At 63.8% G+C, this 57076-nt stretch carries 48 protein-coding genes and 1 tRNA gene (1 of these 49 cut by a window edge); 28 read left to right on the top strand and 21 right to left on the bottom strand.

Annotation, left to right across the window (positions count from 1 at the left end; translation table 11 throughout):
* Positions 1-539: 539 nt before the first annotated feature.
* A complete protein-coding gene (locus tag ACQ5BL_RS16085) occupies positions 540-2717 on the bottom strand; it encodes a malate synthase G (protein WP_243807918.1) in 2178 nt (725 codons plus the stop codon).
* A 294-nt stretch (positions 2718-3011) separates the two neighbouring features.
* Here ACQ5BL_RS16085 and ACQ5BL_RS16080 point away from each other — a divergent pair, with 294 nt between their 5' ends.
* Both ACQ5BL_RS16080 and ACQ5BL_RS16075 read left to right on the top strand, forming a co-directional pair.
* Complete coding sequence (locus tag ACQ5BL_RS16080) at positions 3012-3461, top strand: GNAT family N-acetyltransferase (RefSeq protein WP_243807916.1); 450 nt, start codon at positions 3012-3014, stop codon at positions 3459-3461.
* Positions 3462-3474: 13 nt separating this feature from the next.
* Complete coding sequence (locus ACQ5BL_RS16075; protein ID WP_207888137.1) at positions 3475-3993, top strand: glycine cleavage system protein R; 519 nt, start codon at positions 3475-3477, stop codon at positions 3991-3993.
* Between the two features lie 658 nt (positions 3994-4651).
* On the opposite strand, the gene rarD is transcribed toward ACQ5BL_RS16075, so the two are convergent.
* The 6 genes from rarD to ACQ5BL_RS16045 all read right to left on the bottom strand — a co-directional run bounded on the left by rarD (position 4652) and on the right by ACQ5BL_RS16045 (position 9812).
* Complete coding sequence (gene rarD / locus ACQ5BL_RS16070; RefSeq protein ID WP_207888138.1) at positions 4652-5539, bottom strand: EamA family transporter RarD; 888 nt, start codon at positions 5537-5539, stop codon at positions 4652-4654.
* A gap of 296 nt (positions 5540-5835) precedes the next feature.
* A complete protein-coding gene (locus tag ACQ5BL_RS16065; protein WP_243807915.1) occupies positions 5836-6810 on the bottom strand; it encodes a serine/threonine protein kinase in 975 nt (324 codons plus the stop codon).
* Positions 6811-6938: 128 nt separating this feature from the next.
* Positions 6939-7703: a TOBE domain-containing protein gene (locus ACQ5BL_RS16060; RefSeq protein ID WP_430293189.1), complete on the bottom strand. Its 765-nt coding sequence runs from the start codon at positions 7701-7703 to the stop codon at positions 6939-6941.
* A gap of 93 nt (positions 7704-7796) precedes the next feature.
* Positions 7797-8519 carry a ComF family protein gene (locus ACQ5BL_RS16055; RefSeq protein WP_243807914.1) on the bottom strand — a complete coding sequence of 241 codons (723 nt, stop codon included), beginning with the start codon at positions 8517-8519 and terminating at the stop codon, positions 7797-7799.
* 24 nt (positions 8520-8543) lie between these two features.
* Positions 8544-8837, bottom strand: a complete 294-nt coding sequence (locus ACQ5BL_RS16050; protein WP_207888142.1) for a hypothetical protein — start codon at positions 8835-8837, stop codon at positions 8544-8546.
* 57 nt (positions 8838-8894) lie between these two features.
* Positions 8895-9812 carry a LysR family transcriptional regulator gene (locus ACQ5BL_RS16045; protein WP_207888143.1) on the bottom strand — a complete coding sequence of 306 codons (918 nt, stop codon included), beginning with the start codon at positions 9810-9812 and terminating at the stop codon, positions 8895-8897.
* A gap of 130 nt (positions 9813-9942) precedes the next feature.
* Here ACQ5BL_RS16045 and ACQ5BL_RS16040 point away from each other — a divergent pair, with 130 nt between their 5' ends.
* The 16 genes from ACQ5BL_RS16040 to ACQ5BL_RS15965 all read left to right on the top strand — a co-directional run bounded on the left by ACQ5BL_RS16040 (position 9943) and on the right by ACQ5BL_RS15965 (position 28302).
* Positions 9943-10701, top strand: coding sequence for a 5-oxoprolinase subunit PxpA (locus ACQ5BL_RS16040; RefSeq protein WP_243807913.1), 759 nt, complete (start codon positions 9943-9945; stop codon positions 10699-10701).
* Between the two features lie 71 nt (positions 10702-10772).
* On the top strand, positions 10773-11021 hold the full coding sequence (locus tag ACQ5BL_RS16035) for an acetyl-CoA carboxylase (protein ID WP_207888145.1): 249 nt from the start codon (positions 10773-10775) through the stop codon (positions 11019-11021).
* 10 nt (positions 11022-11031) lie between these two features.
* Positions 11032-12396 (top strand): acetyl-CoA carboxylase biotin carboxylase subunit, encoded by a 1365-nt coding sequence (locus ACQ5BL_RS16030; RefSeq protein ID WP_243807912.1) that lies wholly within the window; start codon positions 11032-11034, stop codon positions 12394-12396.
* Between the two features lies 1 nt (position 12397).
* Positions 12398-13276: a 5-oxoprolinase subunit B family protein gene (locus ACQ5BL_RS16025; protein ID WP_207888147.1), complete on the top strand. Its 879-nt coding sequence runs from the start codon at positions 12398-12400 to the stop codon at positions 13274-13276.
* Positions 13266-14243, top strand: a complete 978-nt coding sequence (locus ACQ5BL_RS16020; protein WP_243807911.1) for a biotin-dependent carboxyltransferase family protein — start codon at positions 13266-13268, stop codon at positions 14241-14243. The genes ACQ5BL_RS16025 and ACQ5BL_RS16020 overlap by 11 nt, the downstream gene beginning before the upstream one ends.
* Before the next feature lie 105 nt (positions 14244-14348).
* The gene (locus ACQ5BL_RS16015; protein WP_243807910.1) at positions 14349-15665 is read left to right on the top strand and encodes a purine-cytosine permease family protein; all 1317 of its coding nucleotides are present in this window, start codon (positions 14349-14351) and stop codon (positions 15663-15665) included.
* 150 nt (positions 15666-15815) lie between these two features.
* Positions 15816-16874: a biotin synthase BioB gene (bioB, locus tag ACQ5BL_RS16010; protein WP_207888149.1), complete on the top strand. Its 1059-nt coding sequence runs from the start codon at positions 15816-15818 to the stop codon at positions 16872-16874.
* A gap of 146 nt (positions 16875-17020) precedes the next feature.
* The gene (gene bioF, locus ACQ5BL_RS16005; protein WP_243807908.1) at positions 17021-18226 is read left to right on the top strand and encodes an 8-amino-7-oxononanoate synthase; all 1206 of its coding nucleotides are present in this window, start codon (positions 17021-17023) and stop codon (positions 18224-18226) included.
* A complete protein-coding gene (locus ACQ5BL_RS16000) occupies positions 18219-18944 on the top strand; it encodes an alpha/beta fold hydrolase (protein WP_243807905.1) in 726 nt (241 codons plus the stop codon). Before bioF ends, ACQ5BL_RS16000 begins: the two co-directional genes overlap by 8 nt.
* Positions 18925-19740 (top strand): malonyl-ACP O-methyltransferase BioC, encoded by an 816-nt coding sequence (gene bioC, locus ACQ5BL_RS15995; protein WP_430293188.1) that lies wholly within the window; start codon positions 18925-18927, stop codon positions 19738-19740. Before ACQ5BL_RS16000 ends, bioC begins: the two co-directional genes overlap by 20 nt.
* An 88-nt stretch (positions 19741-19828) precedes the next feature.
* Positions 19829-20512 (top strand): dethiobiotin synthase, encoded by a 684-nt coding sequence (gene bioD, locus ACQ5BL_RS15990; RefSeq protein ID WP_243807902.1) that lies wholly within the window; start codon positions 19829-19831, stop codon positions 20510-20512.
* Positions 20513-20586: 74 nt separating this feature from the next.
* Positions 20587-20817 carry a hypothetical protein gene (locus ACQ5BL_RS15985; RefSeq protein ID WP_207888154.1) on the top strand — a complete coding sequence of 77 codons (231 nt, stop codon included), beginning with the start codon at positions 20587-20589 and terminating at the stop codon, positions 20815-20817.
* Between the two features lie 308 nt (positions 20818-21125).
* Positions 21126-22931: a phenylacyl-CoA dehydrogenase gene (locus tag ACQ5BL_RS15980; protein ID WP_207888155.1), complete on the top strand. Its 1806-nt coding sequence runs from the start codon at positions 21126-21128 to the stop codon at positions 22929-22931.
* A 180-nt stretch (positions 22932-23111) separates the two neighbouring features.
* Positions 23112-24392 carry a GGDEF domain-containing protein gene (locus ACQ5BL_RS15975; protein WP_207888156.1) on the top strand — a complete coding sequence of 427 codons (1281 nt, stop codon included), beginning with the start codon at positions 23112-23114 and terminating at the stop codon, positions 24390-24392.
* Between the two features lie 126 nt (positions 24393-24518).
* On the top strand, positions 24519-26315 hold the full coding sequence (locus ACQ5BL_RS15970; protein WP_243807901.1) for an acyl-CoA dehydrogenase C-terminal domain-containing protein: 1797 nt from the start codon (positions 24519-24521) through the stop codon (positions 26313-26315).
* Between the two features lie 208 nt (positions 26316-26523).
* Complete coding sequence (locus tag ACQ5BL_RS15965; RefSeq protein WP_243807900.1) at positions 26524-28302, top strand: acyl-CoA dehydrogenase C-terminal domain-containing protein; 1779 nt, start codon at positions 26524-26526, stop codon at positions 28300-28302.
* 562 nt (positions 28303-28864) lie between these two features.
* Here ACQ5BL_RS15965 and ACQ5BL_RS15960 read toward each other — a convergent pair.
* Positions 28865-29743: a LysR family transcriptional regulator gene (locus tag ACQ5BL_RS15960; protein ID WP_430293187.1), complete on the bottom strand. Its 879-nt coding sequence runs from the start codon at positions 29741-29743 to the stop codon at positions 28865-28867.
* 366 nt (positions 29744-30109) lie between these two features.
* On the opposite strand from ACQ5BL_RS15960, the gene ACQ5BL_RS15955 reads away from it, so the two are divergent.
* Entirely contained in the window at positions 30110-32083 is a 1974-nt protein-coding gene (locus tag ACQ5BL_RS15955) for a PhoX family protein (RefSeq protein ID WP_243807898.1), read from the top strand.
* A 515-nt stretch (positions 32084-32598) separates the two neighbouring features.
* Here the strand turns inward: ACQ5BL_RS15955 and fnr are convergent.
* The gene (fnr, locus tag ACQ5BL_RS15950) at positions 32599-33300 is read right to left on the bottom strand and encodes a fumarate/nitrate reduction transcriptional regulator Fnr (RefSeq protein ID WP_430293186.1); all 702 of its coding nucleotides are present in this window, start codon (positions 33298-33300) and stop codon (positions 32599-32601) included.
* Positions 33301-33595: 295 nt separating this feature from the next.
* On the opposite strand from fnr, the gene ACQ5BL_RS15945 reads away from it, so the two are divergent.
* The 5 genes from ACQ5BL_RS15945 to ACQ5BL_RS15925 all read left to right on the top strand — a co-directional run bounded on the left by ACQ5BL_RS15945 (position 33596) and on the right by ACQ5BL_RS15925 (position 38156).
* Positions 33596-34354, top strand: coding sequence for a COG4705 family protein (locus tag ACQ5BL_RS15945; RefSeq protein WP_243807896.1), 759 nt, complete (start codon positions 33596-33598; stop codon positions 34352-34354).
* Positions 34355-34460: 106 nt separating this feature from the next.
* Entirely contained in the window at positions 34461-35750 is a 1290-nt protein-coding gene (locus ACQ5BL_RS15940; protein ID WP_243807895.1) for an NAD(P)/FAD-dependent oxidoreductase, read from the top strand.
* A gap of 13 nt (positions 35751-35763) precedes the next feature.
* Positions 35764-36315 carry a helix-turn-helix domain-containing protein gene (locus ACQ5BL_RS15935; RefSeq protein WP_243807893.1) on the top strand — a complete coding sequence of 184 codons (552 nt, stop codon included), beginning with the start codon at positions 35764-35766 and terminating at the stop codon, positions 36313-36315.
* 72 nt (positions 36316-36387) lie between these two features.
* Positions 36388-37737: a glutamine synthetase family protein gene (locus tag ACQ5BL_RS15930; RefSeq protein WP_243807892.1), complete on the top strand. Its 1350-nt coding sequence runs from the start codon at positions 36388-36390 to the stop codon at positions 37735-37737.
* A gap of 260 nt (positions 37738-37997) precedes the next feature.
* Complete coding sequence (locus ACQ5BL_RS15925; protein ID WP_003084988.1) at positions 37998-38156, top strand: YqaE/Pmp3 family membrane protein; 159 nt, start codon at positions 37998-38000, stop codon at positions 38154-38156.
* Here the strand turns inward: ACQ5BL_RS15925 and ACQ5BL_RS15920 are convergent.
* From ACQ5BL_RS15920 to ACQ5BL_RS15905, 4 genes are all read right to left on the bottom strand, one after another.
* On the bottom strand, positions 38153-39721 hold the full coding sequence (locus ACQ5BL_RS15920) for a methyl-accepting chemotaxis protein (RefSeq protein ID WP_243807891.1): 1569 nt from the start codon (positions 39719-39721) through the stop codon (positions 38153-38155). The two genes, ACQ5BL_RS15925 and ACQ5BL_RS15920, sit on opposite strands and share 4 nt — an antisense overlap.
* Positions 39718-41898 carry a putative bifunctional diguanylate cyclase/phosphodiesterase gene (locus ACQ5BL_RS15915; RefSeq protein ID WP_243807890.1) on the bottom strand — a complete coding sequence of 727 codons (2181 nt, stop codon included), beginning with the start codon at positions 41896-41898 and terminating at the stop codon, positions 39718-39720. The genes ACQ5BL_RS15920 and ACQ5BL_RS15915 overlap by 4 nt, the downstream gene beginning before the upstream one ends.
* Positions 41899-42059: 161 nt before the next feature.
* On the bottom strand, positions 42060-42383 hold the full coding sequence (locus ACQ5BL_RS15910; RefSeq protein ID WP_243807889.1) for a hypothetical protein: 324 nt from the start codon (positions 42381-42383) through the stop codon (positions 42060-42062).
* A gap of 267 nt (positions 42384-42650) precedes the next feature.
* The gene (locus tag ACQ5BL_RS15905) at positions 42651-43136 is read right to left on the bottom strand and encodes a BRO-N domain-containing protein (RefSeq protein WP_243807888.1); all 486 of its coding nucleotides are present in this window, start codon (positions 43134-43136) and stop codon (positions 42651-42653) included.
* 436 nt (positions 43137-43572) lie between these two features.
* Here ACQ5BL_RS15905 and ACQ5BL_RS15900 point away from each other — a divergent pair, with 436 nt between their 5' ends.
* Entirely contained in the window at positions 43573-43779 is a 207-nt protein-coding gene (locus tag ACQ5BL_RS15900; RefSeq protein ID WP_243807887.1) for a type II toxin-antitoxin system HicA family toxin, read from the top strand.
* 29 nt (positions 43780-43808) lie between these two features.
* Positions 43809-44213 carry a type II toxin-antitoxin system HicB family antitoxin gene (locus ACQ5BL_RS15895; protein ID WP_243807886.1) on the top strand — a complete coding sequence of 135 codons (405 nt, stop codon included), beginning with the start codon at positions 43809-43811 and terminating at the stop codon, positions 44211-44213.
* A 424-nt stretch (positions 44214-44637) separates the two neighbouring features.
* Here the strand turns inward: ACQ5BL_RS15895 and ACQ5BL_RS15890 are convergent, their stop codons facing one another.
* The 5 genes from ACQ5BL_RS15890 to ACQ5BL_RS15870 form a co-directional block, all read right to left on the bottom strand.
* Positions 44638-46965 carry an AAA family ATPase gene (locus tag ACQ5BL_RS15890; RefSeq protein ID WP_243807885.1) on the bottom strand — a complete coding sequence of 776 codons (2328 nt, stop codon included), beginning with the start codon at positions 46963-46965 and terminating at the stop codon, positions 44638-44640.
* Positions 46940-47605, bottom strand: a complete 666-nt coding sequence (locus ACQ5BL_RS15885; protein WP_243807884.1) for an ABC-three component system middle component 1 — start codon at positions 47603-47605, stop codon at positions 46940-46942. The genes ACQ5BL_RS15890 and ACQ5BL_RS15885 overlap by 26 nt, the downstream gene beginning before the upstream one ends.
* Positions 47595-48818, bottom strand: a complete 1224-nt coding sequence (locus ACQ5BL_RS15880; RefSeq protein ID WP_243807883.1) for an ABC-three component system protein — start codon at positions 48816-48818, stop codon at positions 47595-47597. Before ACQ5BL_RS15880 ends, ACQ5BL_RS15885 begins: the two co-directional genes overlap by 11 nt.
* A gap of 73 nt (positions 48819-48891) precedes the next feature.
* On the bottom strand, positions 48892-49662 hold the full coding sequence (locus tag ACQ5BL_RS15875; protein ID WP_243807882.1) for a nuclease-related domain-containing protein: 771 nt from the start codon (positions 49660-49662) through the stop codon (positions 48892-48894).
* Between the two features lie 337 nt (positions 49663-49999).
* Positions 50000-51130 (bottom strand): Fic family protein, encoded by a 1131-nt coding sequence (locus ACQ5BL_RS15870; protein ID WP_243807881.1) that lies wholly within the window; start codon positions 51128-51130, stop codon positions 50000-50002.
* A gap of 348 nt (positions 51131-51478) precedes the next feature.
* On the opposite strand from ACQ5BL_RS15870, the gene ACQ5BL_RS15865 reads away from it, so the two are divergent.
* A complete protein-coding gene (locus tag ACQ5BL_RS15865; protein WP_243807880.1) occupies positions 51479-52306 on the top strand; it encodes a hypothetical protein in 828 nt (275 codons plus the stop codon).
* Between the two features lie 2 nt (positions 52307-52308).
* Complete coding sequence (locus ACQ5BL_RS15860; protein ID WP_243807879.1) at positions 52309-52944, top strand: hypothetical protein; 636 nt, start codon at positions 52309-52311, stop codon at positions 52942-52944.
* 136 nt (positions 52945-53080) lie between these two features.
* Here ACQ5BL_RS15860 and ACQ5BL_RS15855 read toward each other — a convergent pair.
* The 3 genes from ACQ5BL_RS15855 to rpoD all read right to left on the bottom strand — a co-directional run.
* Positions 53081-53157: transfer RNA gene (locus ACQ5BL_RS15855), tRNA-Ile, on the bottom strand.
* A 16-nt stretch (positions 53158-53173) separates the two neighbouring features.
* On the bottom strand, positions 53174-56908 hold the full coding sequence (locus tag ACQ5BL_RS15850; RefSeq protein WP_243807878.1) for a bifunctional diguanylate cyclase/phosphodiesterase: 3735 nt from the start codon (positions 56906-56908) through the stop codon (positions 53174-53176).
* Between the two features lie 106 nt (positions 56909-57014).
* Positions 57015-57076 carry the end of an RNA polymerase sigma factor RpoD gene (gene rpoD, locus ACQ5BL_RS15845; RefSeq protein ID WP_207887564.1) on the bottom strand. 1795 nt of this gene lie beyond the right edge of the window, so 62 of the gene's 1857 nt are visible here — the last part of the coding sequence; its start codon lies beyond the right edge, outside the window; the stop codon is at positions 57015-57017.

The raw sequence follows: 57076 nt of genomic DNA, 5'->3' as shown, positions 1-57076 counted from the left end.
TGCCGGTTTCGATGGATGATCAGACGCGAGCCCTGATTTGGTGCGGTCTTCATGGCTGCCGGATTGGTCTGGAAATTGTTTTCCCAGATATATCATTGACTTATTGGTCAGGTTTTTGAGTGTGCGGTAAAAGCGTGGATGGGGATTTTGTACACAAAAATTGTGCACAAGCGTTACCTGTGAAAATTTTCGATGGTTGGAAGGCATCGCGGACGGAGTCCGCTCCTACAGGGAAACACGGCCCCGCGTAGGAGCAACTGTCTTGTCCCGGATAATCCGTGCCTGGGCCGTCCCCCTCACCCCAGCCCTCTCCCTCAGGGAGAGGGAGCTGATCGTGCCGCCTGACACCAAAGTTTCATCCTGCACCGAACGGTCCCCTCTCCCCCTGGGAGAGGGCTAGGGTGAGGGCAGGCCCGAGTACAGGTCTATCTCGTAGGAGCGGACTTCGTCCGCGATGGGGTGGGGAGTGCGGCACAGCCAATTTGTGCCCATAAAAAAACCGCCCCGAAGGGCGGTTTTTTCATCGCGGCGCGAAGTCCTTACAGGCCGTTCTTGGCCTTGAATTCGCGACGGCGACGGTGCAGGACCGGCTCGGTGTAGCCGTTGGGCTGCTTGGTGCCTTCGAGGACGAGTTCCAGCGCGGCCTGGAAGGCCACGTTGTCATCGAAGTTCGGCGCCATCGGGCGGTACAGCGGGTCGCTGGCGTTCTGCTTGTCCACCACCGCGGCCATGCGCTTGAGGCTTTCCAGAACCTGCTCCTGGGTCACCACGCCATGGCGCAGCCAGTTGGCCAGCAGCTGGGCCGAGATACGCAGGGTGGCGCGGTCTTCCATCAGGCCGACGTCGTTGATGTCCGGCACCTTGGAGCAGCCGACGCCCTGGTCGATCCAGCGAACCACGTAGCCGAGGATGCCCTGGGCGTTGTTGTCCAGCTCGTTCTTGATCTCTTCCGCGCTCCAGTTGGTGTTCTGGGCCAGCGGAATGGTCAGGATGTCGTCCACCGAAGCCGGAGCGCGCTTGGCCAGTTCGGCCTGACGGGCGTACACGTCGACCTTGTGGTAATGCAGCGCGTGCAGGGTGGCGGCGGTCGGCGACGGAACCCAGGCGGTGTTGGCGCCGGCCAGCGGGTGAGCGATCTTCTGCTCGAGCATGGCGGCCATCAGGTCGGGCATGGCCCACATGCCCTTGCCGATCTGCGCCTTGCCCTGCAGGCCGGTGGCCAGGCCGATGTCGACGTTGCTGTTCTCGTACGCGCCGATCCACTTCTCGGTCTTCATGGCGCCCTTGCGCACCATGGCGCCGGCTTCCATGGAGGTGTGGATTTCGTCACCGGTGCGGTCGAGGAAGCCGGTGTTGATGAACACCACGCGCTCGGCGGCGGCCTTGATGCAGGCCTTCAGGTTGATGGTGGTGCGGCGCTCTTCGTCCATGATGCCGACCTTCATGGTGTTGCGCGGCATGCCCAGCACGTCTTCGACGCGGCTGAAGATTTCGGCGGCGAAGGCCACTTCTTCCGGGCCGTGCATCTTCGGCTTCACCACGTACATCGAGCCGGTGCGGCTGTTCTTGCGGGTGGTGTTGCCCTTGAGGTTGTGCAGCGCGATCAGGCCGGTGAACAGGCCGTCCTGGATGCCTTCGGGGACTTCGTTGCCCTGGGCGTCGAGGATCGCCGGGTTGGTCATCAGGTGGCCAACGTTGCGCACGAACAGCAGGGAGCGGCCGTGCAGGGTGATCTCGGAACCGTCGGCCTTGGTGTAGACGCGGTCCGGGTTCATGGTGCGGGTGAAGGTGCTGCCGCCCTTGGTCACGGACTCGGCCAGGTCGCCTTTCATCAGGCCCAGCCAGTTGCGGTAGACCACGACCTTGTCGTCGGCGTCGACGGCGGCGACCGAGTCTTCGCAGTCCATGATGGTGGTCAGCGCGGACTCCATCAGCACGTCTTTCACGCCGGCGGCGTCGGTCTGGCCAACCGGGGTGGTCGGGTCGATCTGGATTTCGAAGTGCAGGCCGTTGTGCTTGAGCAGCACGGCCTTGGGCTTGGCGGCGTCGCCCTGGAAGCCGATGAACTGCGCGGCGTTCTTCAGGCCGGTTTCGCTGCCGTTCTTCAGGGTCACGACCAGCGCGCCGTTCTTCACCGTGTAGGCGGTGGCGTCGACGTGGGAGCCGGATTCCAGCGCGGCGGCTTCATCGAGGAAGGCGCGGGCGAAGGCGATCACCTTGTCGCCACGGACCTTGTTGTAGCCCTTGCCCTTCTCGGCGCCATTCTCTTCGCTGATCACGTCGGTGCCGTACAGTGCGTCGTACAGCGAGCCCCAGCGGGCGTTCGAGGCGTTCAGGGCGAAACGCGCGTTCATCACCGGCACCACCAGCTGCGGGCCGGCCATGCGGGCGATTTCTTCGTCGACATTCTGGGTGCTGGCCTGGAAGTCAGCCGCTTCCGGCAGCAGGTAACCGATTTCCTGCAGGAAGGCCTTGTAGGCGACCGCATCGTGCGGCTGACCGGCGCGGGCCTGGTGCCAGCCATCGATCTTCGCCTGGAGGTCGTCGCGCTTGGCGAGCAGGGCTTTGTTCTTGGGTGCCAGATCATTGATCACGGCTTCCACACCTGCCCAGAACTTGCCGGCGTCGACGCCGGTGCCGGGAATGGCTTCGTTGTTTACGAAGTCGAACAGGACTTTGGCGACCTGCAGGCCACCGACTTGAACGCGTTCAGTCATTGCTTGCCTCACTCTGCTCAGGACCAGCTCAGGACACAGGCAAAACGCCTTGTAGTCCGAGCCGCGGAATACTACATGATGCCATGGGAAAAATCAGTGGGCTTGCGTCGCGGTTAGACCAAAGTACGCATCTCAGTCACGTAGCAGGTAATATGTTCGCAAAGTTTCCATGGGTTGTTCCAGATAAATCTTAAAACTGTATACGAATGGCGTGCCAAGGTACCTGTGGCACCCCGTCGCAGCCAGCTCCACGTGCCCTGCCTATACTGGTTTCTCCGCCCTGGAGGATCCTGCATGTCCGTGACACTTGCCACCCCTGCCGATCTCGACGATCTGGTGCCGCTGTTCTCCGGCTACCTCGATTTCTATGAAGTGCCCGCACCGCATACGACGATCCATGGCTTTCTCCAGGCGCGCATCGAGCAAGGCCAGTCCACCGTATTCATTGCCCGCAGTCCCGATGGTTTGGCCGTGGGCTTCGTCCAGCTCTATCCGTTCTTTGCCTCGCTGACGCTGCAACCGGCCTGGCTGGTCAGCGACCTTTACGTGATGCCCGCCGCGCGCCGCGACGGTTACGGCGAAGCACTGATGAACGCCGGTCGTGCCCATGCCGAAGCGACTGGCGCCTGCGGCCTTATGCTGGAAACGGCCAAGACCAACCGCGCCGGCCAGTCGCTCTACGAGCGCCTGGGCTACCAGCGCGACGAGAAGTTCTACACCTACTGGCTGGATCTTTCCGCCTGACGGAGGCTGCCCCATGGATCACCTCGTTCTCACGGTCATCGCCCCGGATCAGCCGGGTCTGGTGGAACGCATCGCCCAGTGCATCGCCGCACACGGCGGCAACTGGCTGGAAAGCCGCATGTCGCGCATGGCCGGGCAATTCGCCGGCATCCTGCGGGTGGCGGTTCCCGCCGAAGGCTACGACGAACTGGTCGAGGGCCTGCAAGGGCTGTCGGTCCACGGCATACGCGTGCTGCTGGCGGAGAGCGGTATCGAGCCGTCGTGCAACTGGAAGCCGATCCATCTGGATCTGGTCGGCAACGATCGCCCCGGCATCGTCCGCGATATCACGCGCCTGCTCACCGAACATGGCGTCAACCTGGAGCGCCTGACCACTGAAGTCCTGCCGGCGCCGATGAGCAGCGAGCCGCTGTTCCACGCCGAGGCGCTGCTGGCGGTGCCGCTGACCCTGCCGCTGGAAACCTTGCAGGAGCGCCTGGAGGAGCTGGCGGATGACCTGATGGTGGAGTTGAATTTCCACAGCGGGGATTGATCCGCCAACCCTTCGTTTCCCATTTGTGGGTAAGTCTGTGGGCTCTCTGTGATTGGATTTGCAGAGGGTCCATGTTCATTGGGCTGCAGGCTTCATCGCTTATCCACGCGCCGCAGCGGTGCTGTGCACAGATCGCGTGGATCGCTCCGTGAGCTTTCTGTTGATAACTCTCTATGGGCCAGTGATGGCGGTGCCTGTAGGGATTTGCTCGTTTTCTGAACGGCTCCTTCGCTCCTGGCGTACCGCCGAATGAAAAAAGCGCCCTGGCCCGTGGCTGTGCACAAAACCTCTGGATGAGTCTGTGGAAAGGCCGTTGGTAGATGGCTGCAAGCCTTTGTTGGCGCGGTCTTTGTGGAGTTGTCCACGGACTGACCGGAAAGCCTCGGATGATTCACAGCATACGGGGATGAGCCTGTGGAAAAGCGCTGGGAATATCGCTGTATCCCAGGCTTTCCGTGGCTTTGCGAGGTTTGATCGAAAAATGATCGAAAGCGGTGCAGGCGAACAGCCCAGTCAGCACTGCGTCGGCAGGGCTGGGGATAAGAAGCCGAGCGAGGCGCTTATCCCCGTTTGTGCGGGATGGGGCTGTGGATAGTCTGGTGGCTGCTTGCTGCAAGCCCCGATCCGCGGGGCTTACAGCGATGCGGTCAAAAATCGATCAATTGCCGCGGGAGAGGCGATACCAGATGTCCAGGCTGTACACCACCAGCGCCAGCCAGATGCAGCCGAAGGACAGCAGGCGGGTGCTGTCCAGGTGCTCGCCGAACAGGAAGATGGCCTGCAGCAGCACCAGGGTCGGTGCCAGGTATTGCAGGAAGCCCAGCGTGGCGTAGGGCAGGTGGCGTGCGGCGGCGTTGAAGCACACCAGCGGCACCAGGGTGATCGGGCCGGCAGCGGCGAGCCAGATGGCGTCCTTGGTGGTCCAGAAATCCGCGTGCACGCTCGGGCCGTCGGCGAACAGTACGAGGTAGCCGATCGCCAGCGGCAGCAGGATCCAGGTTTCCACCACCAGCCCCGGCAGCGCAGCCACCGGCGCCTGTTTGCGGATCAGCCCGTAGAAGCCGAAGGTCAGCGCCAACGCCAGCGACACCCAGGGCAGGCTGCCCAGTTGCCAGAGCTGCTGGGCCACGCCCAGCGCGGCGAGACCCACGGCGACCCACTGCAGCGGACGCAGGCGTTCGCGCAGGATCACCAGGCCCAGCAGCACGTTGATCAGCGGGTTGATGTAGTAGCCCAGGCTGGCCTCGATCATGTGGCCGTTGTTCACCGCCCAGACATAGACCAGCCAGTTGCTGGCGATCAGCAGGCCGCTGGCGGTGAGCACGGCGATGCGCTTGGGGTTCTCGCGCAGTTCGCGCCACCAGCCGGGGTGTTTCCACACCAGCAGGAGCAGGGCGCCGAATACCGCGGACCAGATGGCGCGGTGGGTGATGATCTCCAGCGCGGGAATACGTTCGAGCAGTTTGAAGTAGATCGGGAAGAGCCCCCAGATGACATAGGCAGTCAGGCCCAGGGCATAGCCCCGGCGGGGATTGGCGGTAGCCATGGAACATCCTTGGTTAGGCAGCTAATGAGTGGCTGGCTAATTCTAGGGTGCGAGTCGGGGCTTGTCTGTGCTGCTGCGGTGGATGACGCAGGTGCGTCTTCGAATATGCGTAACGTTGGCGTTACGGTACGACTCCGGAACCTTGTAGGAGCGCCCCATGGGCGTGATCGCGGGCATGGCCCGCTCCTACGGTTAGCGGAGGCTTGAGCGTATTGCGGACGGAGTCCCCGCATATGCGTGTAGGAGCGGACTCCGTCCGCGATCCGGCCATCAGGCCGGCAAGCGAATGCCGGCGATCAGAACAACCGCAACGGCTCCTCATCCAACGCCGCCAGCTGTTCGCGCAGCACCAGCACCTGGTCGCCCCAATACCGCTCGCTGCCGAACCAGGGGAAGCTCGGCGGGAATGCCGGGTCGTCCCAGCGCCGCGCCAGCCAGGCGCTGTAGTGCATCAGACGCAGGGCGCGCAGGCCTTCGATCAGCGGCAGCTCGCGCGGGTCGAAGTCATGGAACTCCTGGTAGCCGTCGACCAGTTCCGAGAGCTGCCCGAGGCGCTCCTGGCGCTCGCCGGCCAGCATCATCCACAGGTCCTGCACGGCGGGGCCCATGCGGCAGTCGTCGAGGTCCACGACGTGGAAGGTCTCGTCGCGGCACAGCAGGTTGCCGGGGTGGCAATCGCCGTGCATGCGGATGGGCGTGTAGCTCACCCGCGCGTACAGTTCGTCGATCTTCTTCAACAGGTCGCGGGCCACTGACTCGTAGGCCGGCAGCAGGCTTTTCGGAATGAAGTTGCCTTCCAGCAGGGTCGCCAGGGACTCATGGCCGAAGTTCTGCGGCGTCAGCGCTTCGCGGTGCTCGAACGGACGGTTCGCGCCCACGGCGTGCAGGCGGCCGAGCAACTGGCCCAGGCGATAGAGCTGGTCGAGATTGCCCGGCTCCGGTGCGCGGCCGCCACGGCGGGGGAACAGGGTAAAGCGGAAGCCGGCGTGCTCGAACAGGGTCCTGCCCTCGTGGACCAGCGGCGCCACCACGGGCACTTCGCATTCGGCCAGCTCGGCGGAGTAGGCGTGTTCTTCGAGGATCGCCTCGTTGGTCCAGCGGCCCGGGCGGTAGAACTTGGCGATCAGCGGTTCGCTGTCTTCGATGCCGACCTGGTAGACGCGGTTCTCGTAGCTGTTGAGCGCGAGCACGCGGGCGTCACTCAGGAAGCCGATGCTTTCCACCGCATCCAGAACCAGGTCGGGAGTGAGGTCGGAGAAGGGATGAGACATGGCGACGATCCGGGCAGTGTACAGGCCGCCTAGTGTACCCCCGCGAGCGGTTTGCCTCAGCGCCTGTTTCCGCGGGCCCGGCATCGGCTTCTGCCGGGCCTGCAGTGCGGCCGATGGGGCTGGGAAAGCTAGAGCGGCGTGCCGAGGATCACCTGGGCCGGGGAGAACTGCGCGCGGACCTGGGCGCCAGGCTTCAGGCGCAGGATCTCGATGCGTTCCGGATCGGTCAGGGCGCAGAGCATCTGCCCGCTGGGCAACTGGATGCGCACTTCGCTGGGACCGTCGTCGGCCTCACGGATGTCGTCGATGTGGCCTTTCAGCGCGTTCAGTCCGTCCGGGCAGGGAATGTGCGGCAGGTCGACGTACAGCCAGCCGGCCTTCATCAGCGCGACCACCGGCTGGCCGTCGCGCAGCTCCAGCTTCTCGGTGCTTTCGCGGGTGACTCGCGCCTGGATGCGCGAGCCGCCGGGCAGCTCGACGCACACCAGGTCATTGAGCCCGGCAGGTTCGATGGCGCAGATGTGCCCGTGCAACTGATTGCGGGCGCTGGTGCGCATCATCAGGCGGCCGATCAGTTCCAGGTCGGCCTGGTGCTCGACGTTCTCGACGATGTGCTCGCGCAGGGCTTCCAGGCGCTGGTAGAGCGCCAGCAGGCGTTCGCCGTCGGCGGTCAGGCGTGCGCCGCCGCCGCCCTTGCCGCCGACGCTGCGTTCCACCAGCGGGCGGTCGGAGAGGTTGTTCAGTTCGTCGATGGCGTCCCAGGCGGTCTTGTAGCTCATCCCGGCGGCCTTGGCGGCGTGGGTGATCGAGCCGAGCTGGGCGATCTGCGCGAGCAGGGCGATGCGTTGCGGGCGGCGGGTGACGTGCTGGGTCAGCAGGCTGAGGGTGGTCATGGTTTCGCGAGTGCTTATTGGTATGCGGCGAGGCTCCTTCGCTCGCCGGCAAAAGGCAAGGGAAAATTGCCCGGAATGTCGACGAGCGGTCGTCTATTCCGGGGCCGGCGTGCGCGCCAGGCAGTAGACGTCGACCCGCCTCGCGCCGGCCTTGTGCAGCTCGCGGGCGATGAACTGGGCGGTGGCGCCGGTGGTCAGCACGTCGTCCACCAGGGCCAGGTGTTGGCCTTCGATCCGCGCGCCATCGGTCACGGCGAAGGCCCGGCGCAGGTTGCGTTTGCGCGTGGCGGCGTCCAGGCCCTGCTGCGCCGGAGTGTCCTGGATACGCCGCAGCGTCCGGTCATCCACAGGCAGGCCCAGCGGTTCGGCCAGCCAGGCGGCCAACAGGGCGGCCTGGTTGAAGCCGCGCTGGCGCTCGCGTTGGCGCGACAGCGGCACGGGCAGCAGGCGGTCCGGGCGCGGCAATCCCTCGTCGAAGGCGTGCGCGAGGTGACGCGCCAGCAACTGCGCGAGCAGCCGTCCGAAGGGGGCGTTGGCCTGGTGCTTGAAGCGGGTGATCAGGGCGTCGACGGGGAAGCCGTAGCGCAGCGGCGTTTCGACTCGCTGGAAAGCCGGCGTGCGACGCAGGCATTGCCCGCAGGTGAGGCCGGCGACCGGCAGCGGCAGGGCGCAGATCGTGCAGTGCCCGGCGAGCCATGGCAGGTCGTCATCGCAGCCGGAGCAGAGCGGCAGGGCAGGGTGCTCTGCCAATCCGCCGCACAACAGGCACTGCACACGAGGGCGCCACCACACCGGGCGCCATTGAGCCAAGCGCATTCCACCCCTCCATGGGGGCGGGTATCAGTGGATCAGCCAGCTCAGGACCAGCAGCCCCAGCACCGTCCAGATCAGCCCGCCGAAGATCGAGCGCCGCAGGAAGGCGCGGATGCCACTGTAGAGCAGCAACAGGCCGAGGAAGAGCAGGACGAAGCTGAAGATCGAGACGTCGATTCCGACGGCGCGTGCCAGACCGTGGAAGAAATCGTCCATGGCGCGCCACAGGCCGCCGAGCAGTCCCGACAAGAGGTCGACGATGAAACGGATGGCCTTGCCGACCATCTGGCCGAGGCTGTCGAAGAATCCTTCTGTTCCCATCTGGGTAATGACTCCTGAATGTCCTGATGGATTGGAGCGTTGGAGTACGCGCCGGGTTCAGCGGCGTGTACTGCTCAGTTGCGGGGCGAGGAAAGACTGCCGGAAGTATTCGCGGAACGCCTTCATGGCCTGTGTCATTCCGCGCTCACGGTGCCAGGCCAGGCCCACGCTCATCGAGGGGACCGGGTCGACCAGGCTCAGGGTTTCGATGCGTTTGCCTTCCAGCGACCAGGGGCGGTAGACCAGGTCCGAGAGAATAGCCACGCCGGAGCCGTTGGCGACCATGCTGCGCACCGCTTCCACCGAACTGGTGCGCAGGATCACGCGAGGCTCCTGTCCGCTGGCCTGCCAGTAGCGCATCGACGACTCCCCCGCCTCATCGACCGTGAGCATGATGTAGGGCTCGTCGGCGACATCCGCCAGCGCCACCGCCGGGCGCTCGGCCAACGGATGACGAACCGGCAGCCAGAGCCGGCGGGTGGAGCTGAACAGCGTTTCCGAGGCGACCTGCGGCTCGGTCAGGTTGCCGGTCAGCACCACGGCCATGTCGTAGCGGCCATCGAGCAGCCCCTGCTCGATGTCCACCCGCTCCTGCTCGTGCAGGTGCAGGCGCAGGTCCGGGTACCACTGGGCCAGGCGCTGCAGGTGGTGCGGCAGGAAGTAGCCCATCACAGTGTAGCTGGCGGCGAGGTTCAGGCTGCCGTTGAGCTGGGTGTCGGGCAGCGGGCTGTTCAGGGCGTCATCCACGCTGCGCAGGATCGAATAGGCGTGGTTGAGGAAGTGCCGGCCGTTGTCGGTCAGCGTCATGCCCTGGGCTGTGCGGGTGAACAGCGCGGCGCCGAGCAGGCTTTCCAGTTCCTGGATCGCACTGGTGACCGCCGACTGCGAAATGTGCAGGTTCACCGCCGCCTGGGAAATCTGCCCGACCTCCGCGGTGGCGACGAAATAGCGCACCTGGCGCAGGGTGAAAGCCATGGGAATCGCTCCGACAGGTATCGATTTTTCAGAATCAAGTCTATCGGATAATAAATCTACCCAATACCGGCGTCGCGACTTAACGTCACCTCACTGACCTTGCGCATTCCAATACAGAGGCCACGCGGTGATGAAAACAGTCGATCTCAATTCCGACATGGGGGAAGGCTTCGGTCCCTGGACCATTGGCGATGGCGTGGACGCGGCGATCATGCCGCTGATCAGCAGCGCCAACATCGCCACGGGTTTTCACGCCGGTGACCCGAACATCATGCGTCGCACCGTCGAACTGGCCCTCGAACACGGCGTCGGCATCGGCGCCCATCCCGGTTTCCGCGACCTGGTTGGCTTCGGTCGCCGGCACATCAACGCGCCCGCCGTCGAACTGATCAACGACATGCTCTACCAGCTCGGCGCCCTGCGTGAATTCGCCCGCCTGTACGGTACGCGGCTGCAGCACATCAAGCCCCACGGCGCGCTGTACATGCACCTGGCGCGCGACGAGCAGGCGGCCCACGCATTCGTCGAAACGCTGCAGCGCATCGACCCCGAGCTGCTGTTGTTCTGCATGCCCGGCTCGGCCACCTGGCGCGCCGCCCAGAAGCTGGGCCAGCCGACGGTGCGCGAGTTCTATGCCGATCGCGACTACGACAACAGCGGCTCCATCGTCTTCATCCGCCGGGTGACCGCACTCGATCCGCAGGCGGTCGCGGCCAAGGTGCTGCGGGCCTGTCAGGAGGGGCGCGTACGCACGGTGGAGGGCGACGACATCGAGATTGCCTTCGACTCGGTCTGCATCCACAGCGACACGCCCGGCGCGCTGGCGCTGGTCCAGGCCACCCGCACAGCCCTGCTGGGCGCGGGCATCGCCATCAAGGCGCCGCGCTGAGCGCTCCCCGCGTCGCGGGAACACTTCTTACTGCATCTGCCATCCATACATTCGAACAATGAGGAACAGTCATGGCCGAACATAACGTGCAGTCGCCCTTGCCGGGCACTTTCTACCGCAAGCCGACGCCGGATGCCCCGGTCTACGCCGAGGTCGGCCAGCGGGTCGAGCCCGGCAGCGTGATCGGGCTGGTCGAGGTGATGAAGCAGTTCTCCGAAGTCCACGCCGAATGCGCCGGCACGCTGCAGGCCTTCCTGGTGGAGGACGGCGACCCGATCGAGCCGGGACAGGAACTGGCGACCATCCGCGTCGACGCTTGAGGACCGGGCCATGCTGAAGAAACTGCTGATCGCCAACCGTGGCGAGATCGCCGTGCGCATCATCCGCGCCGCCCGGGCCCTGGGGATTCCCACGGTCGCCGTGTGCAGCGAGGCCGATGCCGATTCGCTGGCCGCGCGCCAGGCCGACGAGGTCCGGATCATCGGGCCGGCCCGTGCCGACCGCAGCTACCTGAATGCCGAGGCCTTGTTGCTGGCCGCGCGGGAAACCGGTGCGGACTCGATCCATCCCGGCTACGGCTTCCTCTCCGAGAATGCCGATTTCGCCCAGGCGGTGGTGGCGGCCGGGCTGGTCTTCGTCGGCCCCGATGCGCAGACCATTCGCCGCATGGGCGACAAGGCCGAGGCACGGCGTACCGCCATGGCCGCCGGGGTGCCGGTGGTGCCGGGTTCGCCCGGCGAGCTGGACGATATCGACGCGGCGCTGCGTTGTGCCGGGGACGTTGGTTATCCACTGCTGATCAAGGCCTCCGCCGGCGGCGGCGGACGCGGCATCCGCATCGCCCATGATGCCGACGAGCTTCGCCGCGAGTTCCCCATCGCCCAGCGCGAAGCCCTGGCGGCCTTCGGCTCCGGCGCGGTGTACCTGGAGCGCTTCATCCGCCAGGCGCGGCACATCGAGGTGCAGATTCTCGGTGACGGCGAGCGCGCGGTGCATCTGTTCGAGCGCGAGTGTTCGCTGCAGCGGCGCCGGCAGAAAGTCTTCGAGGAGGCGCCTTCCGCCGCCCTGAACGACAGCCAGCGCGCGGCGCTTTGCGCCAGCGCGGTACGCCTGGCCCAGAGCCTGGGCTATCGCGGAGCGGGTACGCTGGAGTACCTGTTCGATGCGCACAGCGGCGAGTTCTTCTTCATCGAGATGAACACCCGCATCCAGGTCGAGCACCCGGTCAGCGAAATGATCACCGGCATCGACCTGGTCCAGGCCATGCTGCGCATCGCCGGTGGCGAGCCGCTGGCGCTGCGCCAGGACGACATCCGCCTGAACGGCGCTGCGCTGGAAATGCGCATCAACGCCGAAGACCCGGCGCGCAACTTCTTCCCCTGTCCCGGCGTGGTGGAGAGCCTGGGCTGGCCACAGGGCGAGGGCGTTCGGGTGGACAGCCACCTGTACCCCGGTTATCGCGTGCCGCCTTACTACGACTCGCTGCTGGCGAAGATCATCGTCCACGGCCGCGACCGCGCAGAAGCCTTCGAGCGCGCCCGGCGTGCGCTGGAGCACACCGAGCTGACCGGCATGGCGACCACCCTGCTGCTGCACCGCTGGCTGCTGGCTGATGCGCGCGTGCAGGCGGCGCAGTTCGATACCGGTACCCTGGAAATCTGGCTGGCCGAGCGCTCGGCCGCGGCGGAGGTGTGACATGCACGAGCAGATTCGCTACAGCTTCGGCGGCGACGAGCACCTGTTCGCCGAGGTCGCCGAGTCCATGTCGCTGGAGGCGTTCTTCCGCGGCATGGCCGTCACCCGGGCGATCGAGCAGCAGGCGATCCCCGGTGTGCTCGATGTGTGCCTGGCCAACGCTTCGTTCCAGGTGCGCTTCAATCCGGACCTGATCGCCCCGCAGGCGCTGCTCGAACGGGTGCGCGAGCTGGAATCGCAGGCCACCACCGAACGCCGTATCCAGACCCGGATCATCGAGATCCCGGTGCTGTACAACGACCCCTGGACCCACGAGACCCTGATGCGTTTCCGCGATCGTCACCAGGACCCGGACTCCACCGACCTGGAGTACGCCGCGCGGGTCAACGGCTACCAGGACGCCCAGGCCTTCATCGAGGCCCACAGCGGCACGCCGTGGTTCGTCTCCATGGTCGGCTTCGTCGCCGGCCTGCCGTTCATGTACCAGATGGTCGAGCGCGAACGGCAACTGCAGGTGCCCAAGTACCTGCGTCCGCGCACCGACACGCCGAAACTGACCCTCGGTCATGGCGGCTGCTTCGGCTGCATCTATTCCGTGCGCGGCGCCGGCGGCTACCAGATGTTCGGCGTCACCCCGGCGCCGATCTACGACCCGCAGCAGAGCCTGGGCTACCTGAAGGACTCCATGGTGTTCTTCCGTGCCGGCGACATCGTGCAATTCAAACCCATCGACCGTGCCGAATACGACCAGGCGTTGGCGGAGGTGGAAGCCGGCAGCTTCGATCTGCGCATCCGTCCGGTCGAGTTCGACCTCGACGCCTTCCTCAACGACCCGCAAGGCTGCAAGCAGCGCCTGCAGGAGGTGCTCCATGTCGCTTAAGGTGCTCAAACCCGGCCTCGCCACCTCGGTCCAGGACGGCGGCCGCGAGGGTTATTACCACCTGGGTATTCCGCCCTCCGGTGCGCTTGACCAGTACGCGCTGCGCGCCGCCAACCTGCTGGTGGGCAATCCGGCTGCCGCGGCGGTGCTCGAATGCACACTGCTCGGCCCGCAGCTGGAATTCCAGCGCGATGCCCTGGTGGCCGTCTGCGGCGCCGCCATGACGCCGCGCATCGAGGGTGCCGAGATGCCGCTGGACACCGCCTTCCGGGTGCGTGCCGGGCAGGTGCTGGGCTTCGACTTCATCAAGGCCGGGGCGCGTGGCTACATCGCCATCGACGGCGGCATCGATGTGCCCGACGTGCTGGGCAGCCGTTCCACCTATGGCCTGGGCGCCATCGGCGGGCTGCACGGCCGGCGCCTGCAGGCCGGCGACGAGCTGCCTCTGGGGGCGCCTCACGGGCATGGGCAGGAAGGCCTGGCCTTGCCGCGCTCGCTGCAGATCGACGTAGGTGGCGAGGTCAGCCTGCGGGTGGTGCCCGGCCTCTATCACCACCGCCTGACGGCCCGGGCCGCCGAACAGTTCTTCGCCGACACCTGGACCGTCGGCTCCGAGGCGGACCGCACCGGCTACCGCTTCAAGGGCGGCACGCCGCTGGCCTTCGAGCCGCGCGAGCAGCCGTTCGGCGCCGGTTCCGACCCGTCGAACATCGTCGATGCCTGCTACCCGATCGGCTCGATCCAGGTCCCCGGCGGGCTGGAGCCGATCATCCTGCACCGCGACGCGGTGTCCGGCGGCGGCTACGCCACCATCGGCACGGTGATCAGTCCGGACCTCAACCGCATGGCGCAGATGCAGCCCAACCAGAAAGCCCGTTTCGTCGCCATCACCCTGGAGGAAGCCCTGGCGGCGCGGCGCCGATACAACCAGCAACTGGAAAACCTGAACCGCTTCTTTCTTGCCTAGCCAATAACAACGCCGCGGCGGCGCGATTTCCGGTGGCACCTTCCAGGGCGCCGCCGCGGCTTCCTGCTGCCGTTCGCCAAGCCCTCATCTTGCGGAGAAACCAAGATGGCAAGTCTGTCGCAGCATCCCGAAGTCGATCCTTCCGCTTCCTCTGTTCCCAGCCATGCCCGGATGGGCCGGCTTTCCCTGAGCATGGCCTGGTGGGCCGTGTGCAGCGCCATGTTCTACATCGTCGTGGGCGCCTCGCTGGCGCTGGCCTACGGCGCACGCAACGCGATCCTTGGCATGTTGCTGTCGGTGGCATGCTACGGCCTGATCAACGCCGTGATCAGCCGCTACGCCATTCGCACCGGACTTTCCGTTGCGCTGTTCTCGCGCGTTCTGTTCGGCAGCGCGGGCGCGTCCCTGGCGACCCTGATCTTCTTCTCCACGGCGATCTACTACGCGGTGTTCGAAGGCTCGGTGATCGCCGTGGCGCTCAACCACCTCTATCCCGGCGTGTCCTATTCGCTGGCGGCGCTGCTGGTGGTGCTCTATAGCGTGCCGTTGATCTTTGGCGGCGTGCAGCATTGGCTGGACCGCTTCAATGGCGTGCTGCTGCCGTTCTACCTGTTCGGCCTGCTGGCGGCGGTGGCGCTGTCCATCTCCGCGTACGGCTACCAGCCGCAGTGGCTGGATTTCGGCCCGGCGAATCCGCCGACCGGCGGCTGGTGGGATTGCTTCACGGCCTACATGGGCGTCTGGGTGCTGATGATGTTCACCTTCGACTACGCCCGCTTCGGCAAGCCGGAAGACGCCGCCTGGCACGGGCGCTGGAACTTCGGCATGCCCTTCTACCTGGTGACCTTCCTGCTCAACGGCATGGCCGGCATCTACCTGGCCAGCAGCATTCCGCAGGAGGGCGTGCTGAGCGAGGTCACCGTGGTCCTGGCGATCCTCAAGCTGATGGGGATCTGGGGGCTGCTGTTCGTCTGGGTGACGCAGACCCGGATCAACACCGCCAACTACTACCTGGCGACGGTGAACATGCAGGCGTTCTTCGCCGAGGTGTTCCGCCTGCGCGCTTCCAGCCTGGTCTGGGCGGTGGTGGTCGGCGCGGTGGTCTATGCGCTGATGCTGGCGGACGTTTTCGCCTGGCTGCTCAAGGCGCTGGCCTGGCAGGGCGTGTTCGTGGTGGCCTGGGTCGGCGTGGCGCTGGCGCACATCCTCGGCAGGGCGCCGCTGCCTGCGGGGGAGCCGGCGCGGCTGAACCCGCTGGGGCTGGCCGCCTGGTTCTGCGGTGCACTGCTGGGCTTCGGGTTGATGGAGGCGGGCGGTAGCCTGCAGTCGTTCTCCGCACCGCTGACCTTCCTGGTCTCGGCCGGGGTCTACGCCGGGCTGCGCCGCCGCCGCATGACTCAGCCGAGCGTTGCATCGGGGTGATTATTTATTGATCACTTGTCAACCTGTGTCGAGAGAGTGGTTGACAGCGTCACAGGTCCACATATGATGCCTTGAGCCTGATTCCCCCGGTGGCGCGCCGCCGGGGCACCTTAGACAAGAGGCGCCCCCAAGCGTCGAAGGACTTTGCCGATGAGTGCCACCGCAGCCCAAGTAACCCGCCACGACTGGACTCTTGCCGAAGTCCGTGCCCTGTTCGAACAGCCCTTCAACGACCTGCTGTTCCAGGCGCAGACCGTGCACCGCGCGCACTTCGACCCGAATCGCGTGCAGGTTTCCACGCTGCTGTCGATCAAGACCGGCGCCTGCCCGGAAGACTGCAAATATTGCCCGCAGTCCGGCCACTACAACACCGGCCTGGACAAGGAAAAGCTGATGGAAGTGCAGAAGGTGCTGGAGGCCGCGGCGGAAGCCAAGGCCATCGGCTCCACCCGCTTCTGCATGGGGGCTGCGTGGAAGCACCCGTCGGCCAAGGACATGCCCTACGTGCTGGAAATGGTGAAGGGCGTGAAGAAGCTCGGCCTGGAAACCTGCATGACCCTCGGTCGCCTGGACCAGGAGCAGACCAAGGCCCTCGCCGAAGCGGGCCTGGACTACTACAACCACAACCTCGATACCTCGCCGGAGTTCTACGGCAACATCATCACCACCCGCACCTACGGCGAGCGCCTGCAGACCCTGGCCTACGTGCGCGAGGCGGGGATGAAGATCTGCTCCGGCGGCATCCTCGGCATGGGCGAGTCGGTGGACGACCGCGCCGGCCTGCTGATCCAGCTGGCCAACCTGCCCGAGCACCCGGAATCGGTGCCGATCAACATGCTGGTGAAGGTCAAGGGCACTCCGCTGGCCGAGGAGAAGGACGTCGATCCGTTCGACTTCATCCGCACCCTGGCCGTCGCCCGCATCCTCATGCCGAAATCCCACGTGCGCCTGTCCGCCGGCCGCGAGCAGATGAACGAGCAGATGCAGGCCCTGGCCTTCATGGCCGGCGCCAACTCGATCTTCTACGGCGAGAAGCTGCTGACCACCAAGAACCCGCAGGCCGAGAAGGACATGCAGCTGTTCGCGCGCCTGGGCATCAAGCCCGAAGAGCGCGAGGAGCACGCCGACGAAGTGCACCAGGCCGCCATCGAGCAGGCGCTGGTGGAACAACGCGACTCCCAGCTGTTCTACAACGCGGCTTCGGCCTGATCTGCTTTTCTATGTAGGAGCGAGGGGGACGCCTAGTCCTTGCTCGCGAACAGTCTTCCCGAATACTTCGGTGCTGGGCGGTTCGCGAGCAAGCTCGCTCCTACAGGTCCTCGCCTCGGAGGGCCGCCGCCGATTCGGGGTTGCGTATGTCTTTCGATCTCAGCGCCCGCCTTGCTCAGCGCAAGGCGGACGACCTCTACCGCCAGCGTCCGCTGCTGGAGAGCCCGCAGGGGCCGGACGTGGTCATCGATGGCCAGCCGATGCTGGCCTTCTGTTCCAACGATTACCTGGGCCTGGCCAGTCACCCCGAGGTGATTGCCGCCCTGCGCGCCGGCGCCCAGCGCTGGGGCGTCGGCGGTGGCGCCTCGCACCTGGTCAACGGCCACTGCGGCCCGCACCACGAGCTGGAGCTGGCGCTCGCCGAGTTCACCGGCCGCCCGCGCGCGCTGCTGTTCTCCACCGGCTACATGGCCAATCTCGGCACCGTCACCGCCCTCGTCGGCAAGGGTGACAGCGTGCTGGAAGACCGCCTCAACCACGCCTCGCTGCTGGATGCCGGCCTGCTCTCCGGCGCGCGCTTCTCGCGCTACCTGCACAACGACGCCGCCAGCCTTGCTTCCCGTCTGGACAAGGCCGAAGGCAATACGCTGGTCGTCACCGACGGCGTGTTCAGCATGGACGGCGACCTCGCCGATCTGCCCACCCTTTGCGCGACGGCTCGAAAGCAGGGCGCCTGGATGATGGTCGATGACGCCCACGGCTTCGGCCCGCTGGGCGCGACCGGCGGCGGCATCGTCGAACACTTCGGCCTGGGTATCGATGATGTGCCGGTACTGGTCGGCACCCTCGGCAAGGCCTTCGGCACCGCCGGCGCCTTCGTGGCCGGCAGCGAGGAGCTGATCGATACGCTGATCCAGTTCGCCCGTCCCTACATCTACACCACCAGCCAGCCACCGGCGGTGGCTTGCGCCACGCTGAAGAGCCTGGAGGTGCTGCGCGCCGAGAACTGGCGCCGCGACCACCTGAACGCGCTGATCGCCCGCTTCCGCGCCGGCGCCCAGGCCATCGGCCTGCGCCTGATGGACAGCCCGACGCCGATCCAGCCGATCGTCATCGGTGGCAGCCGCCAGGCCATGGCCCTGTCGGCGGAGCTGCGCGAGCGCGGCATCCAGGTTGGCGCCATTCGCCCGCCCACCGTGCCGGCCGGCACCGCGCGCCTGCGCGTGACCCTGTCCGCGCTGCACAGCGAAGCCCAGGTGGACCGCCTGCTGGTGGCGCTGGCCGAAGGCTGGCAGCGGGTGTCGTCTAGCCTTCTGGCAGAAATCGATGCCGAGGAGGGCGATGATGCGTGACCAACTGATCCTGCTGCCCGGCTGGGGCCTGGGCAGCGCGCCGCTGGAGCCGCTGCGCGATGCGCTGCTGGAACAGGCGCCGCACCTGAACGTGCAGATCGAACCGCTGCCGACCGATGCCGACCCCAGCGTCTGGCTCGATGAGCTGGACGATAACGTCGCCCACGACGCCTGGATCGCCGGCTGGTCGCTGGGCGGCATGCTCGCCGCCGAGCTGGCGGCGCGCCGGGGCGAGTCCTGTCGCGGGCTGGTCACCCTGGCCAGCAACCCCTGCTTCCGCCGCCGCGAGGATTGGCCCGAGGCCATGGCGAACGAGGTGTTCGAGGACTTCTTCGAAGCCTTCCTGCTGGAACCGCAACTGGTGCGCAAGCGCTTCACCCTGCTGGTCAGCCAGGGCGCCCGTGACCCGCGCACGCTCGCGCGGCAACTGCAGGTGGCCTTGCCGCAGCTGGATGCCGAGGGTCTGACCGCCGGTTTGCAGCTGCTCGGTCAGCTGGATACCCGCACCGCGCTGAGCCGTTACCCCGGTCCGCAACTGCACCTGTTCGCCGAGAACGATGCCCTGGTGCCGGCCTCTGCCGCCGACGCTTTGCTGGAATGGCTGCCGGACGTCGAGGTCAGCCGGGTGTCCGGCGCCAGCCACGGGTTGCCGCTGGAGCAGCCGGACGAAACCGCCGCCGCCATCCTGAGATTCATCCATGAGGGCGACGATGCCTGACTGCAGTCACAGCGTGCTGCCTGACAAGCGTCAGGTGGCCGCTTCCTTCTCCCGTGCCGCCGAGACCTACGATGCGGTGGCCGATCTGCAACGCGCGGTCGGCTCGCAGCTTCTGCAGCAACTGCCGGACGAGCTGGCGCCGCAGCGCTGGGTCGACCTGGGCAGCGGCACTGGCTATTTCACCCGCGCCCTGGCGACGCGTTATCCACAGGCCCACGGTCTGGCCGTCGATATCGCCGAAGGCATGCTGCGCCATGCCCGCGAGTTGGGCGGCGCGGAGCACTTCGTCGGCGGCGATGCCGAGCACCTGCCGCTGCGTGACGGCGCCTGCGACCTGCTGTTCTCCAGCCTGGCGCTGCAATGGTGCGCGGACCTGCCGTCGGTGCTGAGCGAGGCGCGGCGGGTGCTGCGCCCCAATGGCGTGCTGGCCTTCAGCAGCCTGTGTGTCGGCACCCTGGGCGAACTGCGCAGTGCCTGGGAGGCGGTGGACGGCTTCGTCCATGTGAACCGCTTCCGCGCTTTCGAGGACTATCAGCGGCACTGCGCCGACAGCGGGTTGGAGGTGCTGGAGCTGCGCACCGAGGACCGCGTCCTGCATTTCCCTGACCTGCGCAGCCTGACCCACGAACTCAAGGCGCTCGGTGCGCACAACCTCAACCCCGGCCGGCCCGATGGCCTGACCGGGCGCGAGCGGGTGCGCGCGCTGATCGCCGCCTACGAACGCTTCCGCCAGACCCAGGGACTGCCTGCCACCTACCGGGTGGTCTACGCCGTCCTGCGCAAAAACTATTCTTAGTAGGAGCGGACTTTGTCCGCGATGGGCCGCCCAGCAATGGCGATCGCGGACGGAGTCCGCTCCTACGGTAAAGCTCCAGAGGAACGCCATGTCCCACGCCTACTTCATCACCGGCACTGACACCGAGATCGGCAAGACCACCATCGCTGCCGGCCTGCTCCATGCGGCGCGACTGGCCGGATTGTCCACGGCGGCAGCCAAGCCGGTGGCCTCCGGTTGTGCGAAAACGCCCGAGGGACTGCGCAACGAGGACGCATTGGCGCTGCTGGCCGAATGCAGCCTGCCGCTGGCCTACGACCAGGTGAACCCCTTCGCCTTTGCGCCTGCCATCGCGCCGCACCTCGCCGCGCGGGAGAAGGGCGTGAAGCTGCAGGTCGAGTCGCTGGCGCCGGCCGTGCGTTCGGTGCTGCAACTGGGCGCCGACTTCACTGTGGTGGAAGGGGCGGGCGGCTGGCGCGTGCCGTTGTCGGGGGAGGAGAGCCTGTCGGACCTGGCAACCGCACTCGATCTGCCGGTGATCCTGGTGGTCGGCGTGCGCCTGGGTTGCATCAACCACGCGGTGCTCAGCGCCGAGGCGATACAGCGTGACGGCCTGCAACTGGCCGGCTGGGTGGCGAATATCGTCGATCCGACGACCTCGCGCCTGGAGGAGAACCTGGCGACCCTGGCCGAGCGCCTGCCGGCGCCCTGCATCGGCCGCGTGCCCCGGCTGTCGCCGGCGACGCCCGCAGGCGTCGCAGCCCACCTGGACCTGAGCATTCTCGATCTGTAACAACGCCTGGCCGCGCGGGCGGAAGTCTGCTTGAATGGTGGCCATTGGCTGCCTTTGTCCTGGGAGACGCACCGATGGAAATCTCCGCTAATGCATTCGCCGCGGGCCTGAGCTCGGTCCAGAGCGGCCAGCAGCGCGTCGATCAGGCAGGCGCCCGGATCGCCAGCGGCAGCAATGGCGCAAGCGAAGCCCTGGCCGATCACCTGGTGGACCTGCGCCGCGGCCAGCACGAGGTCGAAGCCGGCGCCAAGGTCATCCAGGCCGCCGACGAAACGCTCGGCACCCTCATCGATATCCGCGCCTGACGGTCACTTTCCCTCCGTATCTTCTATCTGCCCCGCCGGCTGTCCTCGCGACACGCCGGCCGCTCTGCCATGGGCTTTAATCAATGTCAGGACGGCGGCGCAAAAGCGCTCCGGCGGTAGCCTTGCGAGCGTGACCGGGTGGTCGGTCTGCGTGCTTGACAAGGGTATGGCGTAAACGTATGTTTCAAACGCCTGTTTGACTGTTTGGATGCGTGCGCGCACCGACTGGGCGGCCGGGAACGATCCCGCACTGCGACCGCAACGACCGGTCGCCCATTAACCAGAACCCTTCGTAGAGGTTTACCGCTATGCCTGATTACAAGGCCCCCTTGCGTGATATCCGTTTCGTTCGCGACGAGCTGCTGGGCTACGAAGCGCACTACCAGAATCTGCCGGGCGCTCAAGACGCCACTCCGGACATGGTCAATGCCATCCTCGAAGAGGGTGCGAAGTTCTGCGAACAGGTAATCGCTCCGCTGAACCGCACCGGCGACCTGGAAGGCTGCAAGTGGAGCCCGGAAGGCGTGAAGACCCCGACCGGCTTCAAGGAGGCCTACCAGCAGTTCGTCGAAGGCGGCTGGCCGAGCCTGGCCCATGACGTCGAGCACGGCGGCCAGGGTCTGCCCGAATCCCTCGGCATGGCGATCAGCGAGATGGTCGGCCAGGCCAACTGGTCCTGGGGCATGTACCCCGGCCTGTCCCACGGCGCCATGAACACCCTGCACGCCCACGGCACCCCGGAGCAGCAGCAGACCTACCTGACCAAGCTGGTTTCCGGCGAGTGGACCGGCACCATGTGCCTGACCGAGCCGCACTGCGGCACCGACCTGGGCATGCTGCGCACCAAGGCCGAGCCGCAGGCTGACGGCACCTACAAGGTCACCGGCACCAAGATCTTCATCTCCGCTGGCGAACACGACATGGCCGACAACATCGTCCACATCGTGCTGGCCCGCCTGCCCGATGCCCCGCAGGGCACCAAGGGCATCTCGCTGTTCATCGTGCCGAAGTTCCTGCCCAACGCAGAAGGCGGCGTAGGCGAGCGCAACGCCGTTTCCTGTGGCTCCATCGAGCACAAGATGGGCATTCACGGCAACGCCACCTGCGTGATGAACTTCGACGCCGCCACCGGCTTCCTGATCGGCCCGCCGAACAAGGGCCTGAACTGCATGTTCACCTTCATGAACACCGCTCGCCTGGGTACCGCCCTGCAGGGTCTGGCCCACGCCGAAATCGGTTTCCAGGGTGGCATCGCCTACGCTCGCGAGCGTCTGCAGATGCGTTCGCTGACCGGCCCGAAAGCTCCGGAAAAAGCCGCTGACCCGATCATCGTGCACCCGGACGTACGCCGCATGCTGCTGACCGCCAAGGCGTTCGCCGAAGGCAACCGCGCCATGCTGTACTTCGCCGCCAAGCAGGTGGACATCGTGCAGCGCAGCCAGGACGAAGAAGAGAAGAAAGCCGCTGACGCGATGCTGGCCTTCCTCACTCCGATCGCCAAGGCGTTCATGACCGAAGTGGGCTTCGAAGCCGCCAACCACGGCGTGCAGATCTATGGCGGCCACGGCTTCATCGCCGAGCACGGCATGGAACAGAACGTCCGCGACAGCCGCATCTCCATGCTGTACGAAGGCACCACCGGCGTTCAGGCTCTGGACCTGCTGGGCCGCAAGATCCTGATGACCCAGGGCGAAGCGCTCAAGGGCTTCACCAAGATCGTGCACAAGTTCTGTCAGGCCAACGAAGCCAATGAAGCCGTGAAGGAATTCGTTGCCCCGCTGGCCGCGTTGAACAAGGAGTGGGGCGAGCTGACCATGAAGGTCGGCATGGCTGCCATGAAGGACCGCGAGGAAGTCGGTGCCGCTTCGGTGGATTACCTGATGTATTCCGGCTACGCCGCCCTGGCTTACTTCTGGGCTGACATGGCGCGCCTGGCTGCCGAGAAGCTGGCCGCCGGTACCAGCGAAGAGGCCTTCTACCAGGCCAAGCTGAAGACCGCGCGCTTCTACTTCCAGCGCATCCTGCCGCGCACCCGCGCGCACGTTGGCTCCATGCTGTCCGGTGCCGGCAACCTGATGGACCTGGCCGAGGAAGATTTCGCCCTCGGTTACTGATCAGCTGTCAGTTACTGACGAGGGGACGCTTTGCCGTCCGTCTGCTGAACAGGAAAAAGCCCGCCATTCGGCGGGCTTTTTCGTACCTGTTATCACGCAAATATCTTCGGAAGGTGCCATCATTACGCCACTTGCCGGCCCGCCGATCCCGAGCCCGGCGCCAATCCATCGGACCCCCTTGTGCGACCCACGGCCCCCTACCGGCTCAGCCACTTCCTCACGCCTCTGCTGCTGATTCCGGCGGGCGTCGTTGCCGGCTCCCTGGCCGAACTGTCCGAATTCTTCATCTCGCTGTTCAACGTCCTGCCGACCCTGTTGCTGCTGCTCGGTGGCGGCCTGTGCATGGTCTACGGCCGCCAGCGCCAGCTGTTCATGCTGGGGGTGGTGTACATCGCCTATTTCCTCCTCGATACCCAGGTGGACTACTACCGCGCCCAGCACGCGACGCGGCCGGACGCGGCGCTGGTGTTCCACCTCTGCTGCGTGTTGCTGCCATTGCTCTACGGGATGTACGGCATCTGGCAGGAGCGCATGCAGCCGCTGCAGGACCTGCTGGCCCGCGGCGTCGTGCTGCTGATCGTGGCAGCGGTGGCCACCGCGCTGGCGCAACGCTTTCCGCAGGGCCTGGCGGAGCTGCTCAGCGATGTCTACTGGCCGTCCCTGCACGGACGCTGGATGAGCCTGGCGCAGTTGTCCTACTTCGGCTTCGTCCTCGCCTTCATCGCCCTGGTGGCTGCCTACGTACGCCAGCCGCGGCCGCTGCATGCCGCGCAACTGGTGGGGTTGCTCGGCCTGCTGTGGATGTTGCCCAAGGTGTTCATCCTGCCCCACGCGCTGACCGTGATGACCAGCCTGGTGATGCTCAACCTGGCCTGCGCGGTGGCCCACGAGGCGTACCAGATGGCCTTCCGCGACGAGCTCACCGGCCTGCCGGGGCGCCGTGCGCTGAACGAGCGCTTCGAGCGCCTGGGCCAGCAGTACGTGCTGGCGATGGTCGACGTGGACCACTTCAAGAAATTCAACGACAGCCACGGCCACGACGTCGGCGACCAGGTGCTGCGCATGGTTGCCAGCCAGTTGCGGCGCACGGGCGGGGGCGGCAAGGCTTACCGCTACGGTGGCGAGGAGTTCACCCTGGTGTTCGCCGGCAAGTCGGTGGAGCAGTGTCTGCCGCACCTGGATGCCGTGCGGCAGTCCATCGAAGGCTATGCGATGCAACTGCGCGACCGTGGCAATCGACCCAAGGACGACCGTCAGGGTCGTGGCAGGCGCAGCGGCAGGGAAGCGCAGTCGGTCTCGGTGACCATCAGTGTCGGCGTTGCCGAGCGCGACGGCGAACGGCGCAACCCGGAAGAGGTGATCAAGGGTGCCGACCAGGCGCTGTATTCGGCCAAGAGCGGCGGCCGCAATCGTGTGGCGGTGCATGGGCAGTCGCACCGGGGCGCGGTGCGTACCGGCTGAGCACGGCGTCGCGGGTACTTATGGCGACGCATTCAGCAGGTGCAGCGTGATTGTCCGGGTGGCCATGCGCCGTTAGGTTCGAGGTTTCCGCGCCGCTCTGGCGCTCGAACCGAACGGAGATTCGCGATGCCCGAGTACAAGGCCCCCCTGCGCGACGTGCGCTTCCTCACCGACGAAGTCTTCGACTTCACCGGCCGCTACGCAGCCCTCGGCGCCACTGACGCCACCCCGGACATGTTCGCCGCCATCCTCGAGGAAGGCGCCAAGTTCTGCGAGCAGGTCATCGCCCCGCTGAACCGTTCCGGTGACGAGGAAGGCTGCCACTTCGACAACGGCGTGGTGACCACGCCGAAGGGCTTCAAGGAAGCCTTCGCGCAGTACGTCGAGGCCGGCTGGAACGGCGTTTCCAGCGATCCGGAATACGGCGGCCAGGGTTTGCCGCCGTCCCTTGGCCTGCTGGTCAGCGAGATGATCGGCGCGTCCAACTGCTCCTGGGGCATGTACCCCGGCCTGACCAAGGGCGCCATGGCCGCCATCCATGCCCACGGTACTGCCGAGCAGAAGAGCACCTACCTGCCGCGCCTGACCAGCGCGGTGTGGACCGGCACCATGTGCCTGACCGAGCCGCACTGCGGCACTGACCTCGGCATCATCAAGACCCGCGCCGTGCCCAACGCCGACGGCAGCTACGCGATCACCGGCACCAAGATCTTCATCTCCGCCGGGGAACACGACATGAGCGAGAACATCATCCACCTGGTGCTGGCCAAGCTGCCCGACGCCCCGGCTGGAACCAAGGGCATTTCGCTGTTCATCGTGCCGAAATTCAACCTCGATGCGAACGGCGAAGCTGGCGAGCGTAACGCCGTGGCCTGTGGCTCCATCGAGCACAAGATGGGCATCAAGGCCTCCGCCACCTGCGTGATGAACTTCGACGGCGCCCGCGGTTTCCTCATCGGCGAAGCCAACAAGGGCCTGGCCTGCATGTTCACCATGATGAACCACGCGCGCCTGGGTACCGGCATGCAGGGCTTGTGCCTCGGCGAGACCAGCTACCAGGGTGCCGTGCGCTACGCCCAGGATCGCCTGCAGATGCGTTCGCTGACCGGCCCAAAGGCGCCGGAGAAGCCCGCCGACCCGATCATCGTCCACCCGGACGTGCGCCGCATGCTGCTGACCATGAAGGCGTTCAACGAAGGCAACCGCGCGCTGGCCTACTTCACCGCGCAACTGCTGGACATCGAGCACCTCTCCCAGGACGCCGAGGAGCGCGAGCGCGCCGCCAACCTGCTGGTCTTCCTCACCCCGATCTGCAAGGCCTTCATGACCGAGACCGGGCTTGAGGTCACCAACATCGGCATGCAGGTGTTCGGCGGCCACGGCTTCATCCGCGAGTGGGGCATGGAACAGCTGGTGCGCGACTGCCGCATCGCGCCGATCTACGAGGGCACCAACGGCATCCAGGCGCTGGACCTGCTGGGCCGCAAGGTCCTCGGCAGCCAGGGCAAGCTGCTGATGGGCTTCACCAAGTTGGTCCACCAGCTCTGCCAGCAGCACGCCGAGCACCCGCAGTTGAAAGCGCAGGTCGCCCAGCTCGCGGCGCTGAACAAGCAGTGGGGCGAGCTGACCCAGAAGGTCGGCATGGCGGCCATGAAGAACCCGGACGAAGTCGGCGCCGCCTCGGTGGACTACCTGATGTTCTCCGGCTACGTCACCCTCGGCTACTTCTGGCTGCGCATGGCACTGGTCGCCCAGCAGAAGCGGGAGGAGGGCACCGGCGAGGCGGCCTATTACGAGGCGAAGCTGGCGACGGCCGAGTTCTACTTCAGCCGCCTGCTGCCGCGCGCCCAGGCTCACGTGGCGGCGGTGGAAGCCGGTTCCGACGTGCTGATGCGCCTGTCGGTCGAACAGTTCGCCCTGTAAATCGCGCGTCAGACGAGAGGGCCCGCCGTGTGCGGGCCTTTTCGCCTCTGCTACATTTCGTGACCAATATATAGTTGTGTAGTCACAACATGACGCTTAAAGTCTGAAAAGTTGTTGGAGTAAACTCCGGCGGCGTACCTTCGCGTACCTCCTATTCTGATACCGCTGGCTGGCTGATCAGCCGTCGTTTTCGTTCGAGGATTTATCCATGGCTGACTACAAAGCTCCCCTGCGTGACATGCAATTCGTCCTCAATGAGGTCTTCGAGGTTGCCAAGCTCTGGGCAGAACTGCCGGCGCTGGCCGAAACCGTCGATGCCGAGACCGCCAGCGCGATCCTCGAAGAAGCCGGCAAGGTCACCGGCGGCGTCATCGCTCCGCTGAACCGCAGCGGCGACGAGGAAGGCTGCAGCTGGAGCGCCGACGGCGTGAAGACCCCGGCCGGCTTCCCCGAGGCCTACCGCACCTACGCCGAAGGCGGCTGGGTGGGCGTGGGCGGCGACCCGGCCTTCGGCGGCATGGGCATGCCGAAAGTGATCGGCGCCCAGGTCGAGGAAATGGTCAACTCGGCCAACCTGTCCTTCGGCCTCTACCCGATGCTGACCGCCGGCGCCTGCCTGTCGCTGAACGCGCACGCCAGCGAAGAACTCAAGGCCAAGTACCTGCCGAACATGTACGCCGGCGTCTGGACCGGCTCCATGTGCCTGACCGAACCGCACTCCGGCACCGACCTCGGCATCATCCGCACCAAGGCTGAGCCGCAGGCCGACGGCAGCTTCAAGATTTCCGGCACCAAGATCTTCATCACCGGCGGCGAGCACGACCTGGCCGAGAACATCATCCACCTGGTGCTGGCCAAGCTGCCCGACGCGCCGGCCGGCTCCAAGGGCATCTCGCTGTTCCTGGTGCCGAAGGTGATGGTCAATGACGACGGCTCCCTGGGCGAGCGCAACGCCGTATCCTGCGGCTCCATCGAGCACAAGATGGGCATCAAGGGCTCCGCCACCTGCGTGATGAACTTCGACGGCGCCACTGGCTGGATCGTCGATGCGCCGAACAAGGGCCTGGCCGCCATGTTCACCATGATGAACTACGAGCGCCTGGGCGTGGGCATCCAGGGCCTGGCCACCGGCGAGCGCTCCTACCAGAGCGCCGTGGAGTACGCCCGCGAGCGTATCCAGAGCCGCGCGCCGACCGGCCCGGTGGCGAAAGACAAGGCCGCCGACCCGATCATCGTGCACCCGGACGTGCGTCGCATGCTGCTGACCATGAAAGCGCTGAACGAGGGCGGCCGCGCCTTCTCCAGCTACGTCGCCATGCAGCTGGACACCGCCAAGTACAGCGAAGACCCGACCACCCGCAAGCGCGCCGAGGAACTGGTCGCCCTGCTGACCCCGGTGGCCAAGGCCTTCCTCACCGACATGGGCCTGGAAACCACCATTCACGGCCAGCAGATCTTCGGCGGCCACGGCTTCATCCGCGAGTGGGGCCAGGAGCAACTGGTACGCGACTGCCGCATCACCCAGATCTACGAAGGCACCAACGGCATCCAGGCGCTGGACCTGATGGGCCGCAAGATCGTCGGCAGCGGCGGCGCCTACGCCAAGCTGTTCACCGACGAGATCCGCGCCTTCACCGCTTCGGCCTCGGCCGAGCTTTCCGAGTTCACCGGCCCGCTGAACGCCGCCGTGCAGAACCTGGACGAGCTGACCGCCTGGGTCCTGGACCGCGCCAAGGGCAACCCGAACGAGATCGGCGCCGCGTCGGTCGAGTACCTGCACGCCTTCGGCTACACCGCCTATGCGTACATGTGGGCGCTGATGGCGCGCGCCGCGCTGGGCAAGGAAGGCCAGGACGAGTTCTACGCCAGCAAGCTGGGCACCGCGCGCTTCTACTTCGCCCGCCTGCTGCCGCGCATCCACTCCCTGAGCGCTTCGGTGAAGGCGGGCAGCGAGTCGCTGTACCTGCTGGACGCCGCGCAGTTCTAAGCGCTACGCAAAAGCCCCGCTCCGGCGGGGCTTTTTTTATTGCGGGTTATAGGGTTTGGTAACCGAGGTATCACGATTACGTGTAAGCCTAGGCTTACAAACGCTGGTGGTGATCAGCGTCTGTCTGAATTGTCCTTGCGCGGTTAACCTTCTCCTCAGTCAGGACATTGCGCAGGAAGCGCCAACGACAATACGGAAACAAGGGAATCCACCATGGACGGTGGCCAGCACGGACGTCAGGATATCGGTCTGCAAAACCCCGCTTCGCAAGAAGCGGGGTTTTTTCTTGCCTGCGATTCGGCTATGGCACGAACCTGTAGGAGCGGGCCATGCCCGCGATCGCGCGCATGGCGCGCTCCTACAGGGGACTCCGTGCTTGCCGGAAGCTGCTTTCGTAGGAGCGGATCTTATCCGCGAATCCGGCCGGCAGGCCGGCAGTCAGAGGTTGCACCGCTGTCGCGGTGATCGCGGAGAAGCTCCGCTCCTACGAGAGCCGTTCGGCCCTGCGGCAGGGGTGTTCGCGAGCAAGCTCGCTACAAAAGCTGCCTCAACTGCGGCGTGGTCACACCGCCCCATCCAGCAACGACCGCAACAACTCCACCGTCGGCTGCTGCCGCTGCGCATCGCGGTAGACCAGCCCCACGCTCAGCGGAATGCGCGGTTCGCTTAAGGGCTTCCACAGCAGGTTCGGATTGCCATGCATCTGCCGCGCGCGCCCCGGCAGTACCGTGGCGAAGCGGCTCTGCGGCAGGCTGTCGAGGATGCCGCTCATGTGGTTCAGCTCCGCCTGCACCCGCGGCCGCCGGCCGATGGCCGCCAGCTGTTCCTGCCAGATCTGCCGGGCACGGAATTCCTCGCCGAGCAGCAGCATCGGCAACTCCGCCGCCTGGGCCAGCGAGACTTTCCTGAAATCCTTCAGCGGATGGTCCGCCGCAATCACCAGCTGCAACTCGTCCGGGTACAGCTCTACCCCATGCAGCGCCGGCTGGCGCGGCGGCAGGAAGCCGATGCCGATGTCCAGCTGGCCGCCCAGCAGGCGCCGCTCGATCTCCACCCCCGAGAGTTCATAGATGCGCACCTGCACGTGAGGCTGGGCGGTGTGCAGGCGCTCCACCAGGTGCGGCACCAGGTTGGCGTTGACCGTCTGCAGCACGCCGATGCTCAGGCTGCGCGCGCTCTGCCCACGGTAGCCGCGCAGGGCTTCTCGGGCGCGCTCCAGGCCGTCCAGCAGGGGCACCGCGTGGTTGTACAGCGTGTGCGAGGCCGCGGTCGGCAGCAGGCGCTTGCCGCTGCGCTGGAACAGCGCCACGTCGAGGTTCTGCTCCAGTTGGCGAATCTGCTGCGAGAGCGCCGGCTGGGAAATCGCCAGGCGTTCGGCGGCGCGTCCGACGTGGCCTTCCTCGTAGAGCGCGATGAAATAGCGGAGCTGGCGGAAATCCATAAGGTCTGCTTATCAACGAAACTGGAAAATCGAAATGGATAGCTGGCTATCCAGGCCGCTACTCTAGCGCCTGTCAGCCGAATCGGACGGGTAGACAAAGGTGTAAGAAAAGCCCCTTTCCATAGGCCCCGTCGAAGGTTCCCCCATGCCTGAAGCCCGCATCGCGCGAGCTTCGCAAACGCCCTCGCGCCCGCCTCCGGACGTCGTCTTGGTCCTGTGGGGCGGCTTTTCTTCCCGCCGCCGGCTCCCTCGACGGGGCCGGCGGCGCTGTCATCCCGTCGTAACAACCCGTTCCTAACCTTCCGCGCATATCTTTTATTGGCAACCCGAGCCGTCTGCCGACGGCCGTGCGGAAGGAACCCCTCCATGAGCGAACGATTCCAGGACTTCCACGATCGACTGGCCGCCTTCGACGACCACTCGGTCAATCCCTCCGGCAATGTGCCGATGAGCGAGCTGATCGATGCCTCGCGCCGCCGCCTGCTGAAGAGCAGCCTGGTGCTCGGCGCGGTCGGCTTCCTCGGCGGCGGACTGTTCCCGGGCCGCTCGCTGTTCGCCGCCGAGGCCCCGGTGCCCAGCGCACTGCTCGGCTTCAAGGGCGTGCCGGTGCAGCAGGACCCGAAATTCGACCGCGTAATCGTCGCCGAGGGTTATACCGCCCGGCCGTTCTTCTCCTGGGGCGACCCGGTGGTGGCCGGCTCTCCGGCCTGGAAGGGCGACGCCAGCGAAGACTGGAAAGCCCAGGAACTGCAGGCCGGCGACAACCACGACGGCATGCACTACTTCCCCTTCCCGGATGCGCCGGACAGCCATGGCCTGCTGGTGATCAACCACGAGTACATCAACCCGACGCTGCACACCAAAGGCCAGACTTTCGAGGATCGCCCCGACGGCACCCGTGGCCGTCCGGAAGCCGAAGTGCGCAAGGAAATCGCCGCCCACGGCCTGAGCGTGATCGAGGTGAAGAAGGATGCCGGCGGCCGGTGGCAGCGTGTCGAAGGTTCGAGCTACAACCGCCGCATCACCGGCAGCTCGCCGCTGGATTTGTCCGGCCCGCTGGCCGGCCATGACCTGCTGCGCACTGCCAGCGACCCCGCGGCGAAACAGGTGCTCGGCACGCTGAACAACTGCTCCATGGGCGTCACGCCCTGGGGTACCTACCTTGCCTGCGAGGAGAACTGGCACCAGTACTTCGTCAACCGCGACAAGGACGACTACGCCAAGCGCGTTTCGCACAAGCGCTACGGACTGTCCAACGGCGCGTTCAGCAACTACTACGCCTGGGAGGCGGTGGACGCGCGCTTCGATGCCACGCCAAAGTCCGACCAGCCCCACGGCGGCCACGTCAACGAGCCGAACCGCTTCGGCTGGGTAGTGGAGATCGACCCGTTCGATCCGAAATCCACGCCGAAGAAGCGCACCGCCGTCGGCCGCTTCTGCCGTGAGTGCTCGACCCTGTCGCTGGGCGCCGACAACCGCATGGCCTTCTACTACGGCGACGACACCAAGGGTGAGTACATCTACAAGTTCGTCCCGGTCGGCCAGTACGACCCGAATAACCGTGCGGCGAACCGTGACCTGCTGGATCAAGGCACTCTCTATGTCGCCCGCTTCAACGCCGACGGCAGCGGCCAGTGGCTACCGCTGGTCCATGGCCAGAATGGCCTCACCGCCGAGAACGGCTTCCCCAGCCAGGCCGAGGTGCTGGTCAACGCCCGTGCCGCCGCCGACAAGCTGGGCGCGACGCCGATGGATCGCCCCGAGTGGGTCGCCGTGCAGCAGACCACCCGCGAGGTCTATGTCAGCCTCACCAACAACGACGGGCGCGGTAAGAAGCAACCGGTGGACGCCGCCAACCCGCGCAAGGAAAACCTGCACGGGCAGATCCTGCGCTGGAACGAGGCGGGCGGCGATCCGACCGCGACCACCTTCCAGTGGGAAGTCTTCCTGCTGGCCGGCGAGCAAAAGGGCTCCGGGGCGCCGGAGAACCTGGTCGGCAGCATCAACGGCGACATCTTCTCCTCGCCGGATGGCCTGTACTTCGACACGGCCGGCCGCCTGTGGATCGAGACCGACTACGACGATGCCGAGAAGCCCATGCACGCGATGGGCTGCAACCAGCTGCTCTGCGCCGACCCGCACAGCCGCGAGGTGCGCCGCTTCCTGGTCGGCCCCCGTGGTTGCGAACTGACCGGCATCACCCAGAGCCCGGATGGCAGGACGCTGTGGGTGAACATCCAGCACCCGGGCATCAGCTTCCCGGCCAGCGACGGCAAGAGCATCCCGCGCTCCACGACGCTGGTGATTACCAAGGATGATGGTGGGGTGATCGGGACCTGATCGGTCCCTGTAGGAGCAACTGTCTTGTTCCGGATAATCCGTGCCTAGGCCGTCCCCCTCACCCCAGCCCTCTCCCTCAGGGAGAGGGAGCTGATCGTGCCGCCTGACACCAAAGTTTCATCCTGCACCGAACGGTCCCCTCTCCCCCTGGGAGAGGGCTAGGGTGAGGGCAGGCCCGAGTACAGGGCTATCTCGTAGGAGCGGGCCGTCAGGCCGGCCATTGGCAACGCTGTCGCGGTGATCGCGGAGAAGCTCCGCTCCTACGAGAGCGGGGTTTCGCGCGGGCCGATCTCTTCTGCACGGGGCTCATCGCGGGCATGGCCCGCTCCTACGAGAGCCAACGCCGTGTATACCGGCTGAATCCCGTAGGAGCGGACTCCGTCCGCGATCCGCACTGCACGGGATTTATCGCGGACGAAGTCCGCTCCTACGAAAAGCAGTTTCGTGCGGATGTCGGGTGGGCGTAGAACCTGTAGGAGCGGGCCATGCCCGCGAAGCCCTGAAAGGGCTGAATCTCAAAGCTCGACCTCACCCCCCGCCAGCGCACACAACTCGGTGAAGTCGACGATCTCCGTCTCCCGCCCGTCCACCCGTACCAGCCCGTGCTTCTGCAGGCGGGTGAAGCTGCGCGATACGGTCTCCACCGCCAGCCCCAGGTAATCGCCGATTTCGTTGCGCGACATGCTCAGGCGGAAGCGCGTGGCCGAGAAGCCGCGGTCGCGGAAGTGCGCGGAGATGTTGAGCAGGAAGGCCGCGATGCGCGAGTCCGAATTCAGCCTTGAGAGCAGCAGCTTCATCTGCTGATCCTCGCGGATCTTGCGGCTCATCATCAGCATGATCTGGTGCGAAAGGCCGGGAATCTTCTGCGACAGTTCTTCCAGCTGGTTGAATGGAATCTCGCTGCACAGTGTGCTTTCCAGCGCCTGCGCCGACACCGGGTAGCTGCCTTCGCCCATGCCGGAAAAACCGAAGATCTCGGTGGCGAAATAGAACCCGGTGATCTTCTCCAGCCCCTGCTCATTGGTGGTGAAGGTCTTGATCGAACCGGAGCGGACCAGGTAGACGTTGTGGAACGGGTCGCCCTGGCGGAACACGTAGTCACCCTTGTGCAACAGGTGCCCAGGCTTGATGAGCGCCTCCAGTTCGTCGATCTTGTCGTCGCTCAGCGACGGTGGCGCCAGCCGGCAGTTCTTGCAGTACGGTTGCGGTTTGATCATCTGATTCATCCCTATCCCCATGCGCCGGTTCATCGCGCAGCACAGCCTTCCTCGGGCAAATCGCCCCCTTCAAACCATAGCAACGGACGACCATCTGTCACTTGCCGGTCGGTAGGAAAAGCGTCTATCGAATGGATTTTTCATTCCGCTTTGACCCTTTCTTCACTGCGCCGACCGCAGTCTTGCGCACCGTGCACCATGGGGTCTTGGGGGGAGCCCAGAGTAACTCCGGGTGCCGGCGACGCGGCCAGCGGAAACGGGCGCGTCCATCCCGCTCATTTCCGGAGTCCTACCCGTGAACAAACTGCCACAGATCACCCTGGCCTTCTGGGTGATGAAAATCTGCGCCACCACCCTGGGGGAAACCGCCGGCGACCTGCTGTCGATGACCCTCAACGTCGGCTACGCGATCAGCTCGCTGATCCTCATCAGCCTGTTCCTCGTCACCCTGTTCGGCCAGCTCGCCAGCAAGCGCTACGTGCCCTGGCTGTACTGGCTGGTGATCCTCTCCACCAGCACCGCCGGCACCACCATGTCGGACTTCATGGACCGCACCCTGGAGCTCGGCTACGCCAGCGGCTCGGCGATCCTGGTGAGCATCCTGGTGGCGATCTTCGCGGCCTGGCGCTTCAGCGGCACCTCGCTGTCGGTGGACAACATCCGCAGCTTCAAGGGCGAGATGTTCTACTGGATCGCGATCCTCTTCTCCAACACCCTGGGCACCGCGCTGGGCGACTTCCTCGCCGACGATTCGGGCCTGGGCTTCGCCGGCGGCGCGCTGTTGATCGGCAGCCTGATCGCGGTCGTGGTGCTGCTGCACTACTTCACCAAGCTGTCCTCGGTGCTGCTGTTCTGGATCGCCTTCGTCCTCACCCGTCCGTTCGGCGCGACCCTCGGCGACTTCCTCACCAAGTCCCATGAAAAGGGCGGCCTGGACTTCGGCACCATCGGCTCCTCGGCGATTCTCGCCGGCATCCTGGTAGCGCTGGTAATCGTCGTCAGCGTGCGCCAGAAGCGGGACGAGGAATCCAGCACGGCGGTGCTGGCGTCCTGATCCCTGCCACCGCTTCCCGTCGTTACGGGAAGCGGTGGGCTAGCCTTATGAAATTTGTTCTGTTATTTTTCATGAAAAATAAACAAAACAATTTCACGAGGTGGCCATGTTTCTGCGTTCGACCGAGCCGGTCGGCACTTACTATGCCGGCGCCAACCCCGAGCTGATCCAGCCGCGCGAAGCACTGCGCGAACCGCTGGAATGCGAAGTGCTGGTGATCGGCGCCGGTTTCAGCGGCCTGCACACGGCGCTGCAACTCGCCGAAGGCGGACGTAAGGTCTGCATCATCGAAGCCAGCCGCATCGCCTGGGCCGCATCCGGGCGCAACGGTGGCCAGGCCTTGCCGGGCTGGTCCAGCGACCTGGGTCCGATCGAGGCCGACCTCGGCCACGAAGGCGCGCTGCGCCTATGGCAGGGCATGCTCTGGGCCGCCCACGAACTGCGCGACCTGCCGCAACGCCACGGCTTCGACTGCGACTACCGCATCGGCCACCTGTGGACTGCCGTTCTGCCGCGCCGCGTCGGCATGCTCTACGACTGGCAGGCCGAGGCCAACCGCCGCTGGGGCTACGAAGGCCTGCGCTTCGTACCGCGCGAGGAACTGCCGGAGTGGATCGCCAGCGACCGCTACCAGGCCGGTCTCTACGACCCCAACTCCGCCCACCTGAACCCGCTCAAGCTGGCCTACGGCCTGGCTGGCGCCTTCGAGCGTGCCGGCGGACGCATCTTCGAGCAGACCCGCGCCCTGAGCTTCCGCGAGAGCGGCAGCGGCTATGAGGTGACGACCGAACACGGCAGCGTGCGCTGCGCCTCCCTGGTGCTGGCCTGCAACGCCTATATCGACGGGCTCGACCGCGACGTCTCCGAGCGCATGCTGCCGGTGGGCACCTACCAGGTCGCCACCGTGCCGCTGGGTGAAGAACTGGCGCGCTCGCTGCTGCCGAAGAACTGCTGCGTCACCGACAACCAGTTCGTCCTCGACTACTTCCGCCTGACCCCCGACCACCGCCTGCTGTTCGGCGGCGGCTGCACCTACCTGGGCGGCATGCCCAGCGACATCCGCGCGGCGACGCGTCCCTATGTCGAGCGGGTGTTCCCGCAGCTCAAGGGCGTGGAGCTGGAGTACGCCTGGGGCGGCCACATCGACTGCACCATGCGCCGCACCCCGGACATCGGCCGGCGCGGCGAGCTGTACTGGCTGCAGGGCTATTCCGGCCACGGCGTACTGCCGAGCCTGGCCGCCGCCCACGCGGTGAGCGAGGCAATGCTGGGGCGTAGCGACGAGCTTGATCTCTATCAACGCATCCGCAATCCCGGATTCCCCGGCGGTCAGCGCTTCGCTGCGCCACTGGAAGCCGCCGGTAAAGCTTGGTATCGATTGCGCGACTTTTTCTGAATCGGATTTCGCCATGACCCAGACGGTCACCAACGAACACCTTGCCACGCTGATCCGCGACCTGCGCAAGCACAAGAATCTCACCCTGGGCGCGCTGGCCGAACAGATCGGCCGCTCGGTGGGTTTCCTTTCCCAGGTCGAGCGTGGCCTGTCGCAGCCGACCGTGGCCGACCTTACCGCGATCAGCGAAGCGCTGGGTGTGCCGACCACCTACTTCTACGCTGGCGACACCCGTCGCGAGCTGGAGTGGGTCACCCGCCCGGCTGACCGCCGCACCCTGTACTACGCCGGCGGCGTCACCGACATCCTCGCCTCGCCGAACATGTCCGGCGGCTTCTCCATGCTCGACAGCATCCTCGCCCCTGGCGCCACCAGCGGCGAGGGGCACCTGAACGACAGCTCGGAGCAGGGCGGCTTCGTCCTCGAAGGCGAGCTGACCATCTGGTACGAGGGCGACACCGTCACCCTGCGCGCCAACGACAGTTTCCAGTTGCCGCCGCACAGCCAGTTCCGCTACGGCAACCTCACCGACAAACCAACGCGAGTGCTCTGGATCTTCACGTGAATTTCCCAAGCCAGCCCGTGAGGGGTGGCTTGGGAAAACGATCCGGCGCCGCCCAGAAAAGGCCCCTGCACCATGAACCGCCCGACCTATCCCGACCTGCTCAGCGAAGTCCGCGCCTTCCGTCAGCAGTACCCGGACATCCGTTACGTCGACCTGATCTGCCTGGACATTCCCGGCCACTTCTACGGCAAGCGCTACCCCGTCGACATGCTGGAAAAAGTCGCCGCCGGCAGCCCCCTGAAACTGCCGCAGAACTGCGTGCTGCTGGGCGCGCAGGGCGGCCTGCACCCCATCGGCGACTACTGCTTCAACGACGGCGACCCGGATGCGCCGCGCCGCCTGATCCCCGGCTCGCTCAAGCCGGTGCGCTGGGAGAACCAGCCGCTGGGGCAGATGCTGATCAGCTCCGACGGCACCCACGCGCCCATCGAGTTCGAACCGCGTGAAGTGCTCGCCCGCGTCATGCAGCGCCTGGAGTCCAAGGGCATCCGCCCGGTAGTGGCCTTCGAGCTGGAGTTCTACCTGTTCGACAGGAAGCTGGACGCCGGCCTGCCGCAGTACCCGCGCGACCCGCTGTGCGACGACGAGGACGACCAGCCGAACATGCACATCGAGCGCCTGTCGCGCTTCTCCGACGTGCTCCATGAGATCGTCGAAGCCTCCCGCGAGCAGGGCGTCGATGCCAACGTCATCACCGCCGAGATCGGCCCCGGCCAGTTCGAGATCAACTTCGCCCACTGCGATGACGGCCTGCACGCCGCCGACCAGGCCGCACTGTTCGCCCGCGCTACCCGTGGCGTGGCGCTCAAGCACGGCTACCGCGCCAGCTTCATGAGCAAGCCCTACCTGCACGCGCCGGGCAGCGGCATGCACGTGCACGTCAGCCTGTACGACCGCGACGGCAACAACCTGCTCGAGCGCGACGACCAGCAGGCCCTGCGCCACGCCGTGGCTGGCTGCCTGGAACTGCTGCCGCACTGCATGCCGATCTTCGCCGCCAACCACAACGCCTACCGCCGCTACGGCTCCCGCGTGAACGCCGCGAGCAAGGCCAGCTGGGGCTTCGAGGACCGCGATGCGTGCATCCGCATCCCCGAGTCCGACGGCAAGAACCTGCGCATCGAGCACCGCCTGGCTGGCGCCGACGCCAACCCGTACCTGGTGCTGGCGGCCATCCTCACCGGCATGGAGCATGGCCTGGAAGCCAAGCGCGAACCCATTGCCCCGCTCAACGAAGACCGCGCCAGCGGCATCGACTTCCCGCGCGACATGCTCGGCGCCGTCGCTGCCATGGAAGACCATCCGGTGGTGAAGGACGGCCTGGGCAGCGAGTTCGTCTTCGTCTACTGCGAGAACAAGCGCCACGACCACCTGGACTTCATGAACGAAGTCAGCGCACGCGAGTACCGCTGGTTCCTCTGATGCAGAGGTCACGTCCACGGCGGACGTGAAATGATCGCGGACAGAGTCCGCTCCTACGCACGGGACAAGCGCCGATGCCTCCGGGTACGTAGGAGCGGACTCCGTCCGCGATTGTCCATCCGCGCAAACCACTGCCACCCGCTCGCACGCGGTTATCGATGAGTTCCGCTGCGCCAGGTGCCAGCGATAGATTCTCTGAACCCGCTCAGCTCGCCAGCGGTCCATTCCATGCACGAGGCAATCTCACAAGGAGCCATCGCATGGACCTCATCCGCATCCTCATCGCCATCCTTCTGCCGCCGCTGGGTGTGTTCCTCCAGGTCGGTTTCGGCGGCGCGTTCTGGCTCAATATCCTGCTGACGCTGCTCGGCTACATCCCCGGCATCGTCCACGCCGTGTACATCATCGCCAAGCGCTAACCCGCCCGGCTTCCCTCCCAGAAATGCTCCGCCAGCAATCGCAGCTCCGCCGCCAGTTCCGCCATGCGCGTCGCACTGCGCTGGCAGGTGCTGGCGTTGGCGGCATTGCTGTCGGCCGATCCACGAATCGCCTGCAAACTGCGTTGCACTTCCTCGCTGGCCGCGCCCTGTTGCTCGATGGCGGTGGCGATCTCCAGGCTCATGCGCTGGATCGACGACACCTGTTCGCTGATCCGCTCCAGCGTGCCGGTGGCGTGGCCGGCCTGCTCCAGGCTGGCGAGCGCCTGCTCGCAGCAATGCCACAGGGCGCGCACCGAATCCTCGGCGCCGCGCTGCAGGTTGCCGATCAGCCCCTGGATGTCCCGCGCGGACTCCTCGGTGCGCGAGGCGAGGGCGCGCACCTCGTCGGCGACCACCGCGAAGCCGCGTCCGCTGTCGCCGGCCCGCGCCGCCTCGATGGCAGCGTTGAGCGCCAGCAGGTTGGTCTGTCCGGCCACGTCGCGGATCACCTCCAGCATCCGCGAGATCGCCTCGCTGTGGGTCTGCTGCGCCTCCACGGCGGCGCAGGCCTGGCGCACGCCGGCTTCCAGTTCCGCGAGCTGGCCGCGGGTGCTGCGCACATCGTCATGTCCGGACTGGGTGATGCGGTCGCTGCACTGTGCGGCCACGGCGCTGTGCTGCGCGTGGCGCGCCACTTCCTGCACGCTCTGCGCGAGTTCGTGCATGGCGTTGGCCACCTGTTCGGTCTCGCGCTGCTGCAACTGCGTGGCCGCGCTGCCGCCGGCCATGGCCTCGGCCAGCGCCGTGGCGTGCTCGGCAAGCTGCTGCGAGGCATCGGCCATGCGCCCGACCACCGCGGCGGTCTCCGCCTCCAGCATGCGCAGGGCGAAATCCAGCTCGCCGAACTCATCGTCGCGCCCTGAATACAGCCGCTGGCTCAGCGGGTTGTCGGCAATGGCGCGGGCGCGTTGGGTCAGCGCAGCGAGTGGACGAAGACGCAGCCACACCCAACCGCCGGCAAGCCCCAGCGACAGCAGCGTTCCCGGCAGCGCCCAAGACGGCGCGAAGAGCGTGAGCAGGGCGCCCGCAGCCTGGGCAACGCCCATTCCGATCAGCAGCTGCGCCATCAACGGCAAGCGCGGCCGGGACAATCCCGCGCCCTCCCGCAGCCGCGCATACAAGCGCTCGGCCGCCTCGACCTGCGCGCTGCTAGGCTGCGTGCGTACCGACTGGTACTCCACCACCCGGCCATTGCGGCGGATCGGCGTGACGAAGGCGCTGACCCAGTAGTGATCGCCATTCTTGCAGCGGTTCTTCACCAGCCCCATCCAGCTGCGCCCGGCTTGCAGCGTCCGCCACAGGTGGGCGAACGCGGCGGGCGGCATGTCCGGGTGGCGCACGCGGTTGTGGTTGAACCCCAGCAGCTCCTCGGCGGTGAAGCCGCTGATGGCGAGGAAGTCCGGGTTGACATGACTGACCGCGCCTTTGAGGTCAGTGGTGGAGAGGATATTGGCGCTTTCCGGGACCTCGACCTGGCGCCCGGTGACCGGCAGGTTCAGCTTCATTGCGGCGGCTCCTGGGCGCTGTCGAACAGCACTTCCGGTGCCTGTGGCCGGCTGAACAGGAAGCCCTGGGCGTAACGGCAATTTTCCTGGCGAAGGAAGTCCAGGTGCTCCTGGCGCTCCACACCTTCGGCCACCACTTCCAGCCCCAGGCTGTGGCCGAGGCCGATGATCGCCCGGCAGATGGCGCTCAGTTCCGGGTCCTCCGGCACGCGGGTGATGAAGCTGCGGTCGACCTTCAGGATGTGCAGCGGATAGCGCTTGAGGTATCCCAGCGACGAATAGCCGGTGCCGAAGTCATCCAGCGCCAGGCGCACGCCCTGTGCGGCCAGCTCGCGCAGGCAGGCGAGGGTTTCCGCGCCGTCCTGCATCAGCAGGCTTTCGGTGATCTCCAGCACCAGGCTGCACGGCGACAGCCCGCTTTCCGCGAGGATCTGCCGGACGCGCGCGGCGAATCCCGGCTGCTGCAACTGGCGGCTCGACAGGTTCACCGAGCAATACAGATCCTTGCGCCCCGCGCGTTGCCAGAGCGCCGTCTGCCGGCAGGCCTGACGCAGCACCCAGTCACCGACCCGGACGATCTCCCCGGATTCCTCCAGCGCCGGAATGAACTGCAACGGCGACACCGGCTCGCCATGGCGACTCCAGCGCAGCAACACTTCCACCGCTACCCAGCGCGCCTCGTCCCCGTCCAGGCAGACGATGGGCTGATAGTTGAGACTGAACTCCTCGTTGCGCAGTGCCTGGGCCAGCGCGCTCTCCAGATCGAGACGGCGTTGCGCCTCCGCCTGCAGCTCCAGGCTGAAGCGCGCGTACTGTGCCTTGCCGGCTTCCTTGGCGCGGTAAAGTGCCAGGTCCGCGGCCTGCAGTGTGTCGATGGCCTGGCCGTCGGTGATCAGGCCGGTGATGCCGATGCTGGCGCTGACCACCAGCGTCCGGCCGTCCACATGCAGCGGCAGGTGCAGGTAATCGAGCATGCGCTGGGCGACCTGTTCGGCGTCGGTGAGGCTGGCCAGGTCATCGAGCAGCACCACGAACTCGTCGCCGCCGAAACGCGCCAGATGATCGCCGGGGCGCAGGCAGCGCAGCAGGCGCTGGGCAACCTCCACCAGCACCCGGTCGCCGACCGCGTGGCCGAGGCTGTCGTTGATCAGCTTGAAACGGTCCAGATCGATGAACAGCAGGCCGGACTCGCGCGCACCGGGGCGGCGCTGGCGCATCAGCGCCTGCTGCAGCAGCTCGTCCAGGCGCAGGCGGTTGGCCAGGCCGGTCAGCGGATCGTGCCGCGCCGCGTGGCTGAGCTGGTGCTCGCTGGCCTTGCGCTGGCTGATATCGGTCTGCGAACCGGCCATGCGCCCGTCGGTGATCACCCCGCGTGCCTGCACCCAGAGGTAGCCACCGTCGCGCTGGCGGATGCGGTACTCGTGGTTGAGCAGCGGGCTGCTGCCGCGCAGGTGCGCGTCGATGGCCTGGCGCAGGCCGGGCAGGTCGTCCGGGTGCACGCGGGCGAACCAGCTGGTGCTGCTCTCGCCCAGGTTGTCGGGAGAGAGGCCGAGCATGCGCGACCAGCGTTCGGAGACATAGAGGCGGTCGTTGCCCAGGTCCCAGTCCCAGATACCGTCATTGGCCCCGCGCAGGGCACGGGCGAAGCGTGCCTCGCTGTCTTCCAGCGCCTGGCGCTGCGCCGCGCCGTAGGTATCGATGGCCAGCGACATGTCGAAGAACACCCGCTTGAGCAGGCTGCTGAAGGCCGGCGCTTCCGGCGCGTCGCCCAGCAACTCGTCGAGCATGTGCTCCAGGTACAGGCGGTAGGCGCCCAGATACCACTTCAGCTCCACGCCCACCTGCTGGTGCACCAGCCCGATGCGCAGGCGGTCGCGCACATAGTCGGCGCTCTGCGGGGCGTCCCAGAGCTGGCGGTAGTACTCGAACTGGCTGCGCTTGAGGCGCTCCAGCGTGGCGGGGTCGGCGAGGATCGCCCCCAGATGGGGGTAGTCGCGCAGGTGGTCGTAGAGTCGCTCAATGAACTGCCGATGGCACAGATCGAGGTCGCTGGCGCGTCCGTTCAAACGGCGGGCATCGTCCTCGCCCCAGTTCAGGTACTCCAGGCGCTGTTCGATTTCCGTCATCGACAGGCCGATGCGCTCGAGCACGCTTTCGAGCTTCGGTCCCAGGCCCATGCTTGGCTCCTTGCGGGTGGCTGGTTTTTGTTCGGGCATGAAAAAAGCGCCGGCTCGTCAGCCGAATGAACGGCGACAAACACGGCGCTTTGTCTTGCAGGCCCACAAGTCCTGCCCGGCAAAGCCAGCTTCCGCAGCAGCGGAACGCGGGTCGGAGAGTTTTACACCAGAGCGCTCGGCGCCGACAACTCCTCCAGAGCGGCGCTGAGCCGCTGCCGCAACTCCCCCAACTCGCGGGAGCGGAAGGCATGGCGGCTGCGCTCCAGTACGCCAATGGCGTCGGCCAGCAGCCCATGCACCTGCGCGGCGTCGCTCAGGGGCGCGTCCTTGAACCAGCGGCACAGCGGCGCCTGCGCGCAATCCTGCGGGCCTTCGAGCACCGCGCAGGGGAGACTGTAGGCAGCCAGCAGGGCACGCACCTGGCGGGCCTGCGCCGGGTCCTGGGAGGTGACCAGCAGCTGCACCGGGAACCGGTGGAGAGTCATGGTAAAGCTCACTAGTGGCAAAAGGACATCAATGTATCCCTGTTTGGGTATTGAGCATTGATCCCGGTCATGCCCAGGCGCGCACCCTCGAAGGTTGGTGTGATGCTTCTCGCATTGTGGAGGTGAGGACAGGTAGCGCCGGCTGGCACCGTGGCCCCCCGTATGCGCCAATCAGTCCCCTCTCCCGCTTGCGGGAGAGGGTTAGGGAGAGGAGCTTTTGAAGGTGTGAGAAGCGGACCTTGTCCGCGATTCCCAACCCCAAAAAGATCAACGCAACGAGCGCAAATCTTCCTCCATCAACCGCACCGCATCGCTCCAGCGCACCCAGAGCTTGCCCTGCCAATCCATCACGCTAATCAGTTGCCCCTCCACCCGCTCCATGCGCCGCTGTGGCAGATGCGGGTTGTGCTGCTGCGCATCCCGCAGCGCCGGCACCACCTCATTGCTCAGCCACTGCCGCAGGCTGCGATTTTCCGGGTGGTAGAAATGCACCATCAGCAAGGCGTACAGGCCACTCTCGCTGACCAGGTATTCCTTCTCCGCCGAGCCGGAAAGCTGCTCAAGGCGCACCTGATCCGCGTCCAGCTTCTGCGTGATGCGCTCGCCCAGGTGGCTATTGGTCAACTTCGCCAGATCACGCAGGACGAACCACGCCTGCCGCTCGATCAGTACCCCGCGCAGCCGGCGGTTGTAACGGTAGAAAACGGTAGGAATCAGGCCTTCATCGGCCGGGATCGAATCGGAAGTCTTCATGCTGTCTCTCCATGTACATCCAGGAAGCCGCCGCCCGAACAACCGAAGAGGGAGGCGGACCGTGCAAGGGTGGAATGCCGGATACGAGTACGAACCGGTAGGGCAGAAGCCCACCTCACACGGTCCGCCATAGACCGCCAGACAGTGAGTGCTACTTGGCAATCGCTCTCTGCATATGGCTTACGTGTCGTACTCGTTTTCAGGATTCCACTCCTGACCGCAGCAGGTGCCGCGACAGCCGAAACGCTACGCAGAGCCCTTGTAGGACAGCAACGCTGTTGGGGTGTAGGGCGATTCCCTAAATGTCTGTCTCCGTGCGCTTTCCCGTGTCCATGGGCTGGCACCAGAGCGCTAATCCGCTTTCATCGTCCCTGCGTTGACGAACTCAGAATTTGGTGTGTATGGTACACACTGCTGAGTCGCAAGGAGTGCGATGATGCGCAGCAGGGAAATCATCGAGCGGCTGATCGAGGACGGCTGGTTGGAGATTGGTTGCAACGGCAGTCACCACCAGTTCAAGCATCCCACCAAACCCGGCAAGGTCACGGTCCCGCACCCGAAGTCCGACCTGCCCAAAGGCACGGTGAACAACATCCTCAAGCAGGCCGGTCTCAAACCCCGTCGATCAAGCCCTGATGATTGAACCGTTTTTCCTGATAGCAGGTACAGACCATGAAATTTCCCGTCGTACTCCATAAGGACCCGGGCAGCGACTACGGCGTCACCCTTCCCGACGTCCCCGGATGCTTCTCCGCCGGCAGCACCGTCGATGAGGCGCTGGATAACACCAAGGATGCCCTGGCGCTGCACTTCGAGGGCCTGCTCGCCGACGGTGAAGAGCTACCGCAACCGCAGTCCATTGACCTTCACCTCGCCAATCCGGATTACGCGGGTGGCGTTTGGGCCGTCATCGAATTCGATATCACGCCCTACCTGGGCAAGGCCGTGCGCTTCAACGCCACGCTCCCCGAACACCTGCTGCAACGCATCGACGACCGCGTCAGCAAGGATCACCGTTACAGCTCCCGTTCGGGCTTCCTCGCGACCGCCGCCCTGCGTGAACTGGCGCAAGCCTGATCGGCGAATGCCAGAAACGAAAAAGCCGCGCATCCGCGCGGCTTTTTGCTGAAAGGGTGGTGGGCCCACACGGACTTGAACCGTGGACCAAAGGATTATGAGTTGCCTAGAAACGCTGCAAGCCCAGCGAAATCGTACAAAGCTTAGTGCAGGTACAGTTAGCTAAACGTGGCGTCGCAGAGCGGGTTAAGCGTAATTTGGCGAAAACTGTAGAACCTAGGCACTGTACTGATAGAGTACTTTTTCTGTACCTCAAGGCCCCCTTGCCTACGCCGGGAGCGGAGGTCTTTGCTTTGCTAGTCAGCGCACATCCGCCGCATCAATATCTGAAGCGGGCTTACCTTTGTTGCCCGAAAGGGACTTCGGTGCTGCTCGATTGGAAAGTCCGGTGGCCACCTGCGCTAACAGGTGGCCACCGTCACCGTTAGGATGCCTCTTTGGCCAAGCGTTGCATGTTAAGTGAGCTCGTACTCAGTCCTGCTCGGGTGAAGCGATATCGCATGTACGCGGAGATGTCGTCCTCGTGGGAGGACACTATGAGCTGGCAGTGCTTCAGCTCACAGCGGAGCAGGTCGGTGAGGGACGCCACGTTCACTTCGTCTAGGGACTGGGAAGGGTCATCAATGAGGATGAGCGGGACGCGTGCGTAGACCTTATTGAGGGACAGGAAGAAGGCGAGGCTAAGCGCAGAAACCTGGCCAGAGCTCATGGACATGACAGCATCATGGTCAGATTTTTCGGCAGTCAAGAATCTCAGTTGCTTACCTTCACGGCTCTCGATGAATAAACCGAGTCCGCGCTGGTAGTTTTGAATGAGCCGTCCACTGTAAATGTGGAATATGAGCTCAATCTCAGAGATTGTTTGGTCTGTGTAGGATTGCTCTGCTTTCTCTAAAGTGGTGCGTAGCCTATTAACCTTATCCTTGGCTTTCGAAGCAGCATCGTTTTCGCGCTCAATTTTCCGAAGATCCTCAAGGCACTTATTCAGTCTGGTGCTCTGAGCTTCGTTAGCCTTTATGGAAATATAATGATCCTTGTTTTTAAAGTCTTGAGCGTCGATAATGTAAAAATCTTGCAGCTCTTTGAAAGCTGTATTGATTACGTCTCTCCAATCGTCAGGTAGCGCTTCTGTTTCGAGCAGTTTCTTAGCCCGCATTGAGGTGCTAAGTCCTTCGAGTCGCTCAGAAATTGTCTCATCGTTTTCACTGAACGTGTGATGAGCCTGGATGCCTTCAGATTTTAGTTTTTCTGCTAGTTGGATAATGGCCGGTAAGCGAACTTTGACTTTAGTAAGCGCTTTATGAAGAGCGCTGTTATAGGTGGGAGCAAGGCTTGCTGCTCGGGCCTGGACATGGGCGTTGATAACGGCCATTTCGTCAGTCATCGACGTGATCAGGGTGATCAGGGTTTGGCCATCCGCACTTAATTCTTTGCTAATTTGATCTGCTCTTTCGTCAACGGCCTCTAACATCAAGTTATGGGCTTCCCAGTCTTCGCCACAGAGAGGGCAGCGCTGGTCGTCAGGGTAGAGCTTGGCATGCTCTTCTAGAAGTTGTTTTTTCAAACGAGTCAATTCAGCAGCAACGCTATCGTTCGAGGTGTACTTTGTTTGAAGAGCATTACGCGCTGTAATTTGTTCCTCAAACCACTCTAAGCGTCCAGCAGCCCATCCCGGTAGGGATTGAGCTTCCTCGATTGTTATGATGGTAGCGCCGCGTTTGATTATGGCGGCCGCTTTGTCTGATAGGTCCAGTTCTTTTTTTATGCCATCCAAGCCATCTAGCTTATCAAGGTCAGTACCGAACTGAGCAAGGATTTTGAGGGAGTCCTTCTTCTGTTCGATGTCGGTTTCGATAGCTTCGTTGTGGGCCCTGGTGTGGATTGCTGCCTTCAATGGCAGCAGTTCACTAATTTTTCGGGTGGACTCAAGGTACTGAGCGTGTACTTCAGCTGAATAGGTTGGGAAGGGTATCTCCTTGTCCCATCCTGGCTGCAAATCAGCAGTGGACAGCTTTTTGTATTCTGTGCTGCCAAGGTCGGCTTGAACCATTTCACGAAGAGAAGCGCAATCTTTTTTTAGGGCTTCTTCGTTGGCTTTGCGCCCGTCATCACCTATAAATTTAGTAAGCTTGGATAAGGCCAATTTGCAGCTTTCAATTTCAGCGGCTATGTCGCTAATATTAAATAGATTTCCTAGGGCGTCTTTTCGTTCATCCACCCTGGTATGTAACAGTTGGTTTTGCCCTTGTTCGAGGTAGTTAAGGAAAGAAAAATTTTCTCTAAAATTCTTGCCGAAAACTTCTTCAAGGTACTGGTTGTTGCGCTCGTTATTGGCGGAGTAATCTGTTGAGTTGAAGTCGGGAAGCTCGTACAGTTTGAAGTGATTAAACTTATCTGCGCGGTTGTTTGCTTTTGTGCTGAACTCTTTGGCTGGGGCGTGCCTTGCTAGAGTGAGTTCGCGCTCTCCGTCAACAAACTTAATTTTAATGCACAAGTCTTTCTCTCCGGAACGTGTGTTCCAGAAGAGGTTGTCGTCATAGTTTGTTTTGTTTTTTGTCATCAGTGTCGAGAAGAGGTTCTGAATTCTCTTGATCTGACCTGTGAGCAGTAACTCGATAGCGTCAAATATGCTTGTTTTGCCATACCCATTTGGGCCGTCTAAGGTCAATAGGGATGAGCTGCCTAAGTCCAGATGGATGTGCTTGAATGCTTTGAAGCTAGAAACCTCAATTTTGGATATTTGCCAGTTCATCGCTAATCATTTCCTTGATCATGTCGTCGGCATTTTTACTGGTGAGCTTCTTAACGAGTTCATATGTAGCGTCCAGGCCTGCTTCTGCTACCGCTTCGGCTGCCTGCAGGCGCAAAGACACCAAGTTGCCCTTGTTGAATGGCAGTTCAAGGAATGGAAGCTTGATAAATATTTTTGCCGCAACGCTGTATTGAGTGGCTTTTAATGGGTCGTTTTTGTAGTCAAGAAACTGTTTTTTGTCCGCGATGGTGGTCTTTAGTTTTTCAAAGGAAAATTCTTTGAGGGCGCTTTCTTCAGCGTCGCTGTAATAAAGTACATATTTTTTGAAGAAGTGTGGGTCTTCTTCAATGGCGAATATCTGCTCTTCGTGATCCTTGAAGTCGGCCAGTTTGTTCAAGTGATGGATGCAGATGAGGTCGCAATTCTTCTTAAATGTTGGGTTGCTGGTGAAAGCTTCCGGCGCCGACTGATTAATAATTGCGTTGAGCTCGGCAGGGGTTGGAAGGTCGTCCAGCTTGTGCAAAATAGCGAATCTAATTGCTGAGGCTGATTCGCGAATGTAGAAGCCCGTGACGTCGATTTCATGCTCTTTCGAAAATCCGTGAGCGATGAGCGCCTCATCAATGAGTTTATTTATCATTCAGTCGAGCCTCTGCGTCGTCCTTCGTTACGATACTTATACAAAGTGATTTGGTAATGTTGCTGTCAATTCGATCTTGGACTTCTTGTTGGTCAAGTTCGTCGGAATTGGTAAATTTCGTGTTGAAGGTGAAAGATTCTGTAGATTTGCTTGCGATGAGGTGGTTGTACTCAAAGAGCAGCCTTAGCAGGTCACCATTGCTTTCCATTTCGCCTAGGATGTCTGAAGTGCACTCATCGTTGTCATCCACGTCAAGTGCTGTAGGGATATAGAATCGCTTCTGACTATCAAGATAGTGGGGCAGCTGATGGAATATAGGTTCTATCGTGATGGATTGAATCAGATTGGAGTAGCGTCTGATGTCTGTCTTTTGAATATCCTTGAACCGCTCGGATGGTTTCATCAGTTGGCACAAGGTTTTCAGCTCATTGGTCTCAGTGGTCCGAATGTGCTCGCACAGCCGACGTGCTCTTTGGTAAGTAGCGTCACTCATGCTTGGAAGGGCTTGATCAAGCCTGTCCTCTAAGTGGGTTTGAAGTCTGGCCTTCAAATCCACTGCATAATATTCTGTGTCGTTATATGGGTTTTGAGTGATGATGTCGTCTAAAATGCTTTTGGCGGTTATCCGATTGTCATAGGCGGCTTGATTTGCTTTTATGCGATCCTCCTGCACGATTCGATGAATCTCAACCGCTTTGGAGCTAATTTTCTCTGATAGCAAGCAATAGTTGTAGTTTAGAAGATTATCGCTTAGCGTTATGGATTTGCTATCGCATATTTTCTTTATGACTTCTTTGGTTAATCCCTCAATTTCTCCTAGTCCGCAATGTGGCTTATTTTCGTATTGGTAGAATTTAACCGTTTCTCCGTTGGCTCCAGTGTGATTATCTGTGTTGTCTAGTTGAACAGATACATGGATATAACGTGATATTCCCTTCTTTCGATCAAATTCGATTGCCGCGGATTTCTCTAAGGCTTCGCTATAGGCACTGCGATATTTGCCGATTTTAGCTTTGACTTGGTGTGCGCTGGATACAAGGCCATTTTTGTAAATGGCGAAGTCGTCACTGCTGTCCAATTGCAGCTCAAAATCTACGTCACCCGCTAGAATTAGTTTGAGCGAGTGGTAAAGGGCTATCTTTCCTTGGTAAACATAACCGCTCCAGGTGGATACGGCACTGGCTGGATATTTTTCATCTTCGTCTTGGCTCATATTGACTCCTTTCACAAATTGTAAGCTGCGCGCAATAGGGGAGAGACCACGGTTTCCAGCTCTCTCCAGCGCCTCAAAGGCTCTGCTTGATTCGGCACTTGGGAAACGCTGAGCAGCCCCAAAACTGCTGTCCTGCTTTCGGGCCTGACTTCACGGTGCGAATCAGGAGCGCGCTGCCGCATTTCGGGCATTGCCGTTCGGATGTCGGATCACTACGGCGCTTGAGGTTTTGCACATGCTCGCGATGGGTAGCGAGAGTGGGGACACGGCGGCCGGTTTGCAGGGCTTGCAGCATGGCGTCGACTTCGGCCTCGCTGAATACCGCCTGCTGGAAGGACTTGATGTAGCGGATAAAGCCCATGCCCTGGGTAATGTTGGCCGGCATTTTGGATTTGAAGGTACTGCCGCCGACGAAGGTGATGACCGAGTACAAATGCTCGGGGTTAACGCCAAGGGTGGCTTCCAGCGCCTTGAGGTGCTTGTAGTTCTGCCGTAGTGGGTTCTGAAATTTGAAGGTGCGTTTGTAGAGCTTCTGTGTCCACTGTGGTTGCTTTTCGCTGCCGAATATCCAGCCGCTCATGTTCTTCGTTTCTAGTACGAAGATGCCGTAAGGCGAGAAGAACACGTGGTCGATCTGCGTGGTGCCGTCTGGCGTGTTCAACGTGACGTTGTGCAGGCGGCGGTATGCCTGCTTGTCCAGTTTCCAGTGGGCGAATAGACGCACCAGGAGTTCACCAATATGGCCCTTGCCCCAAGGCGACCTGAGTAGGCCGATAAACAGCATCAGCGGGATAAACCAGCCCAGCGTGCCCCAGACCTGCGTGATGATGGGTGTGAAGTCCATTTCCTGCCTTCAGGTAATCCTGAGTTACCCGGATATTACCGGAGCTTGGCGTAATGGCACGATGGTATTGCAGGGATTGGACATACGCTGGTGCCGGCCATGGTGCTCAGATCGCGGTGCTGTCTGGGCTAATAACTTGATAACGGGTACTGCGCCGGCCGCTAGGTAGTCTCACGATGCAGCCTTTCTCTACCAGGCCGCTCAAATGGCGGGTAGCGGTGGTTTTGGATGCCGCATGGACGCATCAGTGGACACTGAGATCTGTCACGAGGCTGAGGGGAAAAGGGGACAGATTTATTTTCCATCCGAGCAATGTATTGGATTGCACGTCTAGCGATCAGATTGCCTGCCCGACAATCTGGTAACGCGTGCTGCGTCCGCCGCCCGGTAGTCGGGCAAGACAGCCCTTCTCAACAAGATCGCTCAGATGACGTGTGGCGGTGGCCTTCGAGACCTTGGCCACGACCTGGTATTGCGCGGCGCTGATGCCGTTCTCGAAACCTCGCTCACCGCCATCGAGCAGGCGGTTAAGCACTTTGATCTGCTCGGCAGATAAGGCTTGGCTGCGGTGAGCCTGCCAGAAACGCGCCTTGACCAGTACGCGGTCGATACGAGTAAGGGCCTGCTCCAGGCTCTTGAGTAGCGTTGCGAGGAACCATTGCAGCCAGGCGGTGATATCCAGCGTGCCCTGCTGGCTGGCTTCCAGGATGCGGTAATAGCCGGCGCGGTCGTCGAGGATGCTCGCTGACATGGCATAGAAACGGATGGCCTGCTGCTCACCCTGAGCCAGTGCGAGGTCGGTAATGGCGCGCGTAAGGCGACCGTTGCCGTCATCGAAGGGGTGCAGGGTAACGAACCAGAAGTGCGCCATGCCGGCACGTAGAAACGGGTCGAGGCTTGCATCGTTGCGGCTGTTCTCGAACCAGGCGAGGAAGTCGTCCAGTTGAGCTTCCAGCCCGGAGCGGGGTGGCGCCTCGAAATGCACGGTAGGGCGTTCGAGTCGACCGGAAACGACCTGCATGGGCTCTTCGCCGCGCGGCATGCCAATGCGTAGCGGGCGGGCCAGTAGGTGGTCATCGCTGGGGAACAGCCAAGCATGCCAGGTGAACAGCCTCTGCAGGTCGAGCGGCTGCTGATAGGCGCGGGTGGCATCCAGCAGCAGTTCCGCCAGGCCTTCGGAGCGTGAGGTGGTGCGGCCTTCTTCGTTCAGCCCCAGGCGCCGCGCCAGCGATGACCGCACCGAGCCGACATTCAGCTGCTCACCCTCGATGGCGGATGAGGTGACGATGTTCTGCAGCATGGCATCCAGGCTGCTCTGTACTTCGGTGTCACTACCTACAGCGCCCAACATCCCGAGCAAGCGCCCCTGAGCCTGGCTACACGCGCGCAGCAGCGGGGCAAGCGCATCGGCTTGCCAGCTGAAGTGCGGCCAGTTGGGCTGCTGCCAGATCCAGAGCGGGTCATTCATGGAGGCTGCTCGTCTGTGAGCCGATTAGCGAGTTTATTCGGCTCATTTAGTGAGCCGATAATGCAGGCTATTCGGCTCACTGTCTAATCCTCTACCGCCGCACGAGGAGCAGGCTGATATCTTGGGCTCGACTCGATACTCAATAAAACCGAGCGCGGCATCGACCTACTCAAAGAGCGCCGCTCTGCCTTGATCACCGCCGCTGTCACTGGCCAAATTGATCTTCGGGAGGAGGTATGAGCCAGGGCCGCAGCCTGCGCCTGTTTTGGGAGTAACTACCATCGCTACCGTGATCACTGATCACGTTGGGCCACAACGTCAGCGGCACCTCACCATATGGATCGGCATATGAAACTCATATTCTCCCGCAAAGGTTTCGACTCCTCCGCCGGAGGAGTTCCTAGCCCGATAGTGGAGGGGCGGCCAATCTCGTTCCCCATCCCCACACGCATGCCGACGCCTATTGCCTTCGGCGATCTCGCCGAGCCGATCCCGACGCTCATCGAGGCGCTCAGCCGAGGCCGTCACACGAGAACAACTCCATGTCACCTCGATCCAGATATTGATTCCAGCATGCGCCCGCGTTTGCCTGGATGGCGCGGCGCGCTCGGTCAGCTTGCTACAGCTCAGAGTCATCTTGTCGGGCAGGGTGTCGGCGTCGGCGATTTGTTCCTCTTCTGGGGGTTATTCCGGCCGGTGGCGCAAATCCACGGCCACTGGTCATACGAAGGGCAACGCGAGCATCGCGTATTTGGTTGGCTACAAATCGGGGAGGTCTTCTCTCTGGGTGTCGATGGAACACACGCGGCTGAGCGCTATCCCTGGCTTGAAGAACACCCGCACGTCCGAGCCGGCTGGACGGAAAACAACACACTTTATATTGCTGCCGACCGCCTAACGCTGGACGGTCGAAAAACTCATCGCCCAGGCTTCGGCCTGTTCAATACGGGCTTCCGACTGACCGAGAGTCATGCCCCGAGTCCGTCTATTTGGGCGGTACCTGACTGGTTGAACCCAACGCGCGGTGGAATTGGCCTGACCTATCATCCATTGCCGCGCTGGTCGTCGTCCGGGACTCTGAAGGCCGCCGCACGTGGCCAGGAATTCGTTGCCGACATCACAAATCGTGCCGATGCGCTCGCATGGCTCGATCAGCTCTTTGCGCAGGAGGCATGACTATGCGGGTTCACACGTATGTGATCGCCACGGACGCAGGCTCCGCGCCAAATTACGATCCGCCGGCCGTTACGCTGGCTGTCTGCAAGCCGCGCATCCGCAAGAAGGCGAAGGTCGGCGATTTCGTGCTCGCATTTGCAGGTTCGAAGGTGAACCCCAGTTCAGGCCACAGCGTCGTCTGGGCCGGCCTCGTCTCCGAGGTACTGAGCTTCACCGAATACTGGAACGACCGTCGCTTCGCCTCGAAGAAGCCTGAACGTACCGTCGTACCGGACAACTTCTATAAGCCTATCGGCAACGGCTTACTCGCTTGGCAGCCCAATCCCGTCCACGGGCCTGAGGCCCATGATCGCGACACCGGCGGGCTGAACGTCCTCGTGTTCGATCACGCCTGGCGATTCGGCGCCTCCGGTCCCGTTCTACCAGAGCATTTTGGTCTGCGCATGAGCGTTGGCCGGCGCGGAGAGAGGATTGCCGATCTCACCGATTCCATGTGGCAGCGTCTCGAAAGTTGGCTGAATGCCCAGCTGCAAGTCACCATTGAGGCCGCCAGTGACTGCAAGTCGAGCCGCAGCTGCACGCACCGCGGGCTGCCAAGATCATCGCAGCCAGCTTCCTCAAAACGACGGCAATGCTGATAGTCGGGAACGTCTACTCGGCGTAATGGACGCCATAGCACGCCATTAAATGGCATGTGAGCAAGGTCCTGGTGGGCAGAGCCTCGGGCGCCAGAAACGCAAAAGCCGCGCTGATGCGCGGCTTGTGCTGAAAGGGTGGTGGGCCCACACGGACTTGAACCGTGGACCAAAGGATTATGAGTCCTCTGCTCTAACCAACTGAGCTATAGGCCCCCAGAAGGCCGGCGGATTATACCGATGCGTTTTCCGTAGCGCCAACCGAGTTCAACGGGGTGAGGAATCGGTTGGCAAAGGCGTCGGCCGGTAGCGGGGGGCTCAGGGCGTAGCCCTGGATCTGGTCGCAGCCTTCGGCTTCGAGGAAGCGCTCCTGGGCCTGGTGTTCCACGCCTTCGGCGATGACGGTGAGGTTCATGCTGCGGCCCAGGGCGATGATGGCGCGGGCGATGGCGGCGTCGTGCGGGTCGTCGGGCAGGCCGTGGACGAAGGACTGGTCGATCTTGAGGATGTCCAGCGGTAGCTGCTTGAGGTAGCTCAGGGACGAGTAGCCGGTGCCGAAGTCGTCGATGGCCAGCTGCACGCCGAGGTTTTTCAGGCTGTGCAGGATGTCGAGGGCTTCCTCGGTCTGGTGCATGAGGAAGTTTTCGGTGATCTCCAGCTGCAGGCGCGAGGGCTGCAGGTGGTAGCGGGCGAGCAGGTCGCGGATGCGGTCGACCAGATGGGTCTGGCGCAGCTGGGCGCCGGCGAGGTTGACCGAGAGCGGGCCGAAGGCCGCGTGGCTGTCCTGCCAGCGGCTCATCTGTCGACAGGCTTCGCGCAGCACCCAGTCGCCCAGCGGCAGGATCAGGCCGTTTTCCTCCGCCAGCGGGATGAAGCGGTCCGGCGAAATCGCGCCGAATTGCGGATGTTTCCAGCGGATCAGTGCTTCCGCGCCTACGAGCAGCCCGCTGCCCAGGGCGAGTTTCGGCTGGTAGTAGAGCTGCAGCTGGTCGGTTTCCAGGGCGCGGCGCAGTTCGTGTTCCAGGGCCATGCGTTCGGTGGCCTGGAAGGTGAGTTCGCGGGTGTAGAACTCGACGCGATTCCTGCCCTGGGCCTTGGCGCGGTACATGGCGGCGTCGGCGTTCTTGACCAGGGTGGCGACATCGCTGCCGTCGCCGGGGTAGAGGCAGATGCCGATGCTGGCGCTGACGAAGAACTCCTGCTCGCCGGCGATGAAGGCGGCCTCGAAGCAATGCAGCAGTTTTTTCGCGACGTGATCGGCATCTACCGCCTGGTGCAGGCCGGGCAGCAGGATGATGAATTCGTCGCCACCCTGGCGGGCCACGGTGTCGATGTCGCGCAGCTGGTCGCGCAGGCGATGGGCGATGGATTGCAGCAGCAGGTCGCCGACCGGATGGCCGAGGCTGTCGTTGATGTGTTTGAAGCGGTCGAGGTCTAGGAAGAGCACGGCGCCCTGGTGGTGGTCTTCCTGGGCTTCCTTGAGGGCGGTGTTCAGGCGGCTTTCGAAGAGCAGGCGGTTGGGCAGGCCGGTGAGCGGGTCGTGGTGGGCCTGGTAGTCGAGCTTGGCCTGGGCGTACTTGAGGGTGGAGATGTCGGCGAATACGCCGACGTAGTGCGAGATTTCGCCGTCGGTGTTGCGCACCGCGCTGATGGTCAGCCACTCCGGGTACAGCTCGTGGTTCTTGCGGCGGTTCCAGATTTCGCCCTGCCAGTGGCCCTCGGCGTTGAGCTGGTGCCAGAGGGCGATGTAGAAGCTGCTGTCGTGCTGGCCGGAGGCGAGCAGGCGCGGTGAGCGGCCGAGCGCTTCCACTTCGCTGTAGCCAGTGATTTCGCTGAAGGCGCGATTGACGGCGATGATGCGCTGGCTGGCATCGGTGATCATCACGCCTTCGGCGGTGCTTTCGAACACGGTGGCGGCCAGTTGCAGCTTTTCCTGCATCTGCTGGCGTTCGGTGATGTCGCGGGCGATGGTCAACAGGCAGTCGTCGCTGCCAATGGTGATGCGGTGGGCGGAGAGTTCGCACAGGCGCAGGCTGCCGTCGTGGGTGCGAATCTGCACGCTGAAGTCCTGCACGCCGGCGTCCTGGTCGACGAACCTTAGCAGCCGGTCGCGGTCGGCGGGGTTGGCCCAGAGGCCGAGGCTCAGGGTCGTGCTCTGAGCGACTTCGGAGCGGTCGTAGCCGGTGATGCGGGTGAAACCTTCGTTGACCTCCACCAGCCGCCCGTCGCTGATGCGGGTGATGAGCATGCCGTCGGGGGAGGCGTGGAAGGCCTTGGCGAATTTCTCCTCGGAGACGCGCAGCTGCTCCTGGGTCTGCTTGACCTGACTGATATTGCGCACCACCACGACCAATGCCGGGGTGTCGTCGAGGACGATGTGCTGCGCCGAGAGCAGGCCGGTAAAGCGGCTGCCATCCCGGCGGTTGAGGGGAATCTCGATGTTGTCGAGGTTCTCTCCCTGCAGGCGGGCGAGCATCGCCGGCCCCATGCCGGGTTCGCCCCAGATGCCCAGTTCGGTGGAGGTCTTGCCCAGCGCTTCGCCGGCGGAGATGCCGATCTGCTGTTCGAAGGTGCGGTTCACGGCCAGCAGGGTTCCGTCGACGCGTCGGGCGAGGACGATGATGTCCGGGCAGTGGTGGAACACCGAGACGAATTTCTGCTCGGACAGACGCAATGCCTGTTCGGTCTGCTTGGCTTCGGTGATGTCGATCATCAGGCCGCGCAGGATCAGGTCGTCACCGTGCTGGATCAGGGTCACGATGTCGCGAATCCAAACCACGCGGCCATCGGCGGCGAGCATGCGGTAGTCGAAACTGTGGTTGCGCCCCGCCTGGCTCTCGCTCATGCAATAGCTGACGGCTTGCTCGGCGTCGTCCGGATACAGGGTGCGCTGCCAGAAACCGGGCTCCAGCCAGTCCTTGATCGGGTAGCCGAGCAGGCGCTGGGCGTGGGGGGAGACGTAGGTGAAGCGGTTTTCAGACAGGCGCATTTCCCAGGCGATGGCCGTCAGGCTCTCGACCAGGCCACGGTAGTGCTGCTCGCTGTCGCGCAGGGCCAGTTCGAGCTTTTCCCGTCGCTGCATTTCCCCGCGCAGGCGGCGGTTCATGGTGATCAGCACCAGGACGGTGAAGGCAATCAGCAGGAAGATGGGGAGGCCGATGGAGAGCACTTCCCGCCAGATCGGCCGCTTGTCGAGCAGGCCGCCGACCCACGGCTCCTGCAGGGCCTGGATGTCTTCGGGTCTGAGGTCGGCGACGACCTTGTCGATGATGCCGGCGAGTACGGCCTGGTTTTTCGGGACGGCCATCGCCAATTGGTAGCGATAGGGCGTTTCGCCGCTGATCTGCACGCCTTCGAGCTTGAGCTGGCGCAGGTTCCAGACGCTGGAGGCGAGGTCGCCGACGAAGGCATCGACCTGTCCCGTGGCCAGGGCTTGCAGGCCAGCGGCGATGCTGGGCAAGGGTTGCAGGCTGATATCCGGGTGGTTGCTGGCCAATAGTTCATAGGGCGCGTAATGGGCGACCACGCCGACCTTCAGGCCATAGAGGTCCGTGAGGTTGTGCGGTGACGGGCCGTCCTTGCGCGCGAGGATGATGATCGGGAAATCAAGGTACGGGCGGGTGAAGGTCAGGTATTCCACGCGCTCCGGCGTGGCCATGATGCCGGGAAGGATATTGACCTTTCCGTCACGGGCCCACTTCAGGAGTTCGGTCCAGTTGGCCGGCTCCACCGGTTCCAGCTGGACGTTCAGGCGCTCGCTGATGAGGTTGGCGTAGCTGGCGGCGAGCCCCTGGTAGTGGCCGTCGTGGTCGCGGAATTCGAAGGGTGGCCAGGACGTATCGATGCCCAGGCGCAGGCTCGGATGTTCGTGCAGCCAGTGCTGCTCCTCGGGGGTGAGGCTCAGGGCGAGCGCCTGTCCGGCCCAGAATACGAGGCACCACAGTAGAACTGCCTGCAGACGCGGCATGAAGGGCCTCATTGCTGGGGGGAGATTACGCCGAGTGTAGACGTGGCACTTTGCCCAGTGGAAGGCCCCAAAGAAAAACCCCCGGTTTTCGGCCGGGGGTTCTTCGTCACTCGTCGAGGAAGGAGCGCAGGTGCTCGCTTCGCGACGGGTGGCGCAGCTTGCGCAGCG

Source organism: Pseudomonas sp. B1-22, from assembly GCF_050474425.1.
Lineage (GTDB): Bacteria > Pseudomonadota > Gammaproteobacteria > Pseudomonadales > Pseudomonadaceae > Pseudomonas.
This window is presented reverse-complemented; position numbering and strand designations above follow the sequence as displayed.

Coding starts and splice junctions, on each gene's coding strand:
- fnr (WP_430293186.1), bottom strand. CDS start 33,300: ATGATCAAACCGCAACCGTACTGCAAGAACTGCCGGCTGGCGCCACCG.
- rarD (WP_207888138.1), bottom strand. CDS start 5,539: ATGGCTACCGCCAATCCCCGCCGGGGCTATGCCCTGGGCCTGACTGCC.
- ACQ5BL_RS15970 (WP_243807901.1), top strand. CDS start 24,519: ATGCCCGAGTACAAGGCCCCCCTGCGCGACGTGCGCTTCCTCACCGAC.
- bioC (WP_430293188.1), top strand. CDS start 18,925: ATGAGGGCGACGATGCCTGACTGCAGTCACAGCGTGCTGCCTGACAAG.
- ACQ5BL_RS15880 (WP_243807883.1), bottom strand. CDS start 48,818: ATGAGCCAAGACGAAGATGAAAAATATCCAGCCAGTGCCGTATCCACC.
- ACQ5BL_RS16085 (WP_243807918.1), bottom strand. CDS start 2,717: ATGACTGAACGCGTTCAAGTCGGTGGCCTGCAGGTCGCCAAAGTCCTG.
- ACQ5BL_RS16030 (WP_243807912.1), top strand. CDS start 11,032: ATGCTGAAGAAACTGCTGATCGCCAACCGTGGCGAGATCGCCGTGCGC.
- ACQ5BL_RS16060 (WP_430293189.1), bottom strand. CDS start 7,703: ATGACCACCCTCAGCCTGCTGACCCAGCACGTCACCCGCCGCCCGCAA.
- ACQ5BL_RS15940 (WP_243807895.1), top strand. CDS start 34,461: ATGTTTCTGCGTTCGACCGAGCCGGTCGGCACTTACTATGCCGGCGCC.
- bioF (WP_243807908.1), top strand. CDS start 17,021: ATGTCTTTCGATCTCAGCGCCCGCCTTGCTCAGCGCAAGGCGGACGAC.
- ACQ5BL_RS16065 (WP_243807915.1), bottom strand. CDS start 6,810: ATGTCTCATCCCTTCTCCGACCTCACTCCCGACCTGGTTCTGGATGCG.
- ACQ5BL_RS15910 (WP_243807889.1), bottom strand. CDS start 42,383: ATGACTCTCCACCGGTTCCCGGTGCAGCTGCTGGTCACCTCCCAGGAC.
- ACQ5BL_RS16035 (WP_207888145.1), top strand. CDS start 10,773: ATGGCCGAACATAACGTGCAGTCGCCCTTGCCGGGCACTTTCTACCGC.
- ACQ5BL_RS15980 (WP_207888155.1), top strand. CDS start 21,126: ATGCCTGATTACAAGGCCCCCTTGCGTGATATCCGTTTCGTTCGCGAC.
- ACQ5BL_RS16080 (WP_243807916.1), top strand. CDS start 3,012: ATGTCCGTGACACTTGCCACCCCTGCCGATCTCGACGATCTGGTGCCG.
- ACQ5BL_RS15905 (WP_243807888.1), bottom strand. CDS start 43,136: ATGAAGACTTCCGATTCGATCCCGGCCGATGAAGGCCTGATTCCTACC.
- bioD (WP_243807902.1), top strand. CDS start 19,829: ATGTCCCACGCCTACTTCATCACCGGCACTGACACCGAGATCGGCAAG.
- ACQ5BL_RS15900 (WP_243807887.1), top strand. CDS start 43,573: ATGCGCAGCAGGGAAATCATCGAGCGGCTGATCGAGGACGGCTGGTTG.
- ACQ5BL_RS15920 (WP_243807891.1), bottom strand. CDS start 39,721: ATGAAGCTGAACCTGCCGGTCACCGGGCGCCAGGTCGAGGTCCCGGAA.
- ACQ5BL_RS15860 (WP_243807879.1), top strand. CDS start 52,309: ATGCGGGTTCACACGTATGTGATCGCCACGGACGCAGGCTCCGCGCCA.
- ACQ5BL_RS16025 (WP_207888147.1), top strand. CDS start 12,398: ATGCACGAGCAGATTCGCTACAGCTTCGGCGGCGACGAGCACCTGTTC.
- ACQ5BL_RS16050 (WP_207888142.1), bottom strand. CDS start 8,837: ATGGGAACAGAAGGATTCTTCGACAGCCTCGGCCAGATGGTCGGCAAG.
- ACQ5BL_RS16000 (WP_243807905.1), top strand. CDS start 18,219: ATGCGTGACCAACTGATCCTGCTGCCCGGCTGGGGCCTGGGCAGCGCG.
- ACQ5BL_RS15915 (WP_243807890.1), bottom strand. CDS start 41,898: ATGGGCCTGGGACCGAAGCTCGAAAGCGTGCTCGAGCGCATCGGCCTG.
- ACQ5BL_RS15955 (WP_243807898.1), top strand. CDS start 30,110: ATGAGCGAACGATTCCAGGACTTCCACGATCGACTGGCCGCCTTCGAC.
- ACQ5BL_RS15890 (WP_243807885.1), bottom strand. CDS start 46,965: ATGAACTGGCAAATATCCAAAATTGAGGTTTCTAGCTTCAAAGCATTC.
- ACQ5BL_RS15885 (WP_243807884.1), bottom strand. CDS start 47,605: ATGATAAATAAACTCATTGATGAGGCGCTCATCGCTCACGGATTTTCG.
- ACQ5BL_RS15985 (WP_207888154.1), top strand. CDS start 20,587: ATGGAAATCTCCGCTAATGCATTCGCCGCGGGCCTGAGCTCGGTCCAG.
- ACQ5BL_RS15870 (WP_243807881.1), bottom strand. CDS start 51,130: ATGAATGACCCGCTCTGGATCTGGCAGCAGCCCAACTGGCCGCACTTC.
- bioB (WP_207888149.1), top strand. CDS start 15,816: ATGAGTGCCACCGCAGCCCAAGTAACCCGCCACGACTGGACTCTTGCC.
- ACQ5BL_RS16020 (WP_243807911.1), top strand. CDS start 13,266: ATGTCGCTTAAGGTGCTCAAACCCGGCCTCGCCACCTCGGTCCAGGAC.
- ACQ5BL_RS15875 (WP_243807882.1), bottom strand. CDS start 49,662: ATGGACTTCACACCCATCATCACGCAGGTCTGGGGCACGCTGGGCTGG.
- ACQ5BL_RS15865 (WP_243807880.1), top strand. CDS start 51,479: ATGAAACTCATATTCTCCCGCAAAGGTTTCGACTCCTCCGCCGGAGGA.
- ACQ5BL_RS16040 (WP_243807913.1), top strand. CDS start 9,943: ATGAAAACAGTCGATCTCAATTCCGACATGGGGGAAGGCTTCGGTCCC.
- ACQ5BL_RS15930 (WP_243807892.1), top strand. CDS start 36,388: ATGAACCGCCCGACCTATCCCGACCTGCTCAGCGAAGTCCGCGCCTTC.
- ACQ5BL_RS15965 (WP_243807900.1), top strand. CDS start 26,524: ATGGCTGACTACAAAGCTCCCCTGCGTGACATGCAATTCGTCCTCAAT.
- ACQ5BL_RS16055 (WP_243807914.1), bottom strand. CDS start 8,519: ATGCGCTTGGCTCAATGGCGCCCGGTGTGGTGGCGCCCTCGTGTGCAG.
- ACQ5BL_RS15850 (WP_243807878.1), bottom strand. CDS start 56,908: ATGCCGCGTCTGCAGGCAGTTCTACTGTGGTGCCTCGTATTCTGGGCC.
- ACQ5BL_RS16015 (WP_243807910.1), top strand. CDS start 14,349: ATGGCAAGTCTGTCGCAGCATCCCGAAGTCGATCCTTCCGCTTCCTCT.
- ACQ5BL_RS15960 (WP_430293187.1), bottom strand. CDS start 29,743: ATGGATTTCCGCCAGCTCCGCTATTTCATCGCGCTCTACGAGGAAGGC.
- ACQ5BL_RS16045 (WP_207888143.1), bottom strand. CDS start 9,812: ATGGCTTTCACCCTGCGCCAGGTGCGCTATTTCGTCGCCACCGCGGAG.
- ACQ5BL_RS15895 (WP_243807886.1), top strand. CDS start 43,809: ATGAAATTTCCCGTCGTACTCCATAAGGACCCGGGCAGCGACTACGGC.
- ACQ5BL_RS15935 (WP_243807893.1), top strand. CDS start 35,764: ATGACCCAGACGGTCACCAACGAACACCTTGCCACGCTGATCCGCGAC.
- ACQ5BL_RS15925 (WP_003084988.1), top strand. CDS start 37,998: ATGGACCTCATCCGCATCCTCATCGCCATCCTTCTGCCGCCGCTGGGT.
- ACQ5BL_RS16075 (WP_207888137.1), top strand. CDS start 3,475: ATGGATCACCTCGTTCTCACGGTCATCGCCCCGGATCAGCCGGGTCTG.